Origin of the sequence: Cellulophaga omnivescoria (assembly GCF_001999725.1) — a bacterium.
Classification (GTDB): Bacteria; Bacteroidota; Bacteroidia; order Flavobacteriales; family Flavobacteriaceae; genus Cellulophaga; species Cellulophaga omnivescoria.
Genome location: NZ_MDDP01000004.1, coordinates 173,015 through 230,685 on the forward strand (window position 1 = coordinate 173,015; position 57,671 = coordinate 230,685).

A 57,671-nucleotide genomic window follows, 5' to 3' on the forward strand; every position below is an offset into this window, starting at 1 on the left:
AAGTACCTTCTTCTTCTGCCTTGTGTGCTAACATAGCTCCTTTAATTACATCACCAATAGCGTAAATATTAGAAGCGCTTGTTTGTAAATGCTCATTAACATCTACCAAACCTCTGTCTGTTAATTTAACACCAGCAGCTTCTGCATTTAAACCATCTGTATATGCATGTCTACCAACTGCTACCAAACAGTAATCTCCTGTAAATGTAACTTCTTCGCCTTTTTTATTATCAGCCTTTACAATAACTTCATCACCATTGCGCTCTACAGATTTTACCTTGTGAGACAAGTTCATTTTAAACTTCTGTTTCTTTAAAACTTTGTTTAATTCTTTAGACACGCCTTTATCCATAGTTGGTACAATGCGATCCATATACTCAACAACAGATACTTCTGCTCCTAATCTTTTGTATACTTGCCCTAACTCCAAACCAATTACACCGCCACCAATAACAATAAGGTGCTTAGGTACTTCTTTTAACTTTAAAGCTTCTGTAGAAGTTATAATACGTTCTTTATCTAATTTTATAAATGGCAAAGTAGATGGTTTACTACCAGTTGCTATAATTGTATGTTTAGCTTCAATTTCTGTAGTTTCCTCACCTACAATAGAAATATGCGTAGCATCTTTAAAAGAACCAGTACCTACGTAAACATCTATTTTATTTTTTTTCATTAAAAAATCAATACCACCAGTTGTTTGGTCTACAACAGCTTGTTTACGAGAAATCATTTTCTCTAAATTGATTTTAATTTCGCCAGGAATATCAATTCCGTGCTCTTCAAAATGCTTTACGGCATCTTCATAATGATGAGAAGAGTCTAACAACGCCTTAGAAGGAATACAGCCTACATTTAAACATGTACCACCTAAAGTTGAGTATTTCTCTATTATTGCTGTTTTCATTCCTAATTGTGCGCAACGTATAGCTGCAACATACCCTCCAGGACCTGAGCCAATTACGGCAACATCATATGAATTCATATATTTTTCTTTGATTAAAGTTGTAAAATTAGCACTATTTTTTGTGGTTAGGAAATTATAAGACCTTCCTATTTTTATTATAACAATTTTTTAGCGTTTTAGTGTGTAAAAACACATATGTTAAACGCCAACTTCTATGGCCGTAGTATGTTTTACTTCATTTATTACAAAAGAACTTTGCGTACTACCAATATGGTTTAATACCGTGAGCTTGGTTACCATAAAGTCTCTAAAAGCCTCCATATTCTCTACGTACACTTTTAAAATATAATCGTAATCTCCACTAACATGGTAACACTCACCTACTTCTTTTAACTTTTGTACCTCTTTTTCAAATTGCATTAAAAACTCTTTTGAATGTTGTATTAGCTTTATATGACACAGAACAACAAAAGAACGTTTTACTGTTTTTTTATCAATTAAGGCTACATATTTTGTAATAATACCTGTGCGCTCTAAACGCTTAATACGCTCATAAACAGCAGTAACAGACAAGTTTAAGTGCAATGCATATTCTTTGGTTGTTTTTTTACAATCGTTTTGTAAAAGCGCTAGTAACTTAACATCTGTTTCATCAAAATTTGCCATTTTTTCATAGAATTGAAGTAATTATCCCTAAAAATAGAATAAAAATCTAAAAATTTTAAAATTAATAGTTTTATTTTAATCAAATTTTAAAATATATTGACAATCTAACTACTAAAAAATACATTTAATGCATTATTAACAACCTAAATTTTAGTATAATGGATTATAAATCATCAGACAACATATTAGATTTACAATATTTTGGAGAATTTGGAGGTGTTAACCCTTCCATATCAGACTCATCTACCTACACATTTATATCTGCCAAAACAATGTCTGATACTTTTGAAGGAAACACAGAAGGCTGTTACCTGTACAGCAGACACTCCTCACCCTCTAACCTTTATTTAGCTGAAGCTTTAGCTACTTTAGAAGGCACAGAAAATGCTAATGTTTATGCTAGCGGAATGGGTGCTATAACATCTGTTATATTACAACTTTGCAATGCGGGCGACCATTTAGTGAGTAGTAGAACCATTTATGGTGGAACCTATGCTTTTTTAAAAAACTTTGTAAAAAAGTTTAATGTAGACACATCTTTTGTAGACATTACTGCTATAGAAGCTGTTAAAAACGCAATTACACCTAAAACAAAAATGATTTACTGTGAGGCTGTTAGTAATCCATTGTTAGAAATAGCTGATATTAAGGCATTGGCGGCATTAGCAAAAAAACATAATATACCGCTTGTTGTAGATAATACGTTTTCTCCATTATCTATTCTTCCGGCCAAGTTAGGCGCTAATATTGTAATACATAGTTTAACCAAGTTTATTAACGGTACTAGTGATACTGTTGCAGGTGTTGTTTGTGGCACTACAGATTTTTGTGCCAGTTTAAAAGATGTAAATAATGGTGCTGCAATGCTTTTAGGTAGCACTTTAGATAGTTACAGAGCTGCATCTATTTTAAAAAATATGAGAACGCTACACATCAGAATAAAAAAGCATAGTGAAAATGCATTATACTTATCTCAGAACTTTGAAAAAGATGGTTTACGTGTTGTTTACCCTGGGTTAGCATCACACCCTAGTCATTCTAAAATGAAACAACAAATGGTTGCAGAATATGGTTTTGGTGGTATTATGACATTAGACGTGGGCTCTTTAGACAAAGCAAATGCATTAATGGAGCTTATGCAAGAACGTAACTTAGGATATTTAGCAGTTAGTTTAGGCTTTTACAAAACACTTTTTAGTGCTCCAGGCACATCCACCTCTTCAGAAATACCAATGGAAGAGCAAGAACAAATGGGACTTTCTAACGGATTAATTAGATTATCAATAGGGTTAGATAATGACATAGAAAGAACCTATAATATGATAAAAAAGTGTATGATAGACTTAGGTATTTTATCTTAAAACAACCAACAGTATAAAGCTATAAAACTTGCAAGAAACGCTCCAAAATTGTAATATTACAAGGTAATTAACTAACTAAACTTAATGCAAAACCAAAACTTAAGCACCTCAGATCCTAAAAATGAGCATGTTGTAGAAAATAACGAATTAAATTTCTTTGAAGCTTTAATTCCGGTTATCATATTAATGTCGCTTTTGGCTTATAACATTTTTTTTGTTGACGGTCAAGAATGGTTTGGTGCTTACACCAATCAAATTATACTTTTAATTGGTGGTGCTGTTGCTGCATTTGTAGGTCTTTACAATAAGACATCTTTTACTACAATGGGTAAAGAAGTTTGGGAAAACTTAAAAAGTGTTTTTATACCTATATTAATATTAGTAATGGTTGGGGCGCTAGCAGGTACTTGGCTTGTTAGCGGTATAATACCTGCTATGGTTTATTATGGATTACAAGTTTTAAACCCTAGTATATTTTTACCTGCTTCTGTTATTATTGCAGCTATAATTTCAATTGCTACTGGTAGTAGCTGGACTACCTCTGCTACGGTTGGTATTGCTTTAGTTGGTATTGGTTCTGCCTTAGGTATTAACCCAGGAATGATTGCCGGCGCTGTAATATCTGGAGCGTATTTTGGAGATAAAATGTCTCCTTTGAGTGATACAACAAACCTTGCTCCTGCAATGGCTGGCACAGATTTGTTTACACATATTAAATATATGACTATTACAACAGTGCCAACGCTTATAGTTACACTTATATTTTTTAGTATTTTAAGTGCAAATATAGATACAAATGGCACTACAGATATTGCCTTTATTTTGGATACTATAGATGCTAATTTTACTATTACACCTCTATTATTTATAGTACCAGTGGCGGTTGTTACTCTTATTTTATTAAAAACTAAACCTTTGGTTGCATTACTTTCTGGTGTTGGTTTAGCCATTGTTTTTGCTTTTATTTTTCAGCCAAAATTATTAGATGGGTTAGCAGATTCTAAAACAAATGCTATTGTTACAGCTGTTTTAACAGATACCAACGTGAGTATTGATGACAGTGAAGAGCTTGCTAAATTATCTGCAAAAGAATTAGCTATTATTAAGGAACATAATGATTTGTCTAATGTTTTTACTGAAGATGATGTAGAAGGGATTTACACTAAAAAAGATTTAGCTGCTGTTTTTACCAATAGCACTGCAGACAAAGCAAGTTTAGCAAACATAGCAGATAACCTAGACAAATTAATTACCAAAAAAAGACTACGCAAACTATTTAGCGCTGAAGGAATTAATGGTATGCTTTGGACTATTTTGCTAATATGTTGCGCAATGGTTTTTGGTGGTATTATGGATGGCATTGGAGCCTTGTCAAGAATTACTAAAGCACTTTTATCTGTAGCAAAATCTACATTTGGACTATTTGCTAGTACTGTTGCTAGTTGCTTAGGATTAAATGCAATAGCTAGTGACCAATATTTAGCTATTGTTATTCCTGGTAAAATGTTTAAAAAAGCTTACGAAGACAAAGGTCTTGCTCCTGAAAACTTAAGTAGAACCTTAGAAGATTCTGGTACAGTAACCTCTGTATTAATCCCGTGGAACACCTGCGGAGCTTACCAATCTAGTGTTTTGGGCGTTGGTGTTGGTGAGTATTTTATTTACGCTATGTTTAACTGGTTAAGTCCGTTTACTACATTATTATTTGCTGCATTAAACGTAAAAATTAGACAGTTACGTGCTAAATAAATTTTAACATAAAGAATCTTTATTCTCCTATAAAGAATTAAAATTTTATTAATCTAAAAAAGCATATTTGTAGGTTATATTTGCAGTAACAAAATGTATAACCTTAAATAAAAAATAGATGGCTTTTGTAGGAAAAAAATTCCCAGATTTAACTGTTAACGCAATGAATGAAATGGGTGATACTTTCAAATTAAATATTTTGGAAGAAGCTAAGAACAATAATAAAAAAGTATTATTATTCTGGTACCCTAAAGATTTTACTTTTGTATGTCCAACGGAATTACACGCTTTTCAGTCTGCATTAGCAGAATTTGAAAAAAGAAACACAATAGTAATTGGAGCTTCTTGTGATACTCCAGAAGTACACTTTGCTTGGTTAAATACTCCAAAAGATAATGGTGGTATAGAAGGTGTTACTTACCCAATTTTAGCAGATAGCAACAGAAATTTAGCATCTACATTAGGTATTTTAGATATTTCTAACGAGACTTATAATGATGAAACTGGTGTTATTACTGTAGATGGTGATAATGTTACGTACAGAGCTACTTACTTAATTGACGAAGAAGGTACTGTTTTTCACGAAGGAATAAACCATATGCCTTTAGGAAGAAATGTAAATGAGTTTTTACGTTTAGTAGACGCTTACACACACGTACAAGAAAAAGGTGAAGTTTGTCCTGCAAACTGGGAAGAAGGTAAAGAAGCTATGCAAGCTAACGCTAAAGGTACTGCAGAATATTTAGCATCTAACGTAAACTAATTTTAGTATGTTACTAGAACTAGAAAACGACAATTTAGCAGAATTAATTGCTGAGCACAAAAAAGTGGTTGTGCAATACTCTGCTACATGGTGTGGAAACTGTAGAATAATGAAGCCTAAATTTAAAAAAGAGGCTGCCGCTAACGAAGACATTACATTTATTTTAGCTGATGCTGAAAAATTTCCGGAATCTAGAAAATTAGCCAATGTAGACAATTTACCTACGTTTGCAACTTTTGAAAACGGAAGTATTAAAAACCAGACGCAGACTAATAAATATGATGTTTTAAAAGAATTAGTACATGAAATTGCCAGTAATTAAACACCTTACGGGTTTTATAAAAGAGAACGATGAAGATTACGTTCTTGAAACAATTGAAACCTTAGAGGCGCTAACAGAAGTTTCTTCTCTTAAAGATGAAGAGCTAGATGTTATTGGAGAACTAATTTCTAATATGTATGGTGCTATTGAGGTACAAAAATCTATTAAAGAAGGTGTACCAGAAAAAGAAGCATTAAACGGGTTTATGAAACGTGTATTAGGTTCTATAGATAAATAAAACAGTACATACTGTTCCATAATAAAAGCCACAATTCTTTAATTAGAATTGTGGCTTTTTCTTTTTCATAGACCTGCTTAAATGCACAAAAAAACCTCCAAAGTAAAACTTTAGAGGTTTTATATTTATTACTTTAACATTTATACTAAAAGCGATTCTAAATCGCTTAATCCTTGCATTTTTGCATGATCTAAAGCTGTGTTTCCTCTTTGGTCTGCTACAGTTTTATCTGCATTTTTATCTAATAACATTTTAATAATAGATTGTCTGTTAAATGTAGCTGCGTAAATTAAAGGTGTAGCTCCAGATAAATTTACAGCGTTTACATCTGCTCCTTTTTCAATTAAATATGCTGCAATTGCATCAAAACCTTTAAAACAGACGCCCATTAAAGCCGTATTGCCAGAGGCATCCTTATCATCTATTGGTGCGTGGTTATCTAGTAAAACCTTAGCTATATCTAAATAGTTATAATAAGTTGCTAAAATTAAAGGTGTAGAACCACGTGCATCTTTTACAGATACTAATTCTGGGTTCTCTTTTAACATTTTTATTACTTCTTCTGTATTCTCTTCTCGTATTGCATTAAAAAATGCTGTTGTTGTTTCTGTCATTTTATAGCTATAAAAAAAGGGATAAGCACCACTGCTTATCCCCAATTAAACAATTTTATTTTTTAGTAATTTTCTAGTTCAGAAATACCCAAAGCTTTACGTACTCCATTACCATACTCAGGATCTGCTTTATCAAAATGAACCAACTGGCGCTCTATTATTTCCATAGAAACACCTTGCATTGCTGCAGCTATATTATTAAATAATCTATTTTTTTGGTCATCATTAAACATCCTAAATAAATCACCTGGCTGTTTGTACTCGCCATAAGTGTCATTTTCTTCATAACGTTTAGCGTCACCACTAATTTTCATTGGTGGTTCTTCTACAGTTGGGTCTTCTATAGCTCCTCCTTTACTGTTTGGCTCATAGTAAGCATCTGGATTTCCAAAATCATTTGTAAAGAAACGCATAGAACCATCTTTATGGTAATGGTTTACTTCAGATTTAGGAGCATTTGCTGGTAATGCCTCGTAGTGCGTACCTAGTCTATACCTATGTGCATCTGCGTATGAAAAAATACGGGCTTGCAAAACCTTATCTGGAGAAAAACCAATACCTGGTACTATGTTAGATGGTGAGTAAGCTGCATTTTCAATATATTGCCAGTAATTTTCTGGGTTTTTATTTAACTCCAACTCCCCTACTTCTATTAACGGATAATCTGCATGTGGCCAAACCTTAGTTAAATCAAACGGATTGTACGGTGTTTTTTCTGCATCTGCCTCTGGCATTACCTGTACTTTTAGTGTCCATTTAGGATAATCTCCTCTTTCTATGGCTCCAAAAAGCTCTTCTTGGTACTTTTCTCTAGTTTCACCAATAATTTTAGCCGACTCTTCATTTGTGTAATGCTTATGTCCTTGCTGTGTTTTAAAGTGAAATTTCACCCAAAAACGTTCTCCATCATTATTCCAAAAACTAAATGTATGCGAGCCATAACCGTTCATATGCATAGGGGTTGTTGGTATACCTCTATCAGACATTAAAATAGTTACTTGGTGTAAACTTTCTGGTGATAAAGACCAATAATCCCACATTGCTTCTGGTGAGCGCAAATTTGTTTTAGGGTGTCTTTTTTGAGTGTGTATAAAATCTGGAAATTTGTATCCATCTCTTAAAAAGAAAACTGGAGTATTGTTACCTACTAAATCCCAATTACCTTCTTCAGTATAAAACTTAACAGAAAAACCTCTTACATCTCTTTCTGTATCAGCAGCTCCCATTTCACCAGCAACAGTAGAAAAACGCGTTAAAACTGGTGTTTTTTTACCTACAGACGAAAACAGTTTAGCTCTTGTGTATTTGCTTATATCATGGGTTACTGTAAAAGTACCCATAGCACCCCAACCTTTTGCATGTACAACACGTTCTGGTATGCGCTCTCTGTTTTGGTGTGCTAGTTTTTCTAATAATTTATAATCTTGCATTAAAACAGGACCTCTATCACCAGCCGTTTGTGAACGTTGGTTATTAGATACTGGGGCTCCTGCAGATGTGGTAAGTTTTTTATTTTCCATAACAGTCTAAATTTTTAATGAGATAAAATTAGTTAAATATCTAATGGAACATAAGTTAAGAAATTGATAGTTTTTATCAAAGAATAAATTAATCTTATATTAAATAAAAATCACATAATTAACACCTATTAAAACAACCTATATTTTGTGAAATTACTTTTTTATCAAAATAGTTACATATCACTTATATATTTTTTAATTTCACACCAAAATTAAAACACATACATTATGGCTATAGTAACTTTAAAAGGAAATAAAATAAATACAATAGGTAATTTACCACAAGTAGGCGCTACAGCACCTAATTTTACGTTAACAAAAAACGATTTATCTACCGCTACCTTAGACAACTACAAAGGTAAAAAAGTAGTTTTAAATATATTTCCTAGTGTAGACACTGGCACGTGCGCACAATCTGTAAGAGAATTTAATAAAGAAGCTTCTACATTAGAAAACACTGTTGTTTTGTGTGTGTCTAAAGATTTACCTTTTGCTCAAGCACGTTTTTGTGGTGCAGAAGGGTTAAATAATGTAGAAATGTTATCAGACTTTAAAGATGGTAATTTTGGAAAAAACTATAATGTTGCTTTTACAGATGGACCGTTAGAGGCATTATTATCTAGATCTGTTGTTGTTTTAAATGAAGAAGGCAAGGTAATACACGCAGAACAAGTTGCAGAAACAACTGAAGAGCCTAATTACAAATTGGCTTTAGAAGCATTGTAACATGCCTAAAGAAAATTTTGCATTAAACAGAATACGTAGCGTTGGTTACGCTTTAAAAGGTGCTTTTTTATTATTAAAAACCGAAGCTAGTATTAAAGTACAATTTGTTATTTGTATAATTATTACCATTTTTGGCTTTTATTTTAACATATCTAATACAGAGTGGATACTTCAAATATTTGCTATTGGTTTGGTTATGGGTATAGAAGGCTTAAATACTGCTGTAGAAAAAATAGCAGATTATATACAACCAGAGTTTGATGCCAAAATAGGCTTTATAAAAGACGTTGCTGCAGGTGCTGTTATGATTGTTTCTATAGCAGCATCTATAATAGGATGCATTATTTACATCCCAAAAATTTTTAACTTGTAACCAATTTGTAGGTTACACATATTAAGGTACACACATTTAATGGCAAAAAAGACTACTAAAAAGAAAGCAACTACACCTAAACAAAAACGCAGTTTTGGCTTATCTAAACAAAATAAAATATTGTTAGGTAGTGTTATAATGCTTTTTGCTATAGCTCTGTTTTTTTCTTTTTCATCTTTTTATTTTACGTGGCAAGATGACCAAAGTTTATTGTCTGAATTTGCAAACAGAAATGAACAAGCTAAAAACTTACTAAATAAATTTGGGGCTAGTATTGGACATTTGTTTTTATACAAAGGCTTTGGTGTTGCTTCTTTTGTTTTTCCTGTTTTATTATTTTTATCTGGTTTAACATTATTTTTTAGCCTACCTAAAAATGGACTAATTAAAAAATGGATATGGGGCTTAATATTTATTTTATGGTTTTCTGTAGCTTTTGGTTTTTTTGCTGAAAAATGGCCACTTTTAGGAGGTTTAGTTGGTTTTGAAATGAATGATTTTCTGCAAGACTATACTGGTAAAATTGGTGTACTACTTCTTTTAATTTTTGGGTTGATATTTATTTTAGTAAGACTATTTAAATTTACTCCAGAAAGCACCTTACAATACTTTAAACAGAAAAAAGCTGCATTAACAGATGAGTTAAAAAATTCTGACTATGATGAAAATTCTTCTGCAAATGCAACAAGAAAGCAAACGGCAGAAACAGTTGAAGAGGCTACTGTAGAAGAAACTCCTGTTGTTTTAGATACTTATACTCATAAAGAAGAAATACCTCCAATAGAAAAAGAAGAAGTACCTGCAAATGATGATGGTTTTGAGGTTACTGTTGCTGAGGATGAAGAAAACGTAGAAGAAAGTCTAAATATTGAGGTAGAAAAAATTACCGAAGAAAAAGAAGAAATAGATAACCTAGCAGACAAGTTAGTTGATGATTTTGGTGAGTTTGATCCTACTTTAGAGCTAGCAAACTACAAATTTCCACATATAGATTTGTTAGATCAACACGGAGCAGGTGGCGGAATAACAATTAACCAAGAGGAATTAGAGGAAAACAAAAACAAAATTGTTGAAACTCTTAAAAACTACAAAATAGGAATTGCACAAATTAAAGCCACTATTGGACCAACAGTTACATTGTATGAAATTGTACCAGATGCCGGTGTGCGTATTTCTAAAATTAAAAATTTAGAAGATGATATTGCTTTATCTTTAGCTGCATTAGGCATACGTATTATTGCACCTATACCTGGTAAAGGAACTATTGGTATAGAAGTTCCTAACAAAAACCCTTCTATTGTATCTATGCGTTCTGTTATTGCTAGCACAAAATTTCAGAAAGCAGAAATGGAACTGCCAATTGCCTTTGGTAAAACCATTAGTAATGAAACTCTTGTGGTAGATTTAGCTAAAATGCCTCACTTGCTTATGGCAGGTGCTACGGGGCAAGGTAAATCTGTTGGTTTAAACGCTGTATTAACATCACTCTTATATAAAAAACACCCAGCAGAGGTTAAATTTGTATTGGTAGATCCCAAAAAAGTAGAACTAACGCTATTTAATAAAATAGAGCGCCACTTTTTAGCCAAACTGCCAGACTCTGAAGATGCCATTATTACAGACAATGCAAAAGTTATAAATACATTAAACTCTCTTTGTATTGAGATGGATAATAGGTACGAGTTGCTAAAAACTGCAATGGTACGTAACTTAAAAGAATACAATGCTAAGTTTAAAGCTCGTAAATTAAATCCTAATGACGGACATATGTTTTTACCATACATAGTATTGGTAATAGATGAGTTTGCAGATTTAATTATGACTGCTGGTAAAGAGGTAGAAACACCTATTGCTCGTTTAGCGCAATTGGCCAGAGCCATTGGTATTCACCTAATTATAGCTACACAAAGACCATCTGTAAATGTTATTACAGGTATTATAAAAGCCAATTTCCCAGCACGTATTGCCTTTAGGGTAACCTCTAAAATAGATTCTAGAACCATACTAGACGCACAAGGTGCAGACCAATTAATAGGTCGTGGAGATATGCTTTACACACAAGGTAATGATGTAATACGTGTACAATGTGCCTTTGTAGATACTCCAGAGGTTGAAAAAATTACAGGTTATATAGGCTCACAAAGAGCGTATGCAGAAGCACTTTTACTGCCAGAATATGTAGGTCCAGACGACTCTGGCACAAGTATTGATAATAACATAGCAGATCGTGATAAGTTATTTAGAGAAGCTGCAGAAGTTATAGTAATTGCACAGCAAGGTTCTGCTTCTTTAATACAACGAAAATTAAAATTAGGTTACAACAGAGCAGGTAGAATTATAGATCAGTTAGAAGCTGCAGGTATTGTTGGTCATTTTGAAGGTAGTAAAGCAAGGCAAGTTTTAGTTCCAGATATGTTGGCTTTAGACCAATTACTAGAAAACGAAAAAAAATAACAATTAACAAATCATAATACAATGAGAAAATTAGGAGTTTTAGTATTCATATTAATTGCAAATGTATCATTTGCTCAAAATTCCGCTAAGGCAAAAGCTTTATTAGACCAAGTTTATAATAAAGTTACCAGTTATGATAACATTTTTGTAGACTTTAAACACTCGCTTCATAATAGTGAAGCTAATATAAACAGAGAAACAAGAGGTGACGTTACTTTGCAAGGTGAAAAATACTTATTTAACTATTTAGGCTCTATGCAGTTGTTTGATGGTAAAAAAGTATATACAGTTGTACCAGATAACGAAGAAGTTACTATTGAAGATAAATCTAACGATGATAACGCAATTACACCTTCTAAAATGTTAACTTTTTATAAAACAGGCCACAATTATGCTTGGGATAAGTTGCAGACTATTAACGGAAGAAAAATACAGTACATAAAATTAATTCCAATAGATTCTAATTCCGAAATTAAATCTAGATTATTAGGTATAGATGTAGAAACAAAACATATTTACAACCTTATAGAAACTGGTGATAATGGTACAAAAACCACAATTACTGTTAATTCTTTTAAAACAAATCAAACTTTATCAAAAAGCTTATTTACTTTTGACCTAAAAAAGTACGAAGATAACGGGTACTATATCATAAGAAATTAAGCCATTGAAATTATTAGATCGTTACATTCTAACAAAGTTTCTTTTTAACTTTTTCAGTTCGTTTGCAATATTGATGTTAATCTTCATATTTCAAACGATCTGGTTGTATATAGGAGACTTAGCTGGTAAAGGATTAGACTTAGAAATTATAGGTAAGTTTATATTTTACTTTATGCCTAGTTTAATAGACAAAGTATTGCCGTTAACGGTGGTACTTTCTTCTATTTTAACCTTTGGCACACTAGCAGAAAATTATGAATTTGCTGCTATGAAAGCTTCTGGTATTTCTTTACAACGAGCAATGCGTACCATTATTGTTTTTGTTTTATTCTTAGGCGTTGTTGCTTTCTTTTTCGCAAACAATGTTGCACCTGCTGCTGCGCATAAAATATATAATCTAAAGCGTAATATTGGTAATGTAAAACCTGCCGCTATTATTGCTGAAGGCATTTTTAGTGATTTTGAAGGTATGAATATTAAGGTTGATAAAAAATCTGGTGAAAATGACCGTTTTTTAGAAAATATAATCATCCATAAAAAATCTAATAACATTATTAGTAACGTTGTTATTAAAGCTAAAAAAGGAGAATTAGTTAGTAGTGAAGACTCTGATATTGTACAACTTATACTTAAAGATGGTAATTATTATGAAGATGTACAGTCTAAAAACAGTAAAACAAAACTAAAAGTACCATTTGCAAAGGCTAAATTTAATGAGTATATCATTAACATTCAGCTAACAGATATGGGCGATCAGGACTTAGAAGAAGACCGTAAGGTAGATACTGAAAAAATGAAAAAAGTATCTAGACTTATAGTTGATATAGATTCGATAAGAAATGATAATATAAAAACAATAAAAGCATTTTCTAAGAATATTTCTATTAGAGCTGGCGCATTTAAATCTGACTACGGTTATAAAAAACCTAAACCAATGTTAGATGAAGCTTCACAAAAAGAAGACGAGAAAACAACCACAAAAAAAATTAAAAAAGACAGTTTACTATATACAGGAGATATAGCCAGCTTGTATGAAGAACCAATGCAATTACAACTATATAGCTCTGCGCATAGTGCTACAACCAATGTTTTAAGTTCTGTAAGCGCCAGAAAAAAAGAGCTAGACATAAAATACCAGCGTTACAACATACATATTTTAGCCCTACATAGTAAATATGCTTTGGCTTTTTCTTGTATTATTTTATTTTTTGTTGGTGCGCCTTTGGGTGCAATTATTAGAAAAGGCGGTATGGGGTTACCAATGGTAATTGCCATTGTACTTTTCTTAGCCTATTACTTTTTAGGAGTATTTGTGGGCAACTCTGCTAAAGTTGGTAAAATACCGCCGGCACTAGCTGCTTGGATACCTACACTAGTTATGCTACCACTAGGTGTATTTTTAACTATAAGAGCAACAAATGATAAAGGCTTAATTACTTTTGGCGATATCATTTACCTAATAAAAAAACAGTTTACTAAAAATTCCAAGACTAAAACTAATGGAAAATAAAATACAGTTAAATACAATTGAAGAAGCAATAGAAGACATCCGTAAAGGAAAAGTTATTATTGTTGTTGATGATGAAGACCGAGAAAATGAAGGTGATTTTGTAGCTGCTGCAGAAGCTGTAACACCAGAGATGATAAACTTTATGGCCACTCATGGTCGTGGTTTAATTTGTGCTCCTTTAACAGAAGGTCGTTGTAAAGAATTAGGTTTACACGCAATGGTTACTAATAATACTGACCCTATGGAAACTGCTTTTACAGTTTCTGTAGATTTAAAAGGAAAAGGTGTTACTACAGGTATTTCTGCTGGAGACAGAGCTGCAACGGTTAAGGCTTTTACAGATAACGAAACTAAAGCTCAAGATTTAGCTAGACCAGGACATATTTTTCCTTTAATTGCTAAAGAAGGTGGAGTTTTACGTAGAACAGGGCACACAGAAGCTGCAATTGATTTTGCACGTTTAGCAGGGTTTAAACCAGCTGGTGTTATTGTAGAAATAATGAACGAAGACGGCTCTATGGCTCGTTTACCACAATTGATAGATGTTGCTAAAAAATTTAATTTAAAGGTTGTTTCTATTGAAGCTCTTGTTGCCTATAGAATGGAACACGATAGCCTTATTGAAAAGAAAGAACAATTTACAATTGAAACTCGTTTTGGTGAATTTAGACTACACGCTTACCAACAAACAACTAATGACCAAATACATATAGCGCTTACCAAAGGCAGCTGGAATAAGGATGAACAAATACTTACGCGTATAAATTCTACCTTAGTAAATAATGATATTTTAGGTACGCTAACTAATAATCCTGACCAAAAGTTAGAGGATATGTTTGCTGCAATTAATAAAGAAGGTAAGGGAGCTATGGTTTTTATAAATCAAGAATCTCAATCTTTAAACTTACTAAATAGACTATCTCAACTAAAAAAGCTACAAGGAAATGGCTTAGTTAAAGCTCCTAAAGTAGAAATGGACAGTAGAGATTTTGGTGTAGGTGCACAAATTTTACACGATTTAAATATTAGCAAAGTAAAACTACTTACAAATACAACGCAAAGTAGACGTGTAGGTATTGTTGGTTACGGACTAGAAATTATAGATTACGTTACCTACTAATTAGCTAAACCACTACAAATAAAAAATCCCTTAAAACTCAGTTTTAAGGGATTTTTCTATTTCTAATAATCTGTAATAAATTATAATACAGATTTTATAGCTTTAACCATATTAGCAGCTCTTTGCTCCACCTCTTCTTCGGTCCATCCTAATTTAACCAAACAAGAAATTGTTCTACTTATCCAATGGTCAGATTTAGAAAAGTCTGACTTGCTATAGTCTGGCAATTGCTCCTTAACCTCATTTGGTAATTTACCTAACGAAGTTAAATTAGTTAAGTGAGACCATTTTTTGTAATAATGCCAATTATTAGCGTACCAGTATAAACAAGCATCAACACTATGTTCACCTAAAGCTTTGTGTGCTTTTCTTGTCAGTTCTTCAGTTGGTAAAAATATAGATAAAAATGAATAATTTTCTTCACCACCTTCTGGTACTGCTCTAAAAGTTACTTCTGGTATTGTAGACAATGCATTGCGTAAAATAGTATACGTTTTTTTCTGTATTGCAATAAACTCATCTAATCTTTGCACCTGAGCTACACCAACAGCAGCGTGTAATTCTGATATTCTGTAGTTGTATCCTAAAAACGGATGATCTTCCGCTCCCCTATCTTTTCCAATATGGTCATGACCATGATCTGAATAATGATCTGCGTTTTTATAATATTTTTCATTGTTAGTAATTACGGCACCACCTTCTCCGCAAGTTATGGTTTTAACGTAATCAAAAGAAAAACAACCTAAATCTCCATAACTACCTAAAGGTTTACCTTCATACGTACCACCAATTGCTTGGCAAGCATCTTCTAAAAGTAATAAGTTATGTTTATCACAAATAGCTTTTAAAGCCTTTAAGTTTGCCATAGACCCACACATATGCACAGGCATAACTACCTTTGTTTTTGGTGTAATTGCTTCTTCAACTGCTTCTGGATCTAGTGTTAACGTATCATCTACATCAACCAAAATAGGAACAGCACCTAAAGCTAAAATAGACTCAAAACTAGCAACAAATGTAAAGGTTGGCATAATAACTTCATCACCAGCACCTATACCTGCACTAGCCAACGCAACAGTTAAAGCTGCTGTACCACTACTAACTAATTGTGCGTAACCTACTTCCATTCTTTTTGTTAAGGCTTCTTCTAGTTCTAATGCCTTCCACTGATCACCACGCATACCGTCAAAACCATAACGCATTAAAACACCTGAGTCTAGTACCTTTTGTACTTCTGCTCTTTCCTTATCTCCAAAAAATTCAAATCCTGGCATATTGTATATTTTTCTTGTTTTTTATTTTTACTAATGCTATTAAAACAATAGCTTTAATTGATTTGTAAAGTTAGTAATTTTAGGCAATTTCTATTACACAATCTACGGTCTCTTTACGTACTTTTTTAAAGGTTGCAAACACATCGTCATCTGCTCTTATACCTATTGGCATAGTTAATACAGATGCTAAGTTTAATTTTTGTAATCCTAAAAGTTTATCATACTCGGCAGGAATAAAACCTTCCATTGGGCAAGCATCTATTTCTGTAGCTGCACAAACGGTTAATAAATTACCTAAAATAAGATATGCCTGGTTGGTTGCCCATTGCGCAACTTCTTCATCTGTTTTTTTACTAAAACTACTAGTTAATTGTTGCTTAAACGGGTCTAAAATATCATTACTAGTACCCCTAACCTGTTGTACACGGTTAAAATAATTTGCTATGTAGTCTGCATCTATAGTATTTTCTCTACACAATACAAGCACATGAGAGGCCTGTACAACTTGTTGCTGATTGTATGAACTAGCGGCAAGCTGTTGCTGTAATACTTTATTTTTAATTACTACCATTTTAATAGGCTGTAAACCGTAAGATGTTGCTGTTAAATTAAAAGCCTCTTTAATTGCTTCTATTTTAGCATCTGGTAGTATAATATTTTCATTAAACTTTTTAACAGCATAGCGCCATTCTAACTTTTTTATAATCTCCATTTTTCATCTATTGCATTAAAAAAACCAAAGCTTAACAGCCATAACAATAATCATTAGCATTAAAAACTTTTTTATAAATCCATCTCCTCTAGCTACAGAAACTCTACTAGCAACCCAAGCACCAGAGCCGTTACCAATTGCTAAAACCAGACCTATTTCCCAAATAATTTTATCATGATAAATAAAAACGGTTAAAGCTGCTAACGTATAAATTAATACAACAGCCACTTTTGTTGCATTTGCCCGAACTAAGGACATATGGTTGGCATAGTGTAAAAATAAAATAATGATAAAGCCTAAACCAGCGTTTATAAAACCACCATAAACACCAAAAAAGAAAAAAGCTATTATCCCAATCCATAAATATTTACCAGTTATACGTTCTTGTATGTCTTCTGCTTTTAATTTTGGTTTAAATATTATAATTAACAATACAGCTATCATTACCACAGCTAGTATTTTATTAAACGTTGCTCCACTTACTTCTACAGCTATATTTGCCCCTACTAAAGAGCCTAATAAAGCAGAAATTCCCAAATAAATATTAAACGGAAATGTGCTAACACCTTTACTTTTAAATCCTGCTACACCTAACATAGATTGTATTGCTATAGCCACTCTGTTGGTACCATTGGCCACAGTTGGCGGAATACCAAAAAAGATTAAAAGCGCTAATGACAGCAGTGAACCACCGCCTGCTACTGTATTTATAAAACCTACTATAAAGCCTACTGCTATTAATAACAGGTAATGATACCATTGATCCATAGCGTGCAAAAATACGGTTTTATGCTCTTTTTAAATATTTTTTAATGAATTAGTGTTTGTATTTCATCTTTACAAATTAAAATGTAATCATTTATAAAAAATAATGCTTGTAATTTGGCACTTTGCTACCTACTCATATATCATTAATTATTTACAGATATATTATTGCACTTTTGTTGCATTAACATAAAATAATAATATATTTGCACATTAATTAACAGAACTAAGTTGCAGTAACCTAACAACTGTAACGGCTATTAATGAAAATATATCAGTTTAAAAATAGTATTACCCATATATTGCTTGCATTTTTTATTGTTATAAAAATTGCAGGACTACATTCTTTATCTCATATTAATGAGCATACTGTAGATGGTGACCATCATGAATGTACTATTTGTGATTATATAAATACCCACAACACTATACCGGTTGTACCTACACAAGAAGCATATATTAAAACCTGTATTACAACTTACAATACTGTAAAAAAGATACAAATAAGCTATAACAATACGTATTTTAAAACAGAAAGTAACACACAACTATTCTCCCGGCCTCCTCCTCTTTTTATCTTGGCATAAACCTTAATTGTTTAACATTTGGGTATAATATAAATCAAATTATATACAGAATTGATTCTACATTATTTGTCTTAATACCAAACAACTACAAAACAAGTGTATACCGTTATTGCCTAAAACATTTATACACTTCACATTATTAAAATTATATAACAGCTAATTATGCTTTATAAAATGCTGAGTATATGCTTATTTTTTTGCGCATACTCTACTGCCTACGCACAAAATTCTTATGAAATTAAAGGAATTGTACTAGATGCCAACACTTTACAACCTATAGAGGGTGCTAATATTATTGGAGATCACCTATTTGCAGTTTCTTCTTCTAAAGGTGAATTTACCATAGAAGATAATAAAAAACAAACTAGTTCTTTTACAGTATCTCACGTGGGTTACACCACAAATGAGTTTATTGTTACCCCTAAAAATACACCCGAACGCATTAAAATTTACTTAAAAGAAACTTCTACTGTTTTAAACGAAGTTAAAGTTGTTGGTACTTACCATAATAAAGACAAAGAAACACCTATGGTTACTAAAACGGTTACTAAAAAGTTTCTTAACAATAACAGAGAAAACAGCTTAATGCAAACATTAAGCAAAATACCTGGCATAAGCACCATTAATATTGGCTCTGGGCAAAGCAAACCTGTTATAAGAGGTCTTGGTTTTAATAGAGTTGCGGTTGTACAAAACGGAATAAAACATGAAGCACAACAATGGGGCAATGATCACGGACTAGAGATAGACCAACAAGGAATTGAAAATATACAAATTATAAAAGGTCCGGCTTCATTACTTTTTGGGTCAGATGCTATTGCTGGTGTGGTTCATATTCAACCAAATAAAGTGCGGTTACAAAATTCTTTTAATGGCGAAGTAAATATTCTTGGAGAAAGTAATAACGATTTGTTAGGAATTTCTGTTGGCTTAACGTCTAGAAAAGAAAAATGGTTTTACCGTACTAGATTAACTTATAGAGATTATGCAGATTATAAAGTACCTACAACTAAAATTAACTATGAAAATTACGTTTTTGAGCTTCACAATAATAATTTAAGAAACACTGCCGGCAGAGAAGCTAATGCTAGTGTTAGTATTGGTTACGTAAACAATAACATAAAAACGGAAACACTATTTAGTAATGTAAATGCTAAAAACGGATTTTTTGCAAATGCACATGGCTTAGAAGTTAGAACGTCTCAAATAGATTATGATGCCTATAACAGAGATATAGATCTTCCGTACCATAATGTAAATCATTTTAAAATTAGCAATAATACTACTGTAAACACCGGTAATCACATATTTCATTTTGATTTTGGTTTTCAAAATAATAAAAGAGAAGAACACTCAGAGCCTATACCACATGGGTATATGCCCAAGCCACCAAATACTAAAGAACGCGTTTTTACTAAAAATACCTACTCTTTAAATGCTAGAGATGCATTTAACATTAACAACAAGCATAATGTTGTTGTGGGTGTAAATGTAGAGCATCAAAAAAATACTATTGGTGGTTGGGGATTTTTAATTCCTGAATATAGCCGTTTTACTGCTGGTGCTTTTGGATACAATCAATATAAAATAAATGAAAACTGGCACATTTTAGCTGGTGCTAGGTATGATTATGGTTTGCTAAAGACTAGTGCTTACAACGATTGGTTTAGGTCTACTGTAAAAAATGATGACGATACCACTTCTCAAATATACTTGCAAAGAGCTAAAAACAAAACACTAGATTTTAAAAATATAAGTGCCTCATTTGGTGTTAGTCACACTAAAAACAACACAACATACAAAGTAAATTTAGGTAAAAGTTTTAGAATGCCACTTGCTAACGAGTTGGCTTCAGACGGAGTAAATTACCATATGTATAGGTTTGAGAAAGGAAATTTAGACCTAAAACCAGAGGTTGCTTATCAACTAGATCTAGAAATAAATCACACTAAAAAACAGTTTAGTTTAAGCGTTAGCCCCTTTCTTAATTTATTTGAGAACTATATATACCTAAATCCTACCTCTAATTATTTTGAGACCTTACAAATTTATGAATACACACAAAGTAAAGTTTTTAGAGTTGGTGGCGAACTTAGTGCTAGTACTACTGTTATTAAAAACCTAGAGCTGGCTGCGTCTGCAGAATATGTGTACTCTAGACAAACAAGCGGATTAAAAAAGGATTTTACACTCCCGTTTTCTCCTCCATTATCTGGACTCTTTTCTGCGAGCTATAAAATTAAAAATTTTTCAATTTTTAAATCACCTGCAATTAACGCGGACTATAGAATTACCGAAGCACAAGAAGATATTGTACCACCAGAACAAACAACAGACGGTTACAATGTGTTACACATATCCTTTACTTCAAAATTAAACATCTTTAAAAATAGTGCTCCAATAGATTTTAGACTAAAACTAAACAATGTACTAAATACTACATATTACAACCACACTAGTTTTTATAGGCTAATAGACGTTCCTGAAGCTGGTAGAAACATTTCGGTGTCGGTAACAATACCCTTTTAAATATATAAATAATAACTATTAAAATTAAAAACAATGAGAACAAACATTAAAATGTCTAACTTTAAATTTTTAGCAATTGTTGCTTTTCTAGGACTCTTTTTACAATCATGTAGTAGTGATGATGACAGTAACTCTTTAAACGCGCCAATTATTACTGATTTTGAATATGGTGAAGGCAATGACCATTCTACAGAACAGTATGTGTATAAAGGATCTGACATTCATTTAGAAGCAAAAATAGATGCAGAAGCAATTGTTAAAAGCATTTCGCTTAGTATACATGCGCATGACTTAGAAATAGGTGAAGATGAAGTTGACTGGGATTTTGAAAAAGTATATACAGATGAAAAATACCTAGCAATAAACCCAACTTTTCATGAACATGTAGATGTACCTACAAACATACCTGCAGGTGAATACCATATAGAACTGGTAGTTACAGATGAAGAAGGAAACAGCACAGAAATTGAAGGCCATATAGATGTTAAAGACCCTATTACTTTAGGTGAAATGTCTATTGATGCAAGCGTTGCTAGAGGAAACGATTTTCATACAGAGTTTATGATTAATGCTGTTAACGGCATACATTCAGTATCTGTAGACGTGCACGCACACGGACTTACGCTAAAGGATGGAGAAGAAGAATGGGATTTTGAAAAAGAATATTTAGAAAAATACCATGAAAAAACTGAAGTTGAATTTCATGAACATATTGATGTGCCTGCAACTGCACCAGCTGGCGAATACCACATTACTTTTATAATTGAAGATGAAGAAGGTATTACCAAAGAATATGAAACACATATAGATATTACAGAATAACAAAAAACACCGCATAGTGTATACTGCACTATGCGGTAATAAAATACTTAGAAATGAAAATTAAATTAAAATATTTCTTCTTTTTACCATTATTAGCTATTATTTCTTCTTGCTCTAGTGATGACAGCAATGATAAAGATGAAGAAAAACCAACAATTAGTATTAATTACACTCAAGGTTTTCCGCAACCGTGTGTGCAGTTAGTAAAAGGAGAAACCTATAGTTTTAGAGCACAGGTTACAGATAACAAAGCATTGGCTTCTTATAGTTTAGATTTACACCATAATTTTGATCATCACACCCATGATGACCAAGAAGGCGAGTGTGATTTATTCCCTGTTAAACAAGCTGCAAACCCTTTTATTTATATGGAAAACTTTACGGTTCCAGAAGGTGCTACCAATTATGAAATAAACGTAAGTTTAACAATTCCTAATGATATTGATACTGGTGATTACCATTGTGCTTACTCTGTAACAGACAAAACAGGATGGCAGTCTAGAACATCTATAGACATAAAAATAGTAGATTAATACATACAGCAAATTAGTATACTATAAGCTGTTAATTTAGTTAAATATAAGCGGTTTTCTTTTTTTTGCATTCGTGTTGCATTATTTTTGTAATATGGGAGTGATAAGACAAACAAAATCGGTTAAAATTTTACATAATGAATTTGATAAAAGTTCAGAGGCAATTTCTGTAACTGCTTTAATAGAACGTTTTAGCTCTAAAATGAACAAAACCACTATTTATCGTGTTTTAGACAAGCTTGAAGACGATGGATACTTGCATTCTTTTTTAGGTAAAAACGGCCATAAATGGTATGCAAAATGCAACGGCTGTTCATCTAGCAATCATACAGATGCGCACCCGCATTTTCAATGTTCTAACTGTGGCAAGGTAGATTGCCTTCCTGCAGATGTTGTAATACCTAAAATTCCTAACAGAATTGTAGATGTTTCACAAGTACTTTTACAAGGTAAGTGTGAGCAATGCCATACATAAAATCACAAAACATAATTTATAATTCTAAAAAAGAGGTAATTGTCATTATCTCTTTTTTTGTTTTCATAAGTAGGTAGTAAATAAAACAATGTTACTTATTCAAATGGTACAACTCATATTAATTTTACTTCTGTTTTCTTAAAAGTTGATTATGATACTGCACAAAATGTGATTGAGTACAGAACGTTTTTGAATAATTTTTTTTGTGTTAATTATGTTTAATGAAATAAAAGAACTATTATGAAAAAAGTTTTATTTAAAACCCTTTAGGGCTTAATCTTTATAGCATTTAGCGTTGGCATTATGTGGCTACTTATATTTGCTTTTTTATTTTATTCTCATCTATTTAATGAGAGTTATAATTACCTTTATTATTTAAACAAAGGTAATTTTTTGGTATATTTACCCTCGTTAAGACAACGCAAGTAATATTTACCCTTGTTTAAAATGGCGAAATTTAAAAAAAATATACCTTATAACAGTCTACCGCTATTACCACCTAAAACAACTTTAGAAACCACTAAAGTGTTACGCAAGACCATTGATGCCAGTAGAGCATTAGCACAACTTAATGGTATGCTTACCAATTTACCAAACCCAACATTGTTTTTAGATACTATTCATTTACAAGAGGCCAAAGCAAGTTCTGAAATAGAAAACATAATAACTACTAATGATGATTTGTATAAATCTTTAGTAGCAGATAAAAAATTTGATAATCCAGCTACTAAAGAAGTTATTAGTTACAAAGAAGCTCTTTGGAATGGTTTACAAGAGATAGATAAACGTCCATTTATATCTACTAATTTATGTGTGCAAATTGTACAAAGCATCAAAAAGAATACCGCAGGTATTAGAACAACACCAGGGACTGCTTTAAAAAATGCAAATGGCGAAACTATTTACACACCACCAACAGGTGAAGCTGTGATAAGAGAAAAGATGGCTAACCTTGAAACCTTTATAAATGGTGAAGATGCTGTAGACCCATTAATTAAAATGGCATTAATGCACTATCAATTTGAAGCGATACATCCTTTTAGTGATGGTAATGGTAGAACAGGACGTATTTTGTTATTACTTTATTTAAAACTTGAAAAATTATTAGATACTCCAGCTATCTATTTAAGTGAATATATCATTAAAAATAAGGCTGATTACTATACTAAATTACGTGAAGTAACCGAAAATAATGATTGGGAAGGCTGGATACTCTATATGCTTGAAATGGTAGAATATACTGCAAACAAAGGATTGCAACGTTTAAAAGATGTTACCGATTTAATGGAACAAATGACCGATGAAATTAGAGAGACTTTACCTAAAGTATATACTAAAGAATTGGTTGAAATACTATTTAGATTACCTTATACGAAACGACAGTTTTTAATTGATGCCAAATTAGGTACACCAAAAACAGTTGGTAATTATTTAATGGAATTAGAAAAAACTGGGTTTCTAATTTCCGAAAAAGTTGGTAAAGAAAAACTATATCTCAATCACAGATTAATGACTGTGTTAGAAGCATCCTAATTTACTTGCAAACCCAATCATAAATAATAACCACCAACCGATGAATCAAAATTTAGAAAACACGTATAATTTATCTAGTAGAAAAAGAAGAATAGTTGCATTTGCTATTGATCACTGTTTATTCATATTTTTAATTGTAAGTATTGTTTTTTTATCACTTGGGTCGGATTTTATAAACGAAACCAATTTTAGTAACATTTTGTCTAAAATGCTACCATCTATGGTTATTGGCTTATTAATTTACTTTTCAAAAGATACTAAAAAAGGTATTAGTCCTGGTAAATGGATTATGGGAATTATGGTTCGTGATGAAAATGACCCCTCTGAGGTTCCTTCTTTTGGAAGGTTATTAACTAGAAACTTATTTTTAATTATATGGCCTGTAGAATTTATAGTTCTTGCTACCAATCAAAATAAAAAAAGATTAGGAGATAAAACAGCAAAAGCAATTGTAGTTAAAAACCCTAACAAACCAGTAAAACTACCAAGAATAATAGCATTAGTAGCAACAGGATTTACCTTTTTTATATTTATATTTTTCTTTGTTGGCTCTGTAATGAAAAACTCTGACGCTTATAAGGTTGCTATTATTGAAATTGAAAAAAATGAAGAAATACAATCTGAAACCGGAGGTATAAAAGACTATGGTATGATGCCAACAGGAAGCATTAATATGACTAACGGTTATGGTGAGGCTATACTAGGAATAAAAGTAATTGGCAATGATAAAGATGTTAATGTAGATGTTTACCTCACAAAAGAGAGCAATGGCGAATGGGAACTAATTGAGCTTAGTAAATAATAAAAAAAAACACTCTATACCTCTTACGGCATTTTGCAAATGCCTAAATCTTAAAATCTTAATTAACAAGGATTCACTGCGTGCATCCCAGGTAAGTATCCCGAGCAAGCATAAAACCTTAACAAACTACGTTTGTAGATTTTTGTTTTTTAAACTACTTATGAAAATAAATTTTCAGCGTAGTTGTAAAAAACAAAAACCCGTAACTTTCGTTACGGGTTTCTTTTGCGGAGAAAGAGGGATTCGAACCCCCGGAGGTGTGACCCTCAACAGTTTTCAAGACTGCCGCATTCGACCACTCTGCCATTTCTCCAAGTGTCTCATAAGGTATTCCCTTAATGCGGGTGCAAATATAAGAACCTTTTTTTATTCTATAAAACTATTTTATGCTTTTTTCTGTATTTTTTATTACTATAAACTATAACTCTTTGTTTCTTAAAAATTTAGACCTTAAAAAAAATCACAAATTAACTTCTTGGTTTATTAAGTTGCCTATCATATAAAACAATACTGCCTGCTACTGCTACATTTAAACTTAAGGTAGACTTAAATTTTACTAAAAAGTGCGACTCCTCTATGGCTTCTTTGCTTAAACCGTGATCTTCTGCTCCTAGTAAATACACACAGCGTCTAGGATGCTCAAAGGTTTCTAAATCTACCGCAGTATCATCTAGCTCCACTCCTACTATTCTGGTGCCTACAGGAATGTTATTTTTAAAATCATTAAATGTATTGTAGTGGTAATATGGTATAGATTTTACAGCATTGTGTGTATCACAAGCTTGTTTAGCATATCTGTTGCCAATAGTAAAAATAAAACTAGCTCCTAAGTTTTGTGCTGTACGCCATAAAACACCCAAATTCTCTGGCGTTTTACCGTTTTGTATGCCTATACCAAAGTATTCATTCACAAAATTATCATTCATATCGCAAAAATAACTTTATACTGTGCCTCTATAGCTTTAACTTCTTCTTTTTTTAATGCAGAAAATTCTTTTTCTAAAGCACGTTTAGATAATACGCCATTATTTTGTTCTAAAAACCTAACCAACAAAGCCACCATTTTATCTGGCATTTCAAATTCGTTATCTAGATATCTTTTAAAAGCATCATAACTTTGCAGATAATTTACTTCTTCCGGAATAACACGCTTTAACGTATCATCTACACAATCGTATAAAAATTCGGCTTGATTAGTGGCATCAAAATAACGATACAAGTCTATGGTATGGTTTAAAACTTCTACATTATTATCTTTTGTAACTTTCCATTTAATAATATCTAATAATGGATGTGAGTAACTTTCTAGTACTTTTCTATAATCATCAATATGGTCTAAAATTGATGCTGATACTGGAAAAATAACTCCTTGTTTTGTAAATTCTTTTTTAGCGAGTATATGATGTATTAAATATCTGTGCAAACGACCATTACCATCTTCAAAAGGATGTATAAACACAAATCCAAATGCTATAGATGCAGCTGCTAATACTGCATCATAAGTTGCATCTTGCATTAACACATTAGCGCTAACCAATCCTTTTAATAACAATGCTATATCTTGGTGTTTTGCTGATATATGTTCTGGTAGTGGCTCTCCAGAAATTCTATCATGTTCTCCAACAAAACCGCCTTCATCTCTTAACCCTAATTTTATAAATCTGGCATTTTCAATTACTATTTGCTGTAAACGCTCTAATTCTGCTACACTTAATGGTTTGTTACCAGCTTGCCCAATGGCTTTTCCCCAACGCATAGCTCTATTGGTTCCTGGATTTTCATTCTCTATAGTAAACGATGCTTTTGAGTCTTTTAAAAGTAAAAAGGAAGATGCACGTTGTAATACATCTTTATGGATACTATTTAAAAATGTGTTTTTTTTATCAGATAGATTGGCGTTAATATGTGTTTCTAATTTTTGGGTTTTAAAAATTAACGGACAAAAATCTACGGTTCCAGGAAGGTTGTTAATTACACGATGCCTTGCAGAGCGTGTCCCTTTTATAGCGTATTGCAATTTAGTATCTAACACGTTTACATAGTTGCCACTATTTAAATCTGGAAGATGTAATGTGGCTTCTAATAGCCATTCGTATAAAAACCATAGCCTACGTGTATATTGCCCTAAGTATTCAGATTTAATAATGCTTTCTATGTCTTGTTTAGGAACAGCGTGAAACAGTTTTTTTAACACCAATAAATTAACGCCTTCGTATTTTAAAGCAAATACTAATTGTTTATGAAGCGTGTCTTCTGGTTGATGTCTGGCTGTAAACACTTTCCAAGATGCTGTGCTGTATTTTCTGTTTTTAAAACTAATAAGCGCTAATTGGTTAGGCATAGGCACCTGCAAAGCATACGCTTGTATAATAGCGCCATAACCTACTAAAGTACCTTCTTCTGGTGCTTCTATTCCGTGAAAAGCCTTTATTTTAAGTGAATATTGCTTATTTTTCATAGGTTTTAGTGAAAAACATTTATTATCAAATATAAGTGAAAAACGCTTACAACTAATGAAAAATACTTATTTTTAAATTAAAATAGTTAAAAACACTTAATACCTTATGGTTTTATTTAAAGGAAATACAGGTTTTAAATTAATGGTAAAAATAAAACTAGCCCCTAAGTTTTGCGCTGTACGCCATAAAACACCTAAATTTTCTGGTGTTTTTCCGTTTTGTATGCCTATACCAAAGTATTCATTTACAAAATTATCATTCATACCGCAAAAATATTAAACTTTTGCTATTTTAAACAGCCATTTGGCTAGTTCTATAACTATTGCATAGTCAAATTACTTTTTTATAGTATATTACAACTTTAACATATTATTATATTATTATATTGTTTATGCACGGAAACAATTCTTTTACAAAACACCTAATTTTTAGGTGTATAGCAACACGCCTATGCGTTATTTTTAGTTCTTTATTTTTTGTTACTTCTTGTAGTTCTGGTGATGGTTCGTCCTCGGAGAAAATAGACCCTACAGAAGACACACAGGCTGAAGAACAAGATGTTAACCAAGGTAACAACACTAACAACAATGAAAATAGCAATGGTTTAAACGCCAATTTGCCGCCTTCTACAAATTTTAATTTAGCTACCTGGAATATTAGTATTCCTATAGATGAAGATAACAATAACAAAGCCGATACCGTTAAGGAAAACGAACTTAACAATGGGTTTACTAATGACAATTACTTTTATACCGCAGCAGATGGTGGTATGGTATTTAAATGTCCTATTGATGGCTTTAAAACTTCTGAAAACACCAAGTATACCAGAACAGAATTGCGAGAAATGCTACGCGCTGGCAATACTAATATAGACACACAAGGTGTTACTAAAAACAATTGGGTTTTTGGTAGCGCACCACAACAAGATATAACCAATGCTGGCGGTTATGATGGCGAATTACACGCAACATTAGCCGTAAATCACGTTACCACAACTGGTGATGATGACCAAGTAGGAAGAGTTATTATTGGCCAAATACACGCTAATGATGATGAGCCACTGCGTATTTACTACCGCAAACTACCTAATAACACTTTAGGGGGTATTTATATAGCACATGAAGAAAATGCTGCCAATGAAACGTTTTATGACCTTATTGGTAGTAGATCTAAAAGTGCAGCCAACCCAGAAGATGGTATTGCTTTAGATGAAAAATTTAGCTACAGTGTAAAAGTTACAGGCAATAATATGTGGGTTACCATTAACAGAGACGGCAAAGATGCTATTGAACAATTTGTAGATATGACCAACAGTGGTTACGATGTTGGCGGACAGTATATGTATTTTAAAGCTGGCGTGTACAACCAAAACAATAGCGGTACTGCCACAGATTATGTACAGGCCACTTTTTACAGCTTAGAGAGTGGGCATAGTAAGTAAGGAATTATTTTTCTCTATAATTTTTACCCTGTCATGCCATTAATAAAAACTTGTACAAATTCTTTCATTTTGTCTAAAATACGCTCTCCTATAGAACGTGCCTGTAATATACTTGGTCTATTATCTAAACATTTAAAAATATCATCTCGTAATGGTTCTCTACCGTTATAAGTATAACTCTCTATTAATGCTTTAAACTGTGCTTTGTCTAGCTTTTCATCCTCACATATTTTAGACAAAGCTACTACTTTTTCATCGTGCCAATAACGTTCAAATTCGTCTTGTATGTTATCTACATCACTAATATGTGGTAAGTTTTCTTCTATAAATTTTTCTATTAACTCTCGTTTACTGCGTAATTGTACATCTCCAGAAAGCATATCAATAATTGCTTTTTTCTGTGCTTTTGCATCATTAGATTTGGCATCTTTTAGTTTTACTAATAATTGTAAAATGTAAGCCACGTTTATCTCATCACGATGAATGAGTTCTAATTCAAAATCTATATCATTAAGAATTGAAGTTTTATCAACTTTACTTGCTTTTTTTACTTTATCGTTTAAACTCCAATATCTATCAACATATTCATTAAAAGTGTCTTCATCTATAGATAAATCATCCCAATTAAAATCTGTATAAGATTTTAATACATTTACAGCTCTTAACACACGCCTAAAAGCCTGAACAAAAGCTAATTCTTCATTTTCATCTTTTAACAACTCAATAGCTTCAAAAGTTGGTGTTACTTTAAATAAATGCTTTATAGCGTCATCTAATTTACTAGCAACAACATCATAATCTGGTAAAATAACATCTTCTATAGCTTCTTTGTTAGAAAACAACGTAATGGCATCGTCTGTTGCTCCTTTTAAGTTTCTGAAACATAAAATATTTCCTTGAGATTTTACATCTCCAATAATTCTGTTGGTTCTAGAAAAGGCTTGTATTAAACCGTGATATTGTAAATTTTTATCAACGTAAAGTGTATTTACCTTTTTAGCATCAAAACCTGTTAGCATCATGTTTACTACTATAACAATATCTAAACGGTCTTTATCTAAAGCAGTTGTTTTTTCACGTTCCTTTAAGCGTCTGGTTAAATCTGTAAAGTAACCATCAAACAATTTTTGGTCCTTAGTAGAGAAGGTTTGTGTAAACATTTGATTATAATCTTCAATGTACTCGTCTAGCTTTTCTCTAGTATGGTTTTCTTTCTTGTAAGCTGCATTAGGCTCAGCAGCGTAACGTCTTTTTTCTTTTTCCGTAGATGGCAACGAATCGTCTGCACCAACTCCATCCTCATTGGTTCCATAAGTAAATATGGTTGCAATACGTAAATCGTGATCGCCTGCTAGTTTTTTGCGTTTAAAAATATCGTAATACTTAATTAACGTATCAATATCGCTTACAGCAAATATGGCAGAGAATTTGCGACTAAACGTTTTAGTATCGTGATAAGCAATAATATAATCTGCAATTTTCTCTAAACGCTTTGGGTCTGCAAATACCTCTGGCTTATCTATTGCTGCAACATCAATATCTATAAACGTGTTGCTTTTTTGTTTGTATCTGCCAATATATTCTATTCCAAATTTTAATACATTATCGTCTCGTATGGCATCTGTAATCACATATTTATGCAAACATTCTCCAAATAAATCTTTGGTGGTACGTTTTCCTAAATCGTTTTTAGATGCATTTTTAGCAAAAATTGGTGTTCCTGTAAACCCAAAAAGCTGACTATTTTTAAAATATTCGGTTATTTTTTTGTGAGTATCTCCAAACTGACTGCGATGGCACTCATCAAAAATAAACACCACGCGTTTGTTTTCTAAATCTGTAAAACTCTTATTATAATTAGCTTTTGAAATAGCATTATTTAGCTTTTGAATAGTGGTTACTACCAATTTAGAGTCGTCTTTTAATTGCGCTACTAAGTTTTTTGTGTTTGTAGTACCACTTACGCTATCTTTTTTAAAGCTATTAAACTCCTTCATGGTTTGGTAGTCTAAATCTTTACGGTCTACCACAAAAACCACTTTATCTACATTTGGCAAATCCATAATAATTTGGCTTGCTTTAAAAGAGGTTAAAGTTTTACCAGAACCTGTAGTGTGCCAAATGTAACCGTTAGCTTTTACGGTGTCTGCTTTATCTGTTTGTTGTTTTGCTTTATTTACCAAAGCCTCTACAGCATAAAACTGATATGGACGTAACACCATTAGTACTTTATAGGTCTCGTTATACACCACATATTGGGCAATCATTTTACCTAAATGATTTGGGTTTAAAAACAGGTTTGTAAAACGTGTTAGGTCTTTTATGTTTTTATTATTTACATCGCTCCAGAAATACGATTGTTTTATAGATTGGTCTTTATTGTTTACAAAATACTGCGTTTCTAAATCGTTACTAATAACAAATAGTTGCACGTATTTAAACAAGCCATAGTTACTATCAAACGAATGACGTTGATAACGATTTACTTGATTAAAAGCCTCTTTTAACTCTAAACCTCTCCGTTTTAACTCTATTTGTACTAAAGGCAAACCGTTTACTAACAACGTAACATCGTAACGGTTTTTGTACGTACCTTGTTGGGTTATTTGGTTGGTTACTTGAAACAAATTATTGGTCCAATCCTCACTATTAAAAAAGCGTACATAAAAACTATCTCCGTTTTCTCTGGTAATATTGAAACGATCGCGTAAGGTTTTTGCTTTTTCAAACACGTTACCTTTTGCTAAGTGGTTTAAAATAGTAGTAAACTCTTTGGTAGAAAACACCGTGTTATTAAACGCTTCTAATTGCGTTTTTAAATTAGAAAGTAAAGCGTCTCCATCTGCAATAGTTACATTTTGGTAGCCTAAACCTACTAATTGTTTAATTAGGTTGTTTTCTAGTTGTGCTTCGGATTGTTTACTCATAACTCTTTAAATAAATCTAGCCACTCTGGGTTTACACCATCTATTAATACTATTTTTTTTGCTCTGCTACCTGCTTTTAATTGTTTTTCTCTTGCTATTGCATCTCCTATTTCTTGAAACACTTCATAATACACCAACTTGTTTAAGTTATAACGTGCAGAAAAAGACTTTTTATTGTGCTTTTCTTTATGTTGTGTAATACGTTGTACCAAATTAGATGTAACACCAACGTACAATGTGGTGTTGTTTTTATTGGTTATTATGTACACGTATCCTGGTTTCATATGTCATTGCGAGCGCAGCGCGGCAATCTGTTAATTATTAATTCTACTTCTTACGTCATTACCACTCCTTACTGCAATTGCGAAAGTAGTGAAGCAATCTGTTTCTTGTTACGTCATTGCGAGAGCCTGTTGCGAGGCACGAAGCAAACTCGAAGCAATCTGTTTAATATTAGCTCTACGCTTTATGAGATTGCCGCGCTTTGCTCGCAATGACGGTACGTTTTACACAAACATTTGCTGCAACAGCCCTTTTTTAAACGCTTGCATGTTGCTTATTTGCGTTTGTACGGCTTCTATTTTTTTATCTATAGCACTTAAATAATTGGCTATTTTTTGTTGTTCTTCGAAACAAGGGAAAGGTAATTTTATTTCTGAAAAATATTTGAAACTTATCATTTTACCATCTCTAATTCCTTCGAGTTTACTTTGTAATTGTCTTATGTATTTATCAGTTTTTAAATAACGCTTATAGAACTCTTTGTTTACTTTTTCTGAAGTAGGTCGAAGAATATTATAAGCAGGACTGCAAATACCATGATAATTTGAATATTCTATTCCTCCTTGAAAAGACCTTAAACTAATTATAAAATCTCCAACTTGAACCACCTTATAACTTGCAACACTTTTATCAGAAACTATCATATTGTAATCAATCAACTCTCTAGGAATTGCTCCTTGGTCTTGAGTAATCGCTAGTATTGGCAAATCTGAGTTGTGCTTTTTATCTGAAACACTTTTGAATAATACATTTGCATGAGGAAATTCCCAATCTGGGAATTGTGTTTGGTTTTCATTAGTGGCAGATTGCTTTGAGTTTGCTTCGTGAGATTGCTTCTCTCGTTCCTCGTTCGCAATGACGTCTGGTTTAAAGCGCAATTGTTGGCTAAACAATTGTTGCATTACGCCTTTTTTATACTGCTCTAGTGTTTCTTTTTTGGTGGTGAGTTGCTGTAGTTTGGTGTCTACTGCTGTTAAAAAATTGGCTATTTTTTGTTGTTCTGGGAGTTTGGGGAAACTAACTTTTGTTCTTCGCAATTCTTTGCCAGAAATCCCTTGTACTGTTGTTCCAATTGCTTTTCTATTTATTAGTTTTTGATAAATAGGAGCTAACATATAATGTAGTAAATATGTATTCTCTATACATTCTTTACCTCTTAATTTTATAACTCTTTGCGCTAAGGCAATATTAGGATTATCAACTTGAGCAATGTTTCCTAGAGGTGCTTCTGTAGTAAATAGAATATCTCCAACCTTTGGTAAACCTTTACTCATAACTTTAGAGTAATTTTTTATAGGAACATATTCTTTTGAATTTTTATAATCAATATAGCCTTTCTTTATATTCTTGGCAGTAACTAAAAAAATTCCTTCATCAGACTTTTCTGGACCTCTTCCTCTGTAATCAACATAAGAAGTAATATTATTCATTTTATCAAAATCCCATTCACCATTAAACTCTTTAAAGCGTAGTTTGGGTACTCTTGCGTGTGTCATTGCGAGGGACGAAGCAATCTGTTTATTATTATCGTTGGCATCATGAGATTGCTTCACTGCGTTCGCAATGACAGGTGTGTTCGCAATGACGTTTCCTTTGTTGTTCTGTGTTGCCATTAGAAAGGAGTTTCTATGTTTAACTGTTTACAAAAGTCGGCAATGGTGGCATCAGTCTTTGCTATGTCTTGCTCTAAGGCTTTTAGTTCTTGTGAAACCGCTTTTAAGTCTACAGGTTCTTCTTCTTCAAACGTATCTACATAACGTGGTATGTTTAGGTTGTAGTCGTTTTCTTTAACCTCGTCTAACGTGGCTACGTAACTGTATTTGTCTTTGGTTTCTCGGTTTCTGTAGGTTTCTACAATAGCATTAATATGCTGGTCTTGTAATACGTTTTGTGTTTTTACTTTCTCAAAATGTTGGCTGGCATCTATAAATAGTATGTTTTCTGGTTGCTCACGTTTCTTTTTAAGTACCAAAATACAGGTTGGTATACTTGTACCATAAAATATGTTTGCTGGTAAACCTATTACGGCGTCTAGGTAGTTTTTGTCTTCTATTAAAAACTTACGTATGTGTCCTTCGGCTGCGCCACGGAACAATACGCCATGTGGTAATACGCAAGCCATTGTACCATTATCGTCTAATTGGTGTACCATGTGTTGTACAAAGGCAAAATCTGCTTTAGATTTTGGTGCTAGTTTACCGTAGGCAGAAAACCTATCGTCGCTCATAAACAAAGGACTTGCGCTCCAGTTTGCCGAAAATGGTGGATTGGCAACTATGGCCTCAAAACGTTTGTCTATATGGTTTGGGCTTGGGTTTACTAAGGTGTCTTCGTTATAAATATCAAAACGTTTGTAGTGTACGTCATGCATTATCATATTCATACGGCACAAGTTATAGGTGGTTGGGTTACTTTCTTGACCGTAAAACTCGCCTACTTCCTTTACTTCTTTTGCAACACGTAATAATAACGAACCAGAACCACAAGTTGGGTCGTACACGCTTTTTAGTTTCTCTTTTCCTGTGGTTACTAATTGTGCTAATATTTTAGAGACTTGTTGAGGTGTGTAAAACTCACCTGCTTTTTTTCCTGCTCCACTTGCAAATTGCCCAATAAGATACTCGTAAGCATCTCCTAAAATATCACTATCTGAGTTTTCTAAATCGAAATCTATACCGTCTAAATGCGTTAGTACTTTTACTATCAGTTGGTTTTTAGCGTCTTCTGTTTTACCAAGTTTAGAACTTGTTAAATCTAAGTCTTCAAACAGGTTGCCAAAGTCTTCTTCGCTTTCGCTCCCCATTGTACTTTGCTCTATGCTAGTGAGCACGTTTGCTAAATCACCAAGAATAAAGTTGTTTTTGTTGCCAGAGTTACCACGTTTGGCTAGCTCGCTAAACAGTTCGCTTGGTTTAAGGAAATAGCCAAGTTTGTCTAATGCTTCATAACGAATGGCTTCTAATAATTCTTCGGCTTGCTCTTGACTTTCTACAGTATCGTAACTTAAACCGTCTGGCTCTAGAATTTCGTTAGCGTAGAGTTTCATTTTTCGACTTAAATATTTGTAGAATATAAAGCCTAATATATAGTCTCTAAAATCGTCTGCGTCCATATTACCACGTAGGTCGTTGGCAATATTCCACAGGGTTTGTTTTAGTACTTGTTGTTTTTGGTCTTCGGACATTTGGTAAAACTTAATTTGTTTTAATTTTTAAAGGTATCTAATTCAGCTAAAATTTTAAAACTAAACAGCACCAAATATGAGAAATAAATTTAGTGCTGTTTTACGCTTTTCCGTATAGCCAAATAGATTAAATATAAATTCTAGCTTTTTTCCAATTTTTTCTTAAAATTGGCTTAGCAAAACAGGTTTCACCGTTTGAAGGTTCGCCTGAGAAATGGCAATACTTTTCTTTAAAATTCTCATCTCCGTACTTATTCCACGTTACAAAAGCATTATAGCAAAACGGACGTTCTGGATTAAAAGGTATTTCTGAACCTGTTCTTATACAATAACCTTTTGTTTTTTTATTAGTTGCTGTATTTGTATTTTTAGGTGTAGGCTTAACTACTTTTACGTTTTTCTTAACTTTTTCTTGTCTTTTTTCTGATCTTGTTTTTAAATTAGGAACTACCTCGTTATCATCTAAGCTCCCTACATCTATATCTTGGTAAACAATACGCTTATAACCTCTTTTATTTGGGTCAAAAGATGAAAACAAGTCCAGTAATACTTCTGATCTTAAATAATTTTTACTTAGTCCTAACAAAGTAGTTTTAAAAACTGGTCTTTTTATGTAAATGCAATGAGCACTATTTTCTAAAAGCTCATAATGGTAATCTTCATGCTCTTGGTATAACTTATCTGTTAGCTTACTTTTAGTAAAGTAAACGCCATATTCTACATTATTTATAGCAGAGTAATCATACAAGTTCATTGAAGTTATAATACCCTCAGATTCATTTATATAACTTTTAGCATGGAGCTTTGGTTCGTAAATAATAGATACATTTGGAAAAGACTTAAAGTAATCTAAGTCTTCACTTTTCATACTTCGATAAAGATTGTCCTCATTTTTACCAAATAGAATTCTAAGATAAATATTTGGATTATTTTTTATTAAATTGAAACGTTCTTTATAATGATCATCTAACTTTATAAAAGGTGATGTTATTACTATAAACTTTTTGGCATTAGTTATTACATCATCAATAGCATTATTAAGGCTATCTTGGGTTAAAAAGGTACTCATTATAGGTTAATTATTAAATTTGGTTACATATTATATTAAAAAACTACTTGTTTTAGTTTAAAGTTCTTTGCTTTTTCTAAAAAGCAATAAAAATTTTACGGTTGTTTAAATAATTATTTTCTCTATAGATTTAAATTTATGAACGTGGTACTTTTACAATTGTTGTAAGTATTTCCTCTGTTTTTTACACTTTAAAAACACATATTAACTAAGGTTATTTTATTAAATAACATTCATAATTTATACGGTATTTAATTGTAAACAAAAGCACAAACATTTTATAATTTTAGGTTAGAAATGTAAATTTATTTTAGATAAGAAATGCGTACAATTGTATAAATGGTATTGTTTTATTTATGGTTGGCACTAAATTGTACAAAACAGTAAGTAAATAAGTGTATAAAACACAAAAAGCCCAAAAAGGGCTTTGTTTTACGTAAATGTTTGTGGGTTGTGGTACTATTGTGCTAAGTTGGTGTATTGTTTTACCAGCTGCTCACCATCTATAATATATTCTGTAATGCTAAAAACTTCTTTTCGGTTTTTTCTAAAGTCCTTTACAAATTGTGCTAAACTGTCTTCTAAAGCTGCGTGTTCTGCTCTAAATTTATGAGAATCGTACGCAAAAGGATTTTCTATAAGCTCTGTTAAATGATGCAAATGGCTTGTAGTTTTTTCTAACAAATTGGTACATTGTTTGTCTACCACCAGTAGGCTTATTTCTATTTCTTTTACCAAGTCTACGTTTTCCTTTTTAGATATCCACAATAGGTATTTTTTTATGAGTTGGTGTAAAAAGCGTAAATCGTCTTTATAAAACAACAAATCAGATTTCCAATGTTTTGTTAACAGGTACAATTGTTGCCAATTGGCTTCATTAATATAATTGTCTGCAGGTCTGTTTCTAAAATTGCTCATACTACGTAATTTTTGTAGTAAAAGTAATTATTGGTATTTGTTTGGTGTATGATAAAAATCATACCTAATTTAAAAACATTTGTATATGTTTTAAGCAAATGTGCTGCCACAATACCCCATAAATTATTGTTTGTATGCTACAGATAAAATATATGTAGTACTTTTACGCCTTATAAATTTAGATGTAATTTTAGTTGTATTTATGCAGTATACAGATGTTTTTATTGAATTTTGGGAACAGGTAAAACAAAGTGTTGAAGAAGAACGTTTTGCAAAGCTTACAATGGCAAAAACTATTGGCAAACCCAATTTAAAAAACATTTTTGTGCGTCCGGTATATTCAGATAACGGCTTTATGGTTTTGCTTAAATTACGTTACAGGTCTAGAGATACAGAAGATATTGAGCAAAAACTAACACTAGAAGAAGCTTTTCCAATAATACAAAAGCACTTAAAAACTTCATTTTTTTCGGTATTACTTTTTACCACTACCAAAGACGTTACTTTTAAAATAAATAAAAAAGGCGCTGGTAGTATTACAGAAGGTTTACCTACGTTTACCAATATTACACAGGCAGAAATGGGTGATAATTAACTCCTTTACAATTCTATTAAAAAACCACTGTAATTTAACACTTATTTTCTTACTTAATGAGTTAAATGCCAAAAAAAACCTTGAAAGCTAGAGCTGCAAGGTCTTTATTATATTGTATTGGCAAAAACTACCACCTACGATTTTTAGTTGCTTTTTTGCTTTTAGTTGCCAAGTGTTTTTGCTTACGGTATTCTGGTGAAGCAATATGCGCCTCTATACTGACAATAATATTGTTTTTTACACCAGTTATAAGCTTAGTTTTGTAGTTTTTTTTCTCATACCACCAAGCTCCTAAAAATATAAGTACAACCAGTATAATTTCCCAAGGATTGTTACCAATTACTGGAACATTATAATAATAACTAATACCTATTACTGGTTTTAAATATTTAATTCCAAAATATAACAATACCATAGCGGCAAAGGCAAAGGATAAAAAAAGGCGTTTTTCAGATTTTAGCTTTTTCTTTACTCTACTATTAATGGCCAAAATAGCTTCATCACTTAGCAAAGCGTGTTTTTTGTTGTAACTATCTGCTATAAAACGCAATCTAGACTCAATGTCGTTTTTTGAAACCCTGTTACTAGTATGCTTTACAAAATAGGTATTATAGTCCAAGTAGTCTTGGTGGGTAATCTTTAGTTTTGGATATAGAGTATGTGTGCCCATTACTACTACAAAACTAGCATTATTTATTTTTAAAGTTCTTTTTTATGAGGCGTATTTTCTATTTCTTCTTCTTTAGGCTTTTTCCACAATGCGTATGATATACCCGCCCAAGATAGGTTTATAATAATCATACCTATAAAAAATGGGTTGCGCCCACGATCCATACTGTAATCTGCTATTCCAAAAAGGTAAACTGCCAACAAGGCAAATAATACCACTACACCAACAAAATAGCCTATTTTTCCTTTTTTAGTTAAATGCTTTAATAATAATCTTTCTAACATAATTTTAATTTTTTATAAATGTACTTTTTAGAAGCTAATTTTAAAATAAACAATAAATAAGTGTAAGCGTAAAAGATATATTCGTATTAATTTTAAGCTTTAACATATACTTTATTGCTGGTGCACACAATGTTTCTACATTTGTAGAAATTAAACAACTAAATTTAATGTTAGATTATGTGGTTATTGGTGGTGCACAGGCTGGTTTATCTATGGCGTATCATTTAAAAAAAATGAATAAGAATTTCTTAGTTGTAGATAGCGAAGACCAAATTGGTGCCTCTTGGCTAAACAGATGGGACTCTTTAAAACTATTTACCTCTACCACTTATAACAACTTGCCTGGTTTAAAATTTGATGCTCCTAAAAACCACTACCCCTCTAAATTTGAAGTTGCAAACTACTTTAAAACCTACGTACAAAAATTTGATATTCCTTTACAATTAAACACCCTGGTTACTGCTGTACGCAAAACCAATAAAGGTTTTTTTATTACGCACAAAAACGGAGAAATTAGGGCTAAAAATGTTATTGTTGCTACTGGTCCTTTTCATATACCGTATACTCCGCCTTGCCATACTAAACTTGCAGATACCATTTTACAAATGCATAGTAACTATTACAAAACACCAGAACAGTTACAAAAAGGAGATGCTTTGGTTGTTGGTGCAGGAGACTCTGGTTATCAAATTTTAAATGAACTCTCTAAAGATGACTCTAGAACTGTTTATTTTTCTGGTGATACCACTGTAAAATCTATTCCGCAACAATTTTTAGGTAAAACCATTTGGTGGTGGTTTACAGTTACTGGTTTTTTAAGCTTTACCAAATATAGTTGGCTTGGTAAGCGTATTAATGCAGCCAAACAACCTGTAATTGGCACTAATGTAAAAGAAATTTTAGCACGAAAAAATGTTATTGCTGTTGGTAGAACTAATGATGCTTTAAATGAGAAGCTATTTTTTGAGAAAAAGAAGGTTTCTACCATTAAAAATATTATTTGGGCAACAGGTTACCGTCCTAATTTTAAATGGATTGAAGGTTTGGAGCTAGATGCGGATAATTATCCTAAAAACAAACGTGGTGTTAGTAATATTAAAGGCTTGTACTTTATTGGCTTACCGTGGATGTATACGCGTGGTTCTGCTACTTTAGGTGGTGTGCAAAAAGATGCTAGTTATTTAGCGAGTGTTATTAGATAAGTATTGTTCATTTTTATTTTTTTTAAAAGTCCCTTTCGAAAGTATTGCGTAAAACTAAAGTTGAGATTTCGAGCAAATAATCCGTTTGTTATGAATTCAAACAGCGTTTGAAGAACAATCTGCGATTTCTTTTTTTATCAATGAATCCCGAAGTATAGGGACTTAAAGAAATTGTAACGATTAATTGAAGATAAATTACACAATGCTTCTAATTAAAAACGAGAAGCTTAATTTTAGTCCGGCCTACGAAAGTATTGCGTAAAACTAAAGTTGAGATTTTGTGCAAATAATCCGTTTGTTATGAATTCAAACAACGTTTGAAGAAGTTAGCGATTATTTAGAAATTGAAACGTATAGTTTAGCAATGTGTTCGTAAGCCTAGATTTTTTTGGTTCGTTTTTTTATCAATGAAAAAAATGAACAAAGCTTATTATGAAGGAAAATGTTACTAATTAAAAAACAAGAAGAGTAATATTAGTAAAAAACAAAAATCGTAAACTGAGAAAGTCCTAAGACAAATCTCAATTTACGATGTATATATGCGTTTTTAATCGGTTTTTATATAGATGCTACAAACTCTAAAAATACTTTTTTGTGTAGATCTAAATCTAAATTAGGAGATAAAGAGGCGCGTACAATATAATCCTTATCGCCTTCTTTGGTTGTTCCTTGTGTAGAGGTTGCTGGTATGGTCCAGTAACACCCTTTTAATTGTCCGTAGCTTACACAAAACTTACTCTCGTTTGGTATTTTGGTAATCATTAAATTAATCAATTTTAAATTTAATGCACGTTTGTATGTTTCTCTTTCTTCTTCTGTGTCTCCTTTTGTTGGTAGATCTAGAGAAAAAACAGACGGTGTAAAGCCTTCTGATGCTAACTCTTGAGATACAAAGTTAATTTTTGCTCCTGGTAAATTTTGGTGTATAAAGTTTACAAAATTGCGCGTATTTGTGTACGCATCTGCAATTCTCTTGTTCATACTTGGTAATTGTTCTGCCAATATGCTGTACTGTAAGGCTGTTGCTTCGTTATCACAAAGTGTTAAGTGTGTTTCAATATTAGCCATTAAATCTGCCGCTTTACTATTGCCAACACAGTAACCAGCTGTACATTTTCCTCCACTTGGAAATTTAGAACCACTTGCAAAAGATATTGTTTTTACTGAAGCTAAAACATCTTCCTCCCCTAAAAAGTGTACGTTAGGACAAAAGGTTTGGTCTAATATAAACACAGGAGCTATTGCAACTTCTCCAGACGGTGTTTTACGCTCCTTACTTAATGCCTCTTTTAGTGCAAGTAAATTTGGCACTTCTACACGTGGGTTTGTTGGTATTTCTGCAATAATTAAAGGCACTGCATCCTCTGTAGCAATAGCATCTAAAACAGTATGTATGCTTTGTACCATATCATTATCACCATCTACAGGCAAGTCTACAATAGCTACATTTGGCAAACAAGCTGCTACTCTCCTAGCCTGGTCATTGGTACCGCCGTAACAATTTGGTGGCACAACAATTTTTATAGCTTTTCCTTTATAATTTTCTAGTGCATCATTAATTAAGCCCATTAAAATTGCGTATTGAATAGACAATCCGCTAGAGGCAACCAATGGTTTTGTACTTGCACGTGTAATATCTTTTATAGAAGCTAAAACACTTGCTTTATCTGCCTTTACATCTTCCTCATTATATGTATACTCTGCTTCTGTAGTAAGGGAATTTAATGCTAAAAGCGAGTTTGCAGGTGTCATTGCAATGGTTTCTCTTCTGCGTACGTGCTGTATGTCTTTTACATAGGCTTTAGCATTATCTGTAGTGTTTACAACTAAAATACTACCCAATTTACCGTGTAGGTTTATATAAAAATCTATGTTAGAATTTAATGTAACTGCACCAATGGTTTTCTGCTCTTCAATAAAAACAGTACTACCATTAGTAGCTTCAATTTCATCTGTACTACTTATTTTTTTAAGATTGAAGTTGTATCCGTAAACAGTTTTTATAACTTCTTCATTAAAATTACTAGGCAAACTGCCTTTGTAGTAGATATTAGTGTCTTTTTTATCAAATAAATTTTTACGTAATATTGATAAAATAGGAACAGTATTAGAGTCAAAACTTATAACATTTTGTGTATCTAAACCATGTAATTTTGCTATTCCCCACTCCAACACACAAGATAAAGGATGACCTAGCCTAATATAGTCATAAGCAGTGTGTAGCTCATTTAAAGCAGCTGTTGTGCTGTTATTTGCTACATATAAAGCTTCTAGCTCGTTTAAAAACTGAACTTTAGCCAATTCTTCATTGTAAATATCTAGACGATGTGTAGTTAAATTTAACCAATCTTTTGGCATATTTGTTACTACATCTTTTATATAATTAAGCGTTTTATTGTCTTGCATAAAATTCATCTTTAAATGAAGCCTGCAAGATACGTTAATTAGATTTTTTTAGGAACTTATACAAGGCGTATTGTTCTATTTTACCATAGATTTAACGCCTTGTATTTGTATTTTAAATGGTATAAAACCTTATTTTTAAGTATCTGTTGGTACATAGTCCCAATCATCACCATAGCCAATTATCCAACTAAGTGCATATCTTCTTTCATACACAACACTAGGGTTTAATTCTTCTGGCATTTCTTTACCAAATAATTGTGCGTCTCTTACTCGCCAATGCTGATTGTACAACTCTGTTTCCATAGCAGTTAAATCCTCATTAGATCTTAATGTAATAGATTTTATAAATGCTTTAGGGTTGCCTATAATTTCCGCCAATTCTTTAACACTGTACACATCAAACTGCGTGTTTAAAGCAGGCATTTCTTCAATAAAATTTGCTGCCCAAAATAACGATGTTAAAGCTTCTGCTCGCCAACTAAAATTTATAACGTCGTTTTGTTCTGGCTCTTCTGTATTTAAAAACTCCGTTTCCTTATCAGACAAATAATTATTAATATTATTATTTACTAGCCAAGACTTAAAATTTGGGTCTTCGCCCTGATGAATTTTACCAATAACTGCAAGTAATGCTAAAATACGTTCTGCTACTGCAGTTGGAGTTCTTACTTGCATATCATCATCTAATTCTTCTTCATCCATATTGTTATGTATTAAATTGTCTTTCATAACTATTTAATTTTATTTATTAATTAATTTTTTGTTTAGCCTATAATGTACCAATCCAAGTATAATAAGACACGGAACTGCTATCATTACAAAAAATAATATACTAAAAATCCACCATGGAATATCAAAACCATGACTATAAGACGTTCCTACCAAAAGACCAAGTGTTATACTTACAACAAGACTAATAACACATATTTTTAGGATATTCATTTTTAAGTTTAACATTGTGCTTTAAAATTTTTAGATTACAATTATTAACAGCTTAAATTAATTTTAAACTTGTACTTGTTAATAAAAACGTAACAAAACTGCACATATTTGATTACAATAAGGAAACTGTTACCGGTGAAAATAAAGTAACTGTTTACAGGGTAGTGAAATTTATATTTTATACCTATAATGACCAATAATTTTAAAAGAAAATAGGCAATCTTGTAAAACTTGTCCGCCTCCAATATTGTGCACAATTAAATTTCTTTTGCCATCTTTAGATTTTTTATCTACCACAATCCCAATATGTGTAATTGCACCTCCTAAATTCCAACAAACTATATCACCTGGGGCATAATCTTTAGCTTTATCTGATATTACTTTTTCTTCTCCTTTTCGTTTAAAATACGTCATTAAATTTGGCACCCTGCGATGGTCTATATTTTTATCTGTAGTTTTTAATCCCCATAATTTAGGGTAGATATTAAAATTAGACTTCATATCTAAATGCACATTTTTTTGAAGATCTACGCCTATTTTACGGTAAGCACGTATAACCACATCTGTACAGACACCTTTATCACTAGGCACATCGCCATTTGGATAATCTATAGAAAAGTAACTAGGATCATAAGTAACCTTATCTTTAGTTAACTCTATTGCAGCGTTAACTAAATTGATTTTATGATTACTTGTTTGCGAAAAACTTAAGTAAGATACAAAGAATACTAATAAAGTAAGTTTTTTCATAGGTTAGGGTTAATAACAAACATTACTAACTTTTTGATTAATTTCTAGCACATTTAAAACCTCAAATGTACCGTCATAATCAGCTGCAAATCCATATTTTTCTTTACCTTTTTTTACTACCTCTATAGTAGCATTTACTGGTGTATTAGGTTCTTTACCATTTACCAATGCATAGTATAGCTTCTCTAACCTGCCAGATTTTGTTTTGTCGTTAATCCAATAAGTATTACCACTATTAAAGGGTTCAAAAGTTGCAACTTCTACCCCAAAAACTAATTTTCCACTTAGCGTTTCTTTTTTATAAGTGGTTAAAGAGTCTACTTCTTTTTTTAAGCTTATTATAATATCCTCTAACAAAGTTATTCTGGTATTTGTTCCAATCTCATTATTTACATTGTTAGCAGTACCACTTTGTAAATTAGAAGCATATTGCTTGTTATTGCAAGCAGCAAAAATTAAACCAATTAGAGCTATAAAGGGTAAGGTGTGTTTTAGTCTCATACTATCTTTTTAAAATTTTGTTTCTCTTCTGTAGCAAACGGTAATTATACACACCAAAGATGTAACTATTATAGCAATATTATAAGCCTATTTCTAGTGAAAACAACACCCATTTTACAGGGTGTTAATTTAACTTATAGGAACTAACTATAAAGAGCATTAACCTCCTCTAAATTGGTTTTATCATTAATAATATAAAAATATTTTAATTGCCATTGTTGGGTTTTAAGTGCCTGCTTACTGCTTGGCATATCCCAACTTGGGTAAACCCTAAAAGCTCTTTTCCCTTCTTTTTTATCTGTAGATAGTATTCCTTTTTTTAGTAAAATAGACTTGGGGAAAACAAATTGCCCAAACTTATCTTTATAAGTTACGTTTACAATAAAAAAATCTATGTTATCTGTATAATTAAACGGCTCTATTGGTCCTGTACTACTTCGTTTCCAAAAAGTAACAAACTGACCTACCTTTTTTGGGGTTATTTTAGAATTTCTGCTAATTATAACGCATTCGTTTAACAAAAACCTACAAGCATCATAATCCTCACTTTCATCTTCTAGTATAAAATTGCTAATGCATAGTTTACGTTTATCGTAAATTTTAGTTTTTATAATGCTTAGTTGTTGGTTCATTATTATAAAACGTGTAAATTATCTTTTTAAGGTAAAATGGCCCGTAAAAATTATGCTACCATCTAAGCTCATAAATTTATACCAATAGTCTGCAGATGGTAATTTTTTACCATTAAAAGTTCCATCCCAGCTACCAGTTTCTGCATCTAATTGTTTTATAAGTTTACCATAACGGTTATAAATTGTAACAGTTCCTTCTAATGTAAAAAATTGTTGATCTACTTTCCAGAAATCATTTATACCATCAAAATTTGGTGTAAAAAAATTAGGAAATTTAGATTTTATAGCTTCTTCAGAATCCTCGCAAGCCAACAAATCTATACTCACCTCAAAGCTTGTTTCTTTTGAGCAAGAACCACGCTCATTAAAAATATAAACTGTTTGTGTCTCTATGATGCTATCTCCTGCGCTTAACCGTAAACCTTGACCATTAGTTTCTGTAAAATAATTGCCATTACTAATACTTGGTAATATATAAACACCACATTCTGTAACGTTCTCTAGATCGTCTACTAACAACTCAGGTTCTATTGTAATTTCAAAATTGGTTTCATCTGCGCAAGGTCCTGTACCTGCATAGATATAAATAGTTTGTGTAGTTGTAAGTATATCGCCCGCTTGCAATTGCGTACCGCTAGCGTTTGTTGCTGTATAGTAATTATTACCAACACTTAATTGTGGTAAAGTATAACTACCACATGCTAAAACATCATTAGTATTATCTGCAACCATTGGTTGTGTAGTTGTGAGATTAAAAGTGGTATCTGTATAACAACCACCCATATCTGTTACCCTAACGGTTATAGTCTGGTTATTAGGTACTATATTTGTATAATTATCAGTTAAAGTTAATGGTGCTTCATTTACATCTAAATAAGAGACTGTAACACCACTTTGTGAGCCAATAACTTGAGATTCTATACTTGCTAAATCTAAACTAAAATTGGTAAAACCATCTGCATCTAAGTCACAAGAAAATATATCATTTAAGCTATTTGCTGTGGGACCTGTTTGGTTTACTGTTAAAGATATAGGATTACGCTCTAAAGTTAAACCTGTTACAATTGTACTTGTTATTAAACAAGTGTATGTACCAGAATCTGTTGTTGTTAACGGATTTAAAACCAAATTAGCAGCTGTTGCACCAGAAATAGCAACGCCATTTTTAAACCATTGATAAACATTAGCCCTGCCACTAACTACCGTAGAAAGTGTAATTGTAGAGCCAGAACAACTTGTTAAGGATTGTGCATCGTTAACTTTTGCTTGTGGTATATAGAAAAATCCAGCAATTTGCTGGTCATAATGCGTAAACTCATCTTCAAAATCTCCAAATTGAAACTTATTACCGTTAATTTCTAAAGACTCTCCGTTAGAACCTGATGGTACTGCCGTAAGAATAGATGTAAAATCTGGAATATCTCCCTCAAATTCATTATTCCGAATATCAATAGAATTTATATTAGACCAATTTACTAAAGTTGAAGGTAATTCTCCACTAAAATTGTTATCTCCCAGGTTTATTATAAATAAATTGATAAAGCTTCCGTAACTATCTGGAATTTCACCCGAAAAATTATTTTTTTGTATATCTAATATTTCAATTAATGTCCAGCTAGAAAATAACGGAGATAGTTCTCCTGACAATTGGTTTCCTCCAAGACGTAAAGTAGCTAGGTTTGTAAAATTCTGGTAGCTTTCTGGTATATTTCCTGTAAGCTGGTTAGATCCTGCCTGAAAAATTTGGACATTACTCCATGCTCCAAGACTAGCAGGTAATTCTCCTGAAATTTGATTACCGCTAATATTAAAATTGTTCATTTGAACTAAATTCCCTAATGAAGTTGGTATTACTCCTGATAGGTTATTATTAGTTAACATTAAAGAATTAAGATTGATTAAATTTCCAAATTCTGTTGGTATAGGGCCAGAAATGTCTGTTCCAAATATATTTAGTGCTTGTAAATTAGCTAAATTTCCTAAACTTGTAGGTAGTTCTCCATTTAAATCATTATTACCAAGCCAAAGCGACCTTAAATTAACTAAATTTCCAAATTCTGATGGTATAATACCAGATATTGAGTTGCCTACAAAATGAAACTTGTTTAAATTTATTAAATTACCATATTCAGGATATAGATAACCTGTAAATTGATTGTAGGATAACGTTAAAACTCTTAAATTTATCATATTTGTTATCTCAATAGGTACTTCTCCACTAAAATTATTAGAGTAAATTTCCAATACCTGTAATAGATTTAGAGTAGTAAGTTCTACCGGAATTTCTCCACTAAAATTGTTGCTTTGCAAATAGAGCGAGACTAAATTAGTGAGTTGTTGTATTTCTGGAGCTATTGTTCCTGATAGATCGTTTCCTGCTAAGTCTAGAGTAATTAACGATGTAATATTATATAAAGTTAAAGGAATTGTACCCGTTAAATTTTCTGCAAATAAACTTAAAGTTCTTAAAGATGATAAATCACCTATTTCTGGAGGTATAATGCCAGTTAAGTTGTTAGGATTATTAGTGTTTCTTGTAGGATTCATATTTATAGAAACAACATTTCCTCCTGAAACTGTAAGTCCAAACCAATCATTAGTAACATTACCACTAAAGTCCCAATCGTTTGTAGGATCAGCATCGGTTTCACTAAACCAATTTGGTCCATCGGTTGCATTGTAAAAAGCCAACAATGCTGCTTTTTCTGCAGGAGTAACCTGACTAAAAATTAAATTTGTAATTAAAAGTAGAAACAGAAATAAAAAGAAGCGCATAGGGTATTTTATAATTTATAGTTAATTGGTAAAGTGTGTAGCTAAAATACAATTTTACATTTTTAAAGACATAGTTAGTTGTTAAAAGACACTAACAATAACTAATTTCTGAATTTAAATAGGTTTAAATTAAAAAACCTGCAACATTACTGCTACAGGTTTTAACTTATTTGGTTTAGTTGGATTCTAAATTTTAGAGCTTTCCCTTTAAAGATTCTAACCTATCTAAATCATCAAACTTAGCAGTTATTACTTTACCATCTTTTAGTCCTTCTATTTTATTGTCTAAAATTTGAAGTTTAAAATCACGATCTATTAAGTAGTTTTTTAATGCTTGTTTGTGGTCTAAAGCAATAGCACTAATTAACTGCGGAAAAATAGTTAACACTTTCTCTAATTTATTTTTATCTATAGCTGGTATTTTAGTATCATCTATAGTTACTACCAGTGTACCTTGGCCGTAATTAGCGCAATAATAGCTTTTAGAGTTAAACAAGCCACAGGCTACCATTCCCATTTTGTGTTCAAAATTTTCCTCTACATTAAAATGAGGCTCTATTAACTCTTTAATACTATGGGTTTCTCCAAACTGTTTTAACTTATTAGATTGAAGTAGCAAACTCTCTGGAATTCCACTTTGTTTATTTGCCCAACCCCACATCCAGGAGTTATCATTAAACGATAATGAACCTATAACCTGTATAGGAAAAGATAAATCTCCAAAAACAATAGTAGCGGTACCCATATCTAATTGCCAACCATTGTCTCCTATTACATCTGCAAAAACAAATTGTTTTTCAAAAGATAGGCCAGCATTAGCATCTACCAAATCATTAAAAGATTGCGGTTTTAGCTTTTCTACATTTACAAATTTACTAGTATCTAAAGTGTTATCGTTTTCCATTATTTTTATTTAATAGTATTATTTTTTATTGTTGTTTTCTGGGATTAAAGGTAAAAATAGTTCTCCGTCATTGGTCATACCTATTGGATCCTTTGTTCTTTCCAACCACTCGTCTTCATATAAAAACTTATTACACTCACTAACTACATTACGACTAAACCTGTCTTTTGCTAACTTAATAATTTGTTCATCTATAGCTGTGGTATTGTATTTATAAAAAGGTATATACTCCATATTTAAATGTAGTAAAATAATATGTGTTTTATTCTCTTCTTTATAAATGTCTAACACTTTATAATACGCAGGAGCTCTTAAAACAAAAAAGCCAAACTTTGCAACATCTGGGTTTATTTTAGCCATATTAATAGCCTTGTTTGTTGCTATGGTAAAACGTACGTTTTTAGATAAGCCTTCGGAAAAAACAGATACATCTGTAAATCCGTTTTCTTTTAATATTTGATTTTTTTTATAATTTAAAAGCAACTCATTACGCAAGTCACAATCTCTATAAAATAATAGCAAACCAGTATAAGTTTCTTTCTTTATTTCTGATAATTGGTCTGCGCTTTCACCTTCTTCAATCATTTAAAATAATTGTTCTTATTTTTTACAAATAGAATATGCTAGATCTAAGTCTAACTCTAAAGTACTTAATTCCTCTTCTGTTAAATCTCTTAGTATAGTTTGCATATAACTTGTGTTTTACAAATTATTCTCTAATAAGTTTGTAAGCACTTTTACTCTGCTATTAACATCTGGAGCATTACTTACTGGGCAATGGTTTACTTCTAAAGTACCATCTGTAAAAGTATAGGCTCTTTCTGGATTGTGGTGATTATCTCTGTTTACAATTACAACTTTTTTAAGTCCTTCTTGTAACGCTTCTTTACCCATATCATCTGCAGTAATTGCGGTAAAAGCTTGCACTAATGGCTCAAAATAAATTTGAGAATATGTATCCATATACAAGTGCGTAAAACGGTCTTCAAACAATGTTTCCCATTCTATTTCTAAAGGTACATCAAAGCCAGCTGCAGCAACAATTTGTTCTTTTAACGCAGGAAATTTTTCGTCTTGAAATGCTTTTGTAATTTTCTTTTCTTTAAGTCCCATAATAGTATGTTTTTAATGTTTATTTTAATAATATAAGATTCTAAAATAGCACTAAAACACACCTATGTTGTAAACGGTTTTACAAACGTTGTTTTTTGTTTTAAATCCGTTTATAAATTAGCTAAAAACTGTTTTAAGTAACTTTTTTTACGAGATGCTAAGGGTATTTTTTCTCCGTCTTTAAGTAAAATATTATTTAATATAATAGACTCTATATAATTTATATTTACAAGATGAGATTGGTGTACTCTAACAAAAATTTGATCACTTAAAATGTTCTCATAATATTTTAAATTACGTGCACTCATTATTTTTTTATCTGCGGTATAAAAAATGGTGTAACTACCGTCTGACTGACACCTAATTATATCATTTAAAGGCAAAATATGCTGCTCTTGAGTTGTTTTAATAAGTAAGTTTTTTTGCTCTTCTTTGGCCTCAAAATCTTCAACTTTTTTCTCTAAGGTTTTAAGTCTCTTATTCTGTTTATGAGTAACTCTAAACCTATCTATACAAGCTGTAAGCTCGTCAGAATCTATAGGTTTTAACAAATAATCTACAGCATCTACACGTATTGCTTGTATGGCAAAATCATCATAAGCAGTTGTAAAAATTATTTTAAAAGAAATACTTTTTAAAGCATCTAGTATAGAAAATGCGTTGCCACCAATTAGTTCTATGTCCATAAAAACTAAATCTGGTGTATGCGTTTTTAAAAATTGTATAGCTGTCTCAACAGAGTCTATTTTTGCAATAATTTCTATATCTTTTTGTGTGTACTTTAGTAATTTAGACAAGGTGTTTTGGGCATTAAACTCGTCCTCTATTATAACAACTTGTATCATGCAATATTAATTTTAAATGTAATTTTAGTTCCTACTGCTTGGTTATCTTCACCATATAAATCTTCAATAGTAAAACTTTTTTCTTCAGATTTTTTGCGCAATTTTAATCGTTCTTTAAAAACATCTGTAGCGTGTACTTCTTTACTTTTTTTTGTTTTAGATTGATGTGATCTTCCCACGCCATTGTCTTTTATCACAAAACAAAGTTTATTTTGCTCTTTTGCTATGTGTAACTCTAAAACACCACCTTTTTTCTTCTCTTTTAATCCGTACTCAATTGCATTCTCTAAAAAGGGTTGTAATAACATTGGTGGTACTTTTAGGCTTTTAACATCACAATCTTTAGCTACATTTAACACGTATGTAAAAGTATAATCAAAACGTAATTGTTGTGTTTCAATATAGTTAGATATCATATTAATTTCTCGTTCCAAACTAATTTCTTCCTTACGAACATAATCAAAATTCTGGCGTATAAGTTTGGCAAACTTTGCTATATAGTTTGATGATTTTATTGGATCTTTTTCTAAAGTAATATTTTGTATTGCAGCTAGTGTATTAAAAATAAAATGTGGATTCATTTGCATTCTTAACAAGCTTTGCTCTAGTTCTGATGCCTTATTGGCCGCTTTAAGCTTGGTAATGTATAAATAAGCTCCCAGTAGCACCAAAAGTAATAACAAAGCAGCAACTAAACTCCCATAAAGCATCCTGTTTTTTGCGGTAATTTGTTTTAAAAATAAAAGCTCTGCTTCTTTTTCTTTAGCCTTATATTTTACTGTAGAAAAATGTAATAAACGTTCTGTTTCTTTAGTATGCTGTTTTATTTGTAAAGCATCTCTTTTTTCTTGATACGCCAAAGCTTCCTCTGGCTTATTAGTACGTATTGCAATAGTTATAAGTTTATCTAAAATTTGTATTTGTTGAGGCGTATCTTTATTCTGTTCAAAAATTTCTATTGCCTTTTTATAATATGCTTTAGCTGTAACAAAATCGTTATTTAAAAAATAGGTAAAACCAAGTCCTTTATACGGAGCTCCATTAATTACGCTAATATTTTTATTTACTTGTATAGCCGCTTGTAAAAATTTTGCTGCAGAAGCATATTGTTCTGTTTCTACATACGTATAGCCTATGTTATTTAAAATTTTTACAATAGTTTGCGGAGATTTTATATTTTTACCAAGTTCTAAAGCCTCCTGGTAAGCTAGTAAAGCTTTGTTATACTCTTTTTGTTTTAAATAAATACCAGCAATATTAGACTTTATAGCAATTACAGATGTGGTATCGTTTTGGTTTGTAAAAATATTATCGGCCTTTTTTATATACTCTAAAGCCTTAGGGTAATCTTTTAATGTAAAGTGTAACTGAAACAGCAAATTATTTGCCTTAGCAAGTAGCCTTTTGTCTTTTAATACACTAGCATTTTTTAATGCTTCTAAAGCAAATTCTTGTGCTTTTTCTAAATTATTAAAACGTAAATTTGCGGCACTTAACGTTATTAAACTTCTGGTTGTATTGTAGTTATCATTTAAATTTATAAATAAATCTTTTGCTTTTTTATGTGTATTAATAGCCTCTAAAAACAAATCGTTTACATAATAAATTTCTCCTTTTTTAAATAAAATTAAAGCGTTTTGCTGTGGTGTAAGTCCTTTTAGGTTGCTTTGTAAGCTATCTAAAATATTAATAGATTTTTCATAATTAAACTGTGAGAGACTGTCTGTAATTTTAAGAGTTTCATCAAAATCTATTTGGTTGTTTTTTGTGTTGGTACAACTAAATAAAATAAACAATAAAACACTATAAACCAATCTATTAACAAAAAAGCAATATTTCATGTAAGCAAGTACTATTCTTTAACAAACGAAACTAACATTTTTAAGGTGAAACAGAAATTTTTTTAACAACTAAATGGCAAATATAAAACCGTTAGCGTCGGTTATAAAAAGCATCTATAACTTTATAAAAATGAATGTTATTTTGGCTTTATAAAAAAGTGAATATGGACTATACAGAAACTGTTGATAACATAACAAAAGGTTGTGGTTTTGAAATAACACACAAAAAAGAGATTACTAAAAAAATTGCAGCAAAAATTAGTATAGATGATGCTATGTTTTTAATTTATGATTGGCCAGACGATAAAGAAGGTGCTAACACTAGCATTATAATTAACTTAAACTATTTTTTTATTTTAAATGATAAAAAGTATGAAATAAGCACTAAAAATACTTTTTATGATTTTGACAATAAATTTTATGACAACTTACAAGATTGGTTTTATAAAGATATGTATCCATTATTTGTAAAAAAAGCGTTAGAAGTTTCTAAAAAAAATATAGAAAAAGATCTTGGAGTTTCACTTTCTAATATTGCACCTTTTGACACACAAGAAACTAAAGCAAAAAGATTAGCAAACAAAGCAGCTAAGGGTACACTTGTAGATTATGTTTAAAAATACAATTAAACAATATGTGTAACTAGTTATTAAAATAGAATAAATGAGCAATAGTTTATTACAAAAGCAAAATGAATTATACGGTAATTTAAATTTTGCAGCAGCAATTAAAAAAGACAATGTTGGAATTATAAAACATTTTATTGCGAGTGAAAAAGAGGCGTATGAAAATAATTTTCAAGGACAATTTTACCCTTCATACCATTATGAAATAAGCAGAGTAATGAGTACTAAAATGTCTAAAATTGATGATGAAGATATTTATTTGGCATTTTATTACCAACTTAAACTAGGCAACATATACAAGCCTTTAGAGAAACATTACCCTTTATTTTTAAAAGCTTTAGCACACAATATAGATGACAATGATTTAGATACTACGTTTTTAGACGCAGATATACTGTATTTATTATTTGGTATAAAAAACAATGAAAACTCTGACTCTGTTTACGATATTTTATATAATGACTATGCAAATTTTTTACAATTTACAAAACTCTGTAATAGCTATACCACATTTCCTAATCTTAGAAAAAAACACGCTAAGTTTGCCCCTTTTTTAAATAACAAAGCATTGGTTAACCGTATAAAAAAAGGACTTCATTATTATTTTAAGAGTAGTTTTTTAACAGCTGGCTCTTTAGTTTTACTGCTATTAGATACTAGTGATAGTGCTAAGGAAGTATTATACAACTTGCATAAAACAAATTTAAAAAATACAGATGTTTGGCTTTTAGGTAGCTTTTATATGGACTTTAAAAAAACAGATGCCAACAAAAAACTTTTAAAAGATTTATATGCTACTTACCCAAAAGAATGGATAGATGAATACCAAAAAACTGATTGGAGCTAAACTACTTTTTTATAAAATTTTTGCGAATTAATTTTAATGCCTTTATTTTTTTTATTGTAGATAAATGTATTGACAATATTAATAAGCAAAGACCATAAAACAAAGCCTATAAATACCAATAGAATAACTTTTAAAAAGTATTCTTTAGTAACATCTGGTATTTTTAATACATTAAAATAATTACTATAAAAATCATACCCTTTAGAAATTCCTATACTAAAAAATATAAATCCAATAAGTAAATACACATACTTAACAAAAAAATCTTTTTTGGGTAAAAAGTAATCTTTAGATGGGTTTTTAGGGTGATAATAAACAGGTGTAGTATCTCCTATTTTTACTTTAGAATTGCTTCTTCCTTTAATTCTACAACTTTTTATTTTTTCGTTTTTAAAATACTCAAAACTATAAACAGGAACCTTTATTATGCCAGAGAATCCTTCTTCATTCTCTGAACCCTTCTCAAAAGATATAGATATAACTTTAGCATTAGTTAATATTCCGTTTCTTTTAATTCTTCCGTTCCTAAATAAGATGTACAGAAAACCTAAAATTAACAGCAACCCAATTACCAAAAAAATTGTACTTGCAATTATAGCCATATTAAGCTCAAAAAGTTATAGTAGATAATAAATTTGTTACTTAATATATGTAAAATATATCATAAAAAAAAGTGTTTTTATAGTAAATACTTATCAAAAAAGCCATTTAAATAAATTTTACACAGTTAATTAACAAAAAAACCATCGTATTTGTAAGTTTATCCTACTTTTTAATATTTTTTTTATTACACCTTCTAATTCAGTATAACTTACCACTTCTATTTGGCACTTTTCAGTATCTATAGATAGTGTTTTATTATACTTAAAATTTTGTTTAAATTTTTATGATTTGGATAGTAAAACAAACTCGTTAAGCGTATTAGAATGTATATGCTTATTGGCCTCTTTATCTTTACGTTTTTTAAGTTGCTTTACTTTATTACTAGCCTCAACTAGGGCATAAAAATCTTTATTAATAATTTTTGCTATACACTGTAGTCGTTTTTCATTTATACTTTTACCATATAAATTGTAATTATCTACATTGGCACTTATATAAGCAACATCTTTAGTTTTTAAATACTTTTTAAAGTTTTTATCATACAAATTGTGTAGCTCTTGGTTGTATGTATTTACTACATCACTAGATATTATATCTTCAATATAAGCACCATTAAAGTTTACCCAAATTGGTGTAGAGGCTATTAACTCTATATGAATATTTATAAAATTATTTGCATTATCCTTGGCTTTAAAATGATATTCATACGCCAAGGGAACTTGCTCAAAAGAAGTAAAATTGTAATTGTCTTGCAAAAATTTAAAATATGTTTCTACAGCATATTTAACCTCATAAAGCAAATTGTTCATACCTTATATTTACTAAATAAACTAGTTTGCTTGTGCCTTAAACTCGTTCATTTTTTTTAATATTAATGGAACAAATAGGGCAAATTTTGCATTAAAGTCTTCTTGAGATGTTGCTTTGTTCATAGTTGCAACCATTGTAGACCAAGCTTTATGCAATTCATCTTCTTTAGTTCCGTTGTTTTCTGAAAACTCTATGTTTAAAGCCTTTAAAAGGCTCATAGTATCAGTTTCCTCATAAAAGCCGGTATCCTTTACCATAAAAAAAACATTTTCTAATGTTGGTTCTCCTTTTAATAAGTCTGTAATAGATAAGTTTCCTTTGTTTGCCCCAACAATCTCAAAAGTATCAATCATTAAGTTTTGTACTTTTGAATTTATATTTTCTTTTAACTGTAATGTACTCATTTTTTGTTTTTATAGTTTAACCGTTATTCTTTAATAACAATTCCGTTTTTCATTTCATCATTGCTTGGGTTCTCAAACCAAGTTTCCATAAAGTCAAAGTTTTCTTTACTCACTTCAAACTCATACGTATCTCCTTTTTCAATATTTCTTTGCATTACTCTTTTAAACCTAGTTTCTTTAGAAATATCTAAAAAATGAATTTTTACTTTAAATCCATTCTCTTCTGCAAATTTTCTAAATTTCTCCCTATGGCTATATTTAGAGAGTCCTAAATCTAAAATTGCAGCAACATTAGACTCCTGCAGTTGCTGCACTACATTTAAAATAATATCCTCTGCCCTATTTATGCGTTCTAAAAACCACTCTAAACCATCTTCTGGTTTTTTATCTGCAAGAAACAATGTGTTGTTCCATTTATCTATAGAAAATACAACCCCGTTTGTTTCTTTTTTTAATTTAGTTGCATAAGTAGTTTTACCAGATCCAGTATTACCAACAATTAAATGTATCATAACTTTATACTTTATTTTACAAAATAAAGAACGTAAATAATTACTTATCTATAGGAATTGTACCAACAATTTGCCCTTCTTTAAGCACAAAAAGTAAATTTGATATTGGTGCATTTCCATAACTATCATCTTCCCAAGTAGCTACGTGTAGATTTACAAAAGTGCCTAATAGCGTAGCATCTGCATGTCTAGATACAGCCATCATACAGGTACGCCTAGGAATACTTACTAAAATTTCTTCAGCATCTAGCATTTCATGTGCTTTGCGCATATGTTTAGATGATAGTATACGCTCACTACAAAAGTCTAAACCGCTAGAAGTTAAAACTTTATTATCTAATTTTTCTAACGCTGTAAATTCAGTTTCAAATTCTTCTAAATTTTTAAATGCTTCTTTTAGTACGGCATCAGGATCTAGTTTTTCTAAATGTTTGTGAGTTAAAAATATAAAATCATTTGGAGTATCATAACCAAAACCAATAACCACTTTTAAATCATCATCTGTACCTATAAAATTAGACTTTACAGCGCCTGCTTTAATACCTACCCAATCTCCTGGTTTAAGTATTGGGTAAATTTTATGAGCTCCACTCTCTGCCTGTTGCGCTAATTTTTCTATTTCTTCTTGTGATTTTTCACTTCCACTTACATTTTCGTTCATATCTATTCTATATTTTATTATTGAACTATATATTGAAAATATGGTAAATATTAATGAATTAAAAAATGCTTTTATATACGTAGTGTCTAGTTTTGTATTTGAAGTATATTATACCATTTTAGGTATCACAGGTAACATTATCCCAATGGGCATTGTTATAATTTATAAGCCAATTTAATGCATAATGGCGCTCATACACTACACCTGGGTGCACTTGCTCAATTTGGTTACCATTAATTCTGGCATCTACACAAGCCCAATCTAAACGGTAATATAAATCGTTTGCATTAAGTATTTCTGTAGTACTCTTAACTGTTGCTTGACTGTTTATAAAGTCCCACGGATTTTTATTTTTACCAACCGGGTACTCCTCTGATGGTATATTATTTAGGTCTGCTAAAGTATTAGGAAAACCTATTTCTTTAGTTTTGTTTAATGCCCAAAAAAGCA

The 57,671-nt window shown here is 31.4% G+C and carries 57 protein-coding genes, 1 tRNA gene and 1 pseudogene (2 of these 59 running past the window's edge); 23 read left to right on the forward strand and 36 right to left on the reverse strand.

The window, feature by feature from the left end:
• Both lpdA and BFJ87_RS03190 read right to left on the reverse strand, forming a co-directional pair.
• Positions 1-985, reverse strand: partial view of a dihydrolipoyl dehydrogenase gene (gene lpdA / locus BFJ87_RS03185; RefSeq protein WP_077399825.1) — the 5' portion only. The gene continues 416 nt to the left of window position 1, outside the view; the window shows 985 of its 1,401 coding nt (coding positions 1-985); the start codon lies at positions 983-985; the stop codon falls past the left edge of the window.
• Between the two features lie 120 nt (positions 986-1,105).
• Positions 1,106-1,573: an Lrp/AsnC family transcriptional regulator gene (locus BFJ87_RS03190; RefSeq protein ID WP_077399828.1), complete on the reverse strand. Its 468-nt coding sequence runs from the start codon at positions 1,571-1,573 to the stop codon at positions 1,106-1,108.
• 158 nt (positions 1,574-1,731) lie between these two features.
• Here BFJ87_RS03190 and BFJ87_RS03195 point away from each other — a divergent pair, with 158 nt between their 5' ends.
• The 5 genes from BFJ87_RS03195 (at position 1,732) to BFJ87_RS03215 (ending at position 6,006) form a co-directional block, all read left to right on the forward strand.
• The gene (locus BFJ87_RS03195) at positions 1,732-2,934 is read left to right on the forward strand and encodes an aminotransferase class I/II-fold pyridoxal phosphate-dependent enzyme (protein WP_077399831.1); all 1,203 of its coding nucleotides are present in this window, start codon (positions 1,732-1,734) and stop codon (positions 2,932-2,934) included.
• Between the two features lie 84 nt (positions 2,935-3,018).
• On the forward strand, positions 3,019-4,683 hold the full coding sequence (locus BFJ87_RS03200) for a Na+/H+ antiporter NhaC family protein (RefSeq protein ID WP_077399834.1): 1,665 nt from the start codon (positions 3,019-3,021) through the stop codon (positions 4,681-4,683).
• Between the two features lie 118 nt (positions 4,684-4,801).
• Positions 4,802-5,446, forward strand: coding sequence for a peroxiredoxin (locus BFJ87_RS03205; protein ID WP_077399837.1), 645 nt, complete (start codon positions 4,802-4,804; stop codon positions 5,444-5,446).
• Positions 5,447-5,453: 7 nt separating this feature from the next.
• Positions 5,454-5,768, forward strand: coding sequence for a thioredoxin family protein (locus tag BFJ87_RS03210; protein WP_013622588.1), 315 nt, complete (start codon positions 5,454-5,456; stop codon positions 5,766-5,768).
• Entirely contained in the window at positions 5,749-6,006 is a 258-nt protein-coding gene (locus tag BFJ87_RS03215) for a DUF6952 family protein (protein WP_013622589.1), read from the forward strand. Before BFJ87_RS03210 ends, BFJ87_RS03215 begins: the two co-directional genes overlap by 20 nt.
• A gap of 140 nt (positions 6,007-6,146) precedes the next feature.
• On the opposite strand, the gene BFJ87_RS03220 is transcribed toward BFJ87_RS03215, so the two are convergent.
• On the reverse strand, positions 6,147-6,620 hold the full coding sequence (locus BFJ87_RS03220; protein ID WP_077399840.1) for an ankyrin repeat domain-containing protein: 474 nt from the start codon (positions 6,618-6,620) through the stop codon (positions 6,147-6,149).
• A 62-nt stretch (positions 6,621-6,682) separates the two neighbouring features.
• The gene (locus BFJ87_RS03225) at positions 6,683-8,140 is read right to left on the reverse strand and encodes a catalase (RefSeq protein WP_077399843.1); all 1,458 of its coding nucleotides are present in this window, start codon (positions 8,138-8,140) and stop codon (positions 6,683-6,685) included.
• A gap of 228 nt (positions 8,141-8,368) precedes the next feature.
• Here BFJ87_RS03225 and tpx point away from each other — a divergent pair, with 228 nt between their 5' ends.
• The 6 genes from tpx to ribB are packed head-to-tail and all read left to right on the forward strand — an operon-like array spanning position 8,369 to position 14,986.
• Positions 8,369-8,866 carry a thiol peroxidase gene (gene tpx, locus BFJ87_RS03230; RefSeq protein WP_077399846.1) on the forward strand — a complete coding sequence of 166 codons (498 nt, stop codon included), beginning with the start codon at positions 8,369-8,371 and terminating at the stop codon, positions 8,864-8,866.
• A gap of 1 nt (position 8,867) precedes the next feature.
• Complete coding sequence (locus tag BFJ87_RS03235; protein ID WP_077399849.1) at positions 8,868-9,239, forward strand: diacylglycerol kinase; 372 nt, start codon at positions 8,868-8,870, stop codon at positions 9,237-9,239.
• A gap of 39 nt (positions 9,240-9,278) precedes the next feature.
• Positions 9,279-11,693: an FtsK/SpoIIIE family DNA translocase gene (locus BFJ87_RS03240; RefSeq protein ID WP_077399852.1), complete on the forward strand. Its 2,415-nt coding sequence runs from the start codon at positions 9,279-9,281 to the stop codon at positions 11,691-11,693.
• A 21-nt stretch (positions 11,694-11,714) separates the two neighbouring features.
• The gene (gene lolA1, locus BFJ87_RS03245) at positions 11,715-12,356 is read left to right on the forward strand and encodes an outer membrane lipoprotein periplasmic chaperone LolA1 (protein ID WP_077399854.1); all 642 of its coding nucleotides are present in this window, start codon (positions 11,715-11,717) and stop codon (positions 12,354-12,356) included.
• Positions 12,357-12,360: 4 nt separating this feature from the next.
• Positions 12,361-13,866: an LptF/LptG family permease gene (locus BFJ87_RS03250; protein ID WP_338064777.1), complete on the forward strand. Its 1,506-nt coding sequence runs from the start codon at positions 12,361-12,363 to the stop codon at positions 13,864-13,866.
• Complete coding sequence (gene ribB, locus BFJ87_RS03255; protein WP_077399857.1) at positions 13,856-14,986, forward strand: 3,4-dihydroxy-2-butanone-4-phosphate synthase; 1,131 nt, start codon at positions 13,856-13,858, stop codon at positions 14,984-14,986. The genes BFJ87_RS03250 and ribB overlap by 11 nt, the downstream gene beginning before the upstream one ends.
• Before the next feature lie 80 nt (positions 14,987-15,066).
• On the opposite strand, the gene BFJ87_RS03260 is transcribed toward ribB, so the two are convergent.
• The 3 genes from BFJ87_RS03260 to BFJ87_RS03270 all read right to left on the reverse strand — a co-directional run bounded on the left by BFJ87_RS03260 (position 15,067) and on the right by BFJ87_RS03270 (position 17,740).
• Positions 15,067-16,260: a DegT/DnrJ/EryC1/StrS family aminotransferase gene (locus BFJ87_RS03260; protein WP_077399859.1), complete on the reverse strand. Its 1,194-nt coding sequence runs from the start codon at positions 16,258-16,260 to the stop codon at positions 15,067-15,069.
• 79 nt (positions 16,261-16,339) lie between these two features.
• Complete coding sequence (locus BFJ87_RS03265) at positions 16,340-16,972, reverse strand: nitroreductase family protein (RefSeq protein ID WP_077399862.1); 633 nt, start codon at positions 16,970-16,972, stop codon at positions 16,340-16,342.
• 15 nt (positions 16,973-16,987) lie between these two features.
• Positions 16,988-17,740, reverse strand: a complete 753-nt coding sequence (locus BFJ87_RS03270) for a sulfite exporter TauE/SafE family protein (protein WP_077399864.1) — start codon at positions 17,738-17,740, stop codon at positions 16,988-16,990.
• Positions 17,741-18,000: 260 nt separating this feature from the next.
• Here BFJ87_RS03270 and BFJ87_RS03275 point away from each other — a divergent pair, with 260 nt between their 5' ends.
• From BFJ87_RS03275 to BFJ87_RS03305, 7 genes are all read left to right on the forward strand, one after another.
• Positions 18,001-18,324, forward strand: a complete 324-nt coding sequence (locus BFJ87_RS03275; RefSeq protein ID WP_077399867.1) for a hypothetical protein — start codon at positions 18,001-18,003, stop codon at positions 18,322-18,324.
• A 174-nt stretch (positions 18,325-18,498) separates the two neighbouring features.
• A complete protein-coding gene (locus tag BFJ87_RS03280; RefSeq protein WP_077400107.1) occupies positions 18,499-20,853 on the forward strand; it encodes a TonB-dependent receptor in 2,355 nt (784 codons plus the stop codon).
• Positions 20,854-20,886: 33 nt separating this feature from the next.
• A complete protein-coding gene (locus BFJ87_RS03285) occupies positions 20,887-21,675 on the forward strand; it encodes a DUF4625 domain-containing protein (RefSeq protein ID WP_077399870.1) in 789 nt (262 codons plus the stop codon).
• A gap of 53 nt (positions 21,676-21,728) precedes the next feature.
• Complete coding sequence (locus BFJ87_RS03290) at positions 21,729-22,208, forward strand: DUF4625 domain-containing protein (RefSeq protein ID WP_075695661.1); 480 nt, start codon at positions 21,729-21,731, stop codon at positions 22,206-22,208.
• Positions 22,209-22,302: 94 nt separating this feature from the next.
• On the forward strand, positions 22,303-22,683 hold the full coding sequence (locus BFJ87_RS03295; RefSeq protein ID WP_077399873.1) for a Fur family transcriptional regulator: 381 nt from the start codon (positions 22,303-22,305) through the stop codon (positions 22,681-22,683).
• Positions 22,684-23,130: 447 nt separating this feature from the next.
• Positions 23,131-24,216 (forward strand): Fic family protein, encoded by a 1,086-nt coding sequence (locus BFJ87_RS03300; RefSeq protein WP_077399876.1) that lies wholly within the window; start codon positions 23,131-23,133, stop codon positions 24,214-24,216.
• Between the two features lie 40 nt (positions 24,217-24,256).
• A complete protein-coding gene (locus tag BFJ87_RS03305) occupies positions 24,257-25,018 on the forward strand; it encodes an RDD family protein (protein ID WP_077399879.1) in 762 nt (253 codons plus the stop codon).
• Between the two features lie 228 nt (positions 25,019-25,246).
• Here the strand turns inward: BFJ87_RS03305 and BFJ87_RS03310 are convergent.
• The 4 genes and pseudogenes from BFJ87_RS03310 to BFJ87_RS03325 all read right to left on the reverse strand — a co-directional run.
• Positions 25,247-25,331: transfer RNA gene (locus tag BFJ87_RS03310), tRNA-Ser, on the reverse strand.
• Between the two features lie 154 nt (positions 25,332-25,485).
• Positions 25,486-25,944: an RNA methyltransferase gene (locus BFJ87_RS03315; protein ID WP_077399882.1), complete on the reverse strand. Its 459-nt coding sequence runs from the start codon at positions 25,942-25,944 to the stop codon at positions 25,486-25,488.
• A complete protein-coding gene (locus BFJ87_RS03320) occupies positions 25,941-27,476 on the reverse strand; it encodes a Fic family protein (RefSeq protein WP_077399885.1) in 1,536 nt (511 codons plus the stop codon). Before BFJ87_RS03320 ends, BFJ87_RS03315 begins: the two co-directional genes overlap by 4 nt.
• 141 nt (positions 27,477-27,617) lie before the next feature.
• Positions 27,618-27,740, reverse strand: a pseudogene (locus BFJ87_RS03325) (RNA methyltransferase); the annotation flags it as partial.
• Between the two features lie 128 nt (positions 27,741-27,868).
• On the opposite strand from BFJ87_RS03325, the gene BFJ87_RS03330 reads away from it, so the two are divergent.
• Entirely contained in the window at positions 27,869-28,918 is a 1,050-nt protein-coding gene (locus BFJ87_RS03330; RefSeq protein WP_077399888.1) for a polysaccharide lyase family 7 protein, read from the forward strand.
• A 23-nt stretch (positions 28,919-28,941) separates the two neighbouring features.
• Here the strand turns inward: BFJ87_RS03330 and BFJ87_RS03335 are convergent, their stop codons facing one another.
• The 6 genes from BFJ87_RS03335 to BFJ87_RS03360 form a co-directional block, all read right to left on the reverse strand.
• Complete coding sequence (locus tag BFJ87_RS03335; protein ID WP_077399891.1) at positions 28,942-31,845, reverse strand: type I restriction endonuclease subunit R; 2,904 nt, start codon at positions 31,843-31,845, stop codon at positions 28,942-28,944.
• Complete coding sequence (locus tag BFJ87_RS03340; protein ID WP_077399894.1) at positions 31,842-32,129, reverse strand: GIY-YIG nuclease family protein; 288 nt, start codon at positions 32,127-32,129, stop codon at positions 31,842-31,844. Before BFJ87_RS03340 ends, BFJ87_RS03335 begins: the two co-directional genes overlap by 4 nt.
• A 222-nt stretch (positions 32,130-32,351) precedes the next feature.
• The gene (locus BFJ87_RS03345; RefSeq protein WP_171974460.1) at positions 32,352-33,680 is read right to left on the reverse strand and encodes a restriction endonuclease subunit S; all 1,329 of its coding nucleotides are present in this window, start codon (positions 33,678-33,680) and stop codon (positions 32,352-32,354) included.
• 59 nt (positions 33,681-33,739) lie between these two features.
• Complete coding sequence (locus BFJ87_RS03350) at positions 33,740-35,311, reverse strand: type I restriction-modification system subunit M (RefSeq protein ID WP_077399900.1); 1,572 nt, start codon at positions 35,309-35,311, stop codon at positions 33,740-33,742.
• Positions 35,312-35,438: 127 nt separating this feature from the next.
• Complete coding sequence (locus BFJ87_RS03355; RefSeq protein WP_077399903.1) at positions 35,439-36,380, reverse strand: phospholipase D family protein; 942 nt, start codon at positions 36,378-36,380, stop codon at positions 35,439-35,441.
• A 459-nt stretch (positions 36,381-36,839) separates the two neighbouring features.
• Entirely contained in the window at positions 36,840-37,298 is a 459-nt protein-coding gene (locus BFJ87_RS03360; protein WP_077399906.1) for a hypothetical protein, read from the reverse strand.
• Positions 37,299-37,428: 130 nt separating this feature from the next.
• On the opposite strand from BFJ87_RS03360, the gene BFJ87_RS03365 reads away from it, so the two are divergent.
• Positions 37,429-37,893: a hypothetical protein gene (locus BFJ87_RS03365; RefSeq protein ID WP_245799580.1), complete on the forward strand. Its 465-nt coding sequence runs from the start codon at positions 37,429-37,431 to the stop codon at positions 37,891-37,893.
• A 127-nt stretch (positions 37,894-38,020) separates the two neighbouring features.
• Here BFJ87_RS03365 and BFJ87_RS03370 read toward each other — a convergent pair whose 3' ends face one another.
• Both BFJ87_RS03370 and BFJ87_RS03375 read right to left on the reverse strand, forming a co-directional pair.
• On the reverse strand, positions 38,021-38,563 hold the full coding sequence (locus BFJ87_RS03370; protein ID WP_077399909.1) for a hypothetical protein: 543 nt from the start codon (positions 38,561-38,563) through the stop codon (positions 38,021-38,023).
• 29 nt (positions 38,564-38,592) lie between these two features.
• Positions 38,593-38,847, reverse strand: coding sequence for a hypothetical protein (locus BFJ87_RS03375; protein ID WP_075695675.1), 255 nt, complete (start codon positions 38,845-38,847; stop codon positions 38,593-38,595).
• A 167-nt stretch (positions 38,848-39,014) separates the two neighbouring features.
• Here BFJ87_RS03375 and BFJ87_RS03380 point away from each other — a divergent pair, with 167 nt between their 5' ends.
• Positions 39,015-40,049 (forward strand): flavin-containing monooxygenase, encoded by a 1,035-nt coding sequence (locus tag BFJ87_RS03380; protein ID WP_077399912.1) that lies wholly within the window; start codon positions 39,015-39,017, stop codon positions 40,047-40,049.
• A gap of 558 nt (positions 40,050-40,607) precedes the next feature.
• On the opposite strand, the gene BFJ87_RS03385 is transcribed toward BFJ87_RS03380, so the two are convergent.
• The 11 genes from BFJ87_RS03385 to BFJ87_RS03440 all read right to left on the reverse strand — a co-directional run bounded on the left by BFJ87_RS03385 (position 40,608) and on the right by BFJ87_RS03440 (position 52,758).
• Positions 40,608-42,455: a PLP-dependent aminotransferase family protein gene (locus BFJ87_RS03385; RefSeq protein ID WP_077400113.1), complete on the reverse strand. Its 1,848-nt coding sequence runs from the start codon at positions 42,453-42,455 to the stop codon at positions 40,608-40,610.
• Positions 42,456-42,590: 135 nt separating this feature from the next.
• Positions 42,591-43,184, reverse strand: a complete 594-nt coding sequence (locus BFJ87_RS03390; protein WP_077399915.1) for a DUF4272 domain-containing protein — start codon at positions 43,182-43,184, stop codon at positions 42,591-42,593.
• 384 nt (positions 43,185-43,568) lie between these two features.
• Complete coding sequence (locus BFJ87_RS03400; protein ID WP_077399921.1) at positions 43,569-44,147, reverse strand: DUF1287 domain-containing protein; 579 nt, start codon at positions 44,145-44,147, stop codon at positions 43,569-43,571.
• Between the two features lie 9 nt (positions 44,148-44,156).
• Positions 44,157-44,648, reverse strand: coding sequence for a hypothetical protein (locus BFJ87_RS03405; RefSeq protein ID WP_077399924.1), 492 nt, complete (start codon positions 44,646-44,648; stop codon positions 44,157-44,159).
• A gap of 143 nt (positions 44,649-44,791) precedes the next feature.
• The gene (locus tag BFJ87_RS03410; protein ID WP_077399927.1) at positions 44,792-45,280 is read right to left on the reverse strand and encodes a MepB family protein; all 489 of its coding nucleotides are present in this window, start codon (positions 45,278-45,280) and stop codon (positions 44,792-44,794) included.
• Positions 45,281-45,298: 18 nt separating this feature from the next.
• Entirely contained in the window at positions 45,299-48,055 is a 2,757-nt protein-coding gene (locus BFJ87_RS03415; protein WP_077399930.1) for a T9SS type B sorting domain-containing protein, read from the reverse strand.
• 193 nt (positions 48,056-48,248) lie between these two features.
• Complete coding sequence (locus BFJ87_RS03420) at positions 48,249-48,959, reverse strand: DUF6882 domain-containing protein (RefSeq protein WP_077399933.1); 711 nt, start codon at positions 48,957-48,959, stop codon at positions 48,249-48,251.
• A gap of 18 nt (positions 48,960-48,977) precedes the next feature.
• Entirely contained in the window at positions 48,978-49,544 is a 567-nt protein-coding gene (locus BFJ87_RS03425; protein ID WP_077399936.1) for a hypothetical protein, read from the reverse strand.
• Positions 49,545-49,661: 117 nt separating this feature from the next.
• Positions 49,662-50,072 carry a hypothetical protein gene (locus BFJ87_RS03430; protein ID WP_077399939.1) on the reverse strand — a complete coding sequence of 137 codons (411 nt, stop codon included), beginning with the start codon at positions 50,070-50,072 and terminating at the stop codon, positions 49,662-49,664.
• 110 nt (positions 50,073-50,182) lie between these two features.
• Complete coding sequence (locus BFJ87_RS03435; protein WP_077399942.1) at positions 50,183-50,917, reverse strand: LytR/AlgR family response regulator transcription factor; 735 nt, start codon at positions 50,915-50,917, stop codon at positions 50,183-50,185.
• Positions 50,914-52,758, reverse strand: coding sequence for a tetratricopeptide repeat-containing sensor histidine kinase (locus tag BFJ87_RS03440; protein ID WP_077399945.1), 1,845 nt, complete (start codon positions 52,756-52,758; stop codon positions 50,914-50,916). The genes BFJ87_RS03435 and BFJ87_RS03440 overlap by 4 nt, the downstream gene beginning before the upstream one ends.
• 164 nt (positions 52,759-52,922) lie before the next feature.
• On the opposite strand from BFJ87_RS03440, the gene BFJ87_RS03445 reads away from it, so the two are divergent.
• Together BFJ87_RS03445 and BFJ87_RS03450 are read left to right on the forward strand one after the other, a co-directional pair.
• A complete protein-coding gene (locus tag BFJ87_RS03445) occupies positions 52,923-53,375 on the forward strand; it encodes a hypothetical protein (RefSeq protein ID WP_077399948.1) in 453 nt (150 codons plus the stop codon).
• 46 nt (positions 53,376-53,421) lie between these two features.
• A complete protein-coding gene (locus tag BFJ87_RS03450) occupies positions 53,422-54,231 on the forward strand; it encodes a hypothetical protein (protein ID WP_077399951.1) in 810 nt (269 codons plus the stop codon).
• Here the strand turns inward: BFJ87_RS03450 and BFJ87_RS03455 are convergent.
• The 6 genes from BFJ87_RS03455 to BFJ87_RS03480 all read right to left on the reverse strand — a co-directional run.
• Positions 54,228-54,833 carry a DUF3592 domain-containing protein gene (locus tag BFJ87_RS03455; protein ID WP_077399954.1) on the reverse strand — a complete coding sequence of 202 codons (606 nt, stop codon included), beginning with the start codon at positions 54,831-54,833 and terminating at the stop codon, positions 54,228-54,230. The two genes, BFJ87_RS03450 and BFJ87_RS03455, sit on opposite strands and share 4 nt — an antisense overlap.
• Before the next feature lie 282 nt (positions 54,834-55,115).
• Positions 55,116-55,643: a hypothetical protein gene (locus BFJ87_RS03460; protein ID WP_077399957.1), complete on the reverse strand. Its 528-nt coding sequence runs from the start codon at positions 55,641-55,643 to the stop codon at positions 55,116-55,118.
• Between the two features lie 21 nt (positions 55,644-55,664).
• Entirely contained in the window at positions 55,665-56,048 is a 384-nt protein-coding gene (locus BFJ87_RS03465) for a hypothetical protein (protein ID WP_077399960.1), read from the reverse strand.
• A 23-nt stretch (positions 56,049-56,071) separates the two neighbouring features.
• The gene (locus tag BFJ87_RS03470) at positions 56,072-56,560 is read right to left on the reverse strand and encodes a P-loop nucleotide/nucleoside kinase family protein (RefSeq protein WP_077399962.1); all 489 of its coding nucleotides are present in this window, start codon (positions 56,558-56,560) and stop codon (positions 56,072-56,074) included.
• Between the two features lie 40 nt (positions 56,561-56,600).
• The gene (locus BFJ87_RS03475; RefSeq protein ID WP_077399964.1) at positions 56,601-57,221 is read right to left on the reverse strand and encodes a DUF1444 domain-containing protein; all 621 of its coding nucleotides are present in this window, start codon (positions 57,219-57,221) and stop codon (positions 56,601-56,603) included.
• Positions 57,222-57,339: 118 nt separating this feature from the next.
• Positions 57,340-57,671, reverse strand: partial view of a DUF4272 domain-containing protein gene (locus BFJ87_RS03480; protein ID WP_077399967.1) — the final stretch only. 883 nt of this gene lie beyond the right edge of the window; the window shows 332 of its 1,215 coding nt (coding positions 884-1,215); the start codon falls outside the window, past its right edge; it ends in the stop codon at positions 57,340-57,342.

Coding starts and splice junctions, on each gene's coding strand:
- BFJ87_RS03190 (WP_077399828.1), bottom strand. CDS start 1,573: ATGGCAAATTTTGATGAAACAGATGTTAAGTTACTAGCGCTTTTACAA.
- BFJ87_RS03195 (WP_077399831.1), top strand. CDS start 1,732: ATGGATTATAAATCATCAGACAACATATTAGATTTACAATATTTTGGA.
- BFJ87_RS03200 (WP_077399834.1), top strand. CDS start 3,019: ATGCAAAACCAAAACTTAAGCACCTCAGATCCTAAAAATGAGCATGTT.
- BFJ87_RS03205 (WP_077399837.1), top strand. CDS start 4,802: ATGGCTTTTGTAGGAAAAAAATTCCCAGATTTAACTGTTAACGCAATG.
- BFJ87_RS03210 (WP_013622588.1), top strand. CDS start 5,454: ATGTTACTAGAACTAGAAAACGACAATTTAGCAGAATTAATTGCTGAG.
- BFJ87_RS03215 (WP_013622589.1), top strand. CDS start 5,749: ATGAAATTGCCAGTAATTAAACACCTTACGGGTTTTATAAAAGAGAAC.
- BFJ87_RS03220 (WP_077399840.1), bottom strand. CDS start 6,620: ATGACAGAAACAACAACAGCATTTTTTAATGCAATACGAGAAGAGAAT.
- BFJ87_RS03225 (WP_077399843.1), bottom strand. CDS start 8,140: ATGGAAAATAAAAAACTTACCACATCTGCAGGAGCCCCAGTATCTAAT.
- tpx (WP_077399846.1), top strand. CDS start 8,369: ATGGCTATAGTAACTTTAAAAGGAAATAAAATAAATACAATAGGTAAT.
- BFJ87_RS03235 (WP_077399849.1), top strand. CDS start 8,868: ATGCCTAAAGAAAATTTTGCATTAAACAGAATACGTAGCGTTGGTTAC.
- BFJ87_RS03240 (WP_077399852.1), top strand. CDS start 9,279: ATGGCAAAAAAGACTACTAAAAAGAAAGCAACTACACCTAAACAAAAA.
- lolA1 (WP_077399854.1), top strand. CDS start 11,715: ATGAGAAAATTAGGAGTTTTAGTATTCATATTAATTGCAAATGTATCA.
- ribB (WP_077399857.1), top strand. CDS start 13,856: ATGGAAAATAAAATACAGTTAAATACAATTGAAGAAGCAATAGAAGAC.
- BFJ87_RS03260 (WP_077399859.1), bottom strand. CDS start 16,260: ATGCCAGGATTTGAATTTTTTGGAGATAAGGAAAGAGCAGAAGTACAA.
- BFJ87_RS03265 (WP_077399862.1), bottom strand. CDS start 16,972: ATGGAGATTATAAAAAAGTTAGAATGGCGCTATGCTGTTAAAAAGTTT.
- BFJ87_RS03270 (WP_077399864.1), bottom strand. CDS start 17,740: ATGGATCAATGGTATCATTACCTGTTATTAATAGCAGTAGGCTTTATA.
- BFJ87_RS03275 (WP_077399867.1), top strand. CDS start 18,001: ATGAAAATATATCAGTTTAAAAATAGTATTACCCATATATTGCTTGCA.
- BFJ87_RS03280 (WP_077400107.1), top strand. CDS start 18,499: ATGCTGAGTATATGCTTATTTTTTTGCGCATACTCTACTGCCTACGCA.
- BFJ87_RS03285 (WP_077399870.1), top strand. CDS start 20,887: ATGAGAACAAACATTAAAATGTCTAACTTTAAATTTTTAGCAATTGTT.
- BFJ87_RS03290 (WP_075695661.1), top strand. CDS start 21,729: ATGAAAATTAAATTAAAATATTTCTTCTTTTTACCATTATTAGCTATT.
- BFJ87_RS03295 (WP_077399873.1), top strand. CDS start 22,303: ATGGGAGTGATAAGACAAACAAAATCGGTTAAAATTTTACATAATGAA.
- BFJ87_RS03300 (WP_077399876.1), top strand. CDS start 23,131: ATGGCGAAATTTAAAAAAAATATACCTTATAACAGTCTACCGCTATTA.
- BFJ87_RS03305 (WP_077399879.1), top strand. CDS start 24,257: ATGAATCAAAATTTAGAAAACACGTATAATTTATCTAGTAGAAAAAGA.
- BFJ87_RS03315 (WP_077399882.1), bottom strand. CDS start 25,944: ATGAATGATAATTTTGTGAATGAATACTTTGGTATAGGCATACAAAAC.
- BFJ87_RS03320 (WP_077399885.1), bottom strand. CDS start 27,476: ATGAAAAATAAGCAATATTCACTTAAAATAAAGGCTTTTCACGGAATA.
- BFJ87_RS03330 (WP_077399888.1), top strand. CDS start 27,869: ATGCACGGAAACAATTCTTTTACAAAACACCTAATTTTTAGGTGTATA.
- BFJ87_RS03335 (WP_077399891.1), bottom strand. CDS start 31,845: ATGAGTAAACAATCCGAAGCACAACTAGAAAACAACCTAATTAAACAA.
- BFJ87_RS03340 (WP_077399894.1), bottom strand. CDS start 32,129: ATGAAACCAGGATACGTGTACATAATAACCAATAAAAACAACACCACA.
- BFJ87_RS03350 (WP_077399900.1), bottom strand. CDS start 35,311: ATGTCCGAAGACCAAAAACAACAAGTACTAAAACAAACCCTGTGGAAT.
- BFJ87_RS03355 (WP_077399903.1), bottom strand. CDS start 36,380: ATGAGTACCTTTTTAACCCAAGATAGCCTTAATAATGCTATTGATGAT.
- BFJ87_RS03360 (WP_077399906.1), bottom strand. CDS start 37,298: ATGAGCAATTTTAGAAACAGACCTGCAGACAATTATATTAATGAAGCC.
- BFJ87_RS03370 (WP_077399909.1), bottom strand. CDS start 38,563: ATGGGCACACATACTCTATATCCAAAACTAAAGATTACCCACCAAGAC.
- BFJ87_RS03375 (WP_075695675.1), bottom strand. CDS start 38,847: ATGTTAGAAAGATTATTATTAAAGCATTTAACTAAAAAAGGAAAAATA.
- BFJ87_RS03380 (WP_077399912.1), top strand. CDS start 39,015: ATGTTAGATTATGTGGTTATTGGTGGTGCACAGGCTGGTTTATCTATG.
- BFJ87_RS03385 (WP_077400113.1), bottom strand. CDS start 42,455: ATGCAAGACAATAAAACGCTTAATTATATAAAAGATGTAGTAACAAAT.
- BFJ87_RS03390 (WP_077399915.1), bottom strand. CDS start 43,184: ATGAAAGACAATTTAATACATAACAATATGGATGAAGAAGAATTAGAT.
- BFJ87_RS03400 (WP_077399921.1), bottom strand. CDS start 44,147: ATGAAAAAACTTACTTTATTAGTATTCTTTGTATCTTACTTAAGTTTT.
- BFJ87_RS03405 (WP_077399924.1), bottom strand. CDS start 44,648: ATGAGACTAAAACACACCTTACCCTTTATAGCTCTAATTGGTTTAATT.
- BFJ87_RS03410 (WP_077399927.1), bottom strand. CDS start 45,280: ATGAACCAACAACTAAGCATTATAAAAACTAAAATTTACGATAAACGT.
- BFJ87_RS03415 (WP_077399930.1), bottom strand. CDS start 48,055: ATGCGCTTCTTTTTATTTCTGTTTCTACTTTTAATTACAAATTTAATT.
- BFJ87_RS03420 (WP_077399933.1), bottom strand. CDS start 48,959: ATGGAAAACGATAACACTTTAGATACTAGTAAATTTGTAAATGTAGAA.
- BFJ87_RS03425 (WP_077399936.1), bottom strand. CDS start 49,544: ATGATTGAAGAAGGTGAAAGCGCAGACCAATTATCAGAAATAAAGAAA.
- BFJ87_RS03430 (WP_077399939.1), bottom strand. CDS start 50,072: ATGGGACTTAAAGAAAAGAAAATTACAAAAGCATTTCAAGACGAAAAA.
- BFJ87_RS03435 (WP_077399942.1), bottom strand. CDS start 50,917: ATGATACAAGTTGTTATAATAGAGGACGAGTTTAATGCCCAAAACACC.
- BFJ87_RS03440 (WP_077399945.1), bottom strand. CDS start 52,758: ATGAAATATTGCTTTTTTGTTAATAGATTGGTTTATAGTGTTTTATTG.
- BFJ87_RS03445 (WP_077399948.1), top strand. CDS start 52,923: ATGGACTATACAGAAACTGTTGATAACATAACAAAAGGTTGTGGTTTT.
- BFJ87_RS03450 (WP_077399951.1), top strand. CDS start 53,422: ATGAGCAATAGTTTATTACAAAAGCAAAATGAATTATACGGTAATTTA.
- BFJ87_RS03455 (WP_077399954.1), bottom strand. CDS start 54,833: ATGGCTATAATTGCAAGTACAATTTTTTTGGTAATTGGGTTGCTGTTA.
- BFJ87_RS03460 (WP_077399957.1), bottom strand. CDS start 55,643: ATGAACAATTTGCTTTATGAGGTTAAATATGCTGTAGAAACATATTTT.
- BFJ87_RS03465 (WP_077399960.1), bottom strand. CDS start 56,048: ATGAGTACATTACAGTTAAAAGAAAATATAAATTCAAAAGTACAAAAC.
- BFJ87_RS03470 (WP_077399962.1), bottom strand. CDS start 56,560: ATGATACATTTAATTGTTGGTAATACTGGATCTGGTAAAACTACTTAT.
- BFJ87_RS03475 (WP_077399964.1), bottom strand. CDS start 57,221: ATGAACGAAAATGTAAGTGGAAGTGAAAAATCACAAGAAGAAATAGAA.